Origin of the sequence: Vogesella alkaliphila (assembly GCF_014652475.1) — a bacterium.
GTDB lineage: Bacteria > Pseudomonadota > Gammaproteobacteria > Burkholderiales > Chromobacteriaceae > Vogesella > Vogesella alkaliphila.
In genome coordinates this window covers 119398-175206 of sequence record NZ_BMYW01000006.1, presented here as the reverse complement: position 1 = coordinate 175206, position 55809 = coordinate 119398, and the positions used below count along the sequence as shown (strand labels likewise).

Here is a 55809-nt window from a genome sequence, read left to right as displayed (position 1 = left end):
CCACCGGCGGCGTGATCTACAAGGCACTGGAATTCATCCACAGCGGTTTGATCGGCGGCAACGTGGTGGCGGCGGTAGCGGACGGTGGCGAGAAATACCTGCACACCGTGTACAACGAGAGCTGGCTGCAGGAGCGCGGTCTGCTCGACCCGCAAATCTGGGCGCAACTGGACGACTGGCTGAGCCAGGACGGTATCGAGGGTGCGCAGCCGACCCTGCTGCAACGGAGCGCCGCATGATGGCTCAGCTCAACGTCGTCATTTGCGGTGGCGGTCGCACCGGCCATCTGAGCGCGGTGCTGTTCAAGCAACTACCCGGCATCCGGGTGTCGCTGCTCACGAACAACCGGGAAGTGATCGAGCGCCACGCCCACGCCGGCATCAGCGCGCTGCTGCCGGAAGGCGGAACGCTGTCGGCGCACCTGGACGTCGTATCGAGCGACCCGGATGAGGCCCTGGCCGACGCCGACGTGGTGATCATCACCGTGCCGGCGCAGGCCCGGCCGGCGCTGTTGCACGCGATAGCCGGCAGCCTGCCCAAGCACAAGCCGGTGTACGTCGGGGCGATTCCGGGTTTCTGCGGTTTCGACTGGCTGGCCGAGAAGGCGCTGGCGGCGCGGCCCAACGCGGTGATCTGGGGCATGAAGGACGTGCCGCATACCGCCTACGCGCTGCAGCCCGGTGTTTCGGTCGCGATGGGCGGGGCCAAGAGCACGCTGTACGTCGGCACGCACGAGCGTGAAAGCGGACCGGCGCGTCAGGCGCTGCTGGCGCACCTGCAGCGCCTGTACGCGGCGCCGGTGGAACTGCTCGCGCACTACCTGGAAATCACGCTGACCCCCGGCAATCCGATCATGCATCCGTCGGTGGTCTACGGCCTGATCGGGCCGTATGCGCAGTGGCACGACAAGCCGTTCGCCGAACCCCTGTGCTGGTGGACCGACTGCCCGGAACTGGGCGCGTATTTCCTCGAGCGCTGCGACGAGGAGAGCCAGCTGTTGTGCAAGGCGGTCGAGCAGCGCCTGGGCGTGGACATGTCGTCGGTGCTGCCGCTCAAGCAGGAAATCGTCGCAGCCTATCAGGAACAGATCCGCGATCCCCGCACCATGCTGTCGGTGCTGCGCACCAATCAGGCCTACGACTCTATCCAGGCGCCGATGATGAAAACCGTGGACGGCTACGTGATCGACAAGGAAAACCGCGCCTTCCACGAAGACGTCGCGTTCGGCCTGGCGGTACTGGTCGAGATGGGACGACGCCTGGACCTCAAACTGTCGCACATCGAAGAAATCTTCAACTGGAACGTGGCCTACATGGGAGGCCTGCGCAGCTCCGCGCTCGACTATTTTCCGCAAACCTGGCCGGCCTGATACCTATGAAAACCAATCTGAAACGACTGCAAACCGACAACGCCTTCCACGCCGAACACGAAGCCACCGCACTACGCAACGCCGAGCGCAATGCACTGCGCCGCGTGGTGCGCTGCCTGTTCGCCGAGAAGATCATCGACAAGGACATGCTGGTGTTCGCCCCGCACGGGCAGGGCGCCTGGCTACCGCTGTGGCAGCGGATGGCGCTGGTTTATTTCGAGGACCTGCACGCGGCACCGGCCAACACCTTCATCAACCACGGCGCCATCACCCTGATCGAACACAAGGGCGCGCACATGGCGATCGAGACGGCGGCGCAACTGATCGACATCCTGCGCGAGAGTTTCGACTTCGCGCCCAGCGACGACGGTGTGGCCGGATTGAAAGCCGACATGGCCAACAGTGTTGCGAACGACGCCCTGGCGCGCATCTACCGTGAGGCGTGGAATGCCGAACTGGCCGAGCGCATTGCCGCGACCGGTGCCAAGGGGTTCGCCGACTATCTGCGCCGGCATGCCGCGACCGGCGAAGCGGCGGTGCTGCTCGATCAATGGGGCTCGCTTGAGGGGCACCCGTTCTACCCGACCTGGAAATCCAAGCCGGACCTGAACCCGGAGCAAGTGGCGGCGCTGTCGCCCGAATTCAACGCCACGGTTTCCGTGCGCATCGCCGCGCTGCACGCGGATCACGCTTACCTTGAGCGAATGCCGCACGTGCCTGGCTATCACGACTGGTTTGCCGAGCAGTTCCCGACATTGTGGGCCGACTGGAAAGCGGGTCTGAACGCCAGACGATTGAACGAGGCCGACTGGCTACCGCTGCCGATCCACTCCTGGCACCTCGACCATTTCGTGCGCCTAGAGTACGCCGCCGAGATCGAGGAGGGCATCCTGATTCTGGAGGGTCCCGATGTCGAAACGCGTCCGACCATGTCGTTCCGCACCATGATGCCCCAGCTGCAGGGCACGGTACCGTTCATCAAGTTGCCGATGGCGCTGTGGCTGACCAGCGAACAGCGCAGCCTGCAGGCCAAGTCGATCCACATGGGGCCGCGCATCAGCGCCCTGATCCAGCGCATCCTGGCTGCCGAAAACGGCTTCGGCCACACCCTCGAGATCTTCCCGGAAGAGGTGGCGCTCCATTACAAGCACGCGGTGAAACAGGAAGATCGCTCCGGCCGCCACCTGTCTGTCGCGTATCGCGCCAGCAAGGAAGCGTTCGACCGCAATGACGGCCTGTTGCCGATCACCGTGGCGGCCTTGCTGACCGACGGGCCGGCTAGCGGCCGCCCGCTCATTACCGAGCTGATCGAGCGCGCCGGGGCGGCAGATGACCCGGCCTTGGCGGTGGAAGCCTATTTCCGCCACTATGCGCGCGTGGTTACCCGGCCGGTGCTGAGCATCTACCTGCTGTACGGCATTGCGCTCGAGGCGCATCAGCAGAACACTTCGGTGCTGTTCGATGCGGACGGCATGCCCAGGAGCTTGCTCATTCGCGACTTTGGCGATGGCCGTACTTACGCACCGCTGCTGAATGCGCGCGGTTATGAACTGAAGCCTTACGTGCATCCGGGGATTTTGCCGACCGTGTTCAGCGACGATATCGAGCCGGTACGCACGTTCGTGGTGGATGCATGCTTCGTCTGCCATCTGCACGAAGTGGCCTTGCTGCTGACGCGTCAATACTCGCTGGCCCCGACGCGCTTGTGGGAAGTCCTGCGTGAAGAAACAGAAGCCGCGTTCGACGCCATCCGGGCGCGTGTCGAACCGGAACTGTGGCTGCGCGAGCGTACGGCCTTCCTGGAGCAACCGTGGTCCACCCGTTCGGTGCTGCGCATGCACTTGCTCAAGTACGCCGACTACCGGCTGCAGCATGAGCTGCCCAATCCGCTGCGGATGGCTTGAGCCATGTCGAATGTTGTCGCACCGGGGCCGGCGTCGCGTCTGGTCCACCTGCTGTTCGTGATTCAACTGGTGTCGATGGGGGCCATGGAGATGAGCGGCCCGTTCTGGCCGCTGCACCTGAAGGCGCTCAGCACCGCCAGTTGGGAGTTCGGCTTTGCGGGGGTCGCCGTCTACGTCGGACCGATGCTCGGCATCGTGCTCACCAGTGCGTTCTGGGGCCGGGTCGGCGACCGTTTCGGCCACAAGCTGATGATGATCCGCGCCTTGCTCGGCCTCGCGCTGACCCAGTTGGCACTGGCCTACGCGCAGGATGTGTGGACCATTCTGGCCTTGCGCTTCGTGCAGGGGGCCTGCGCCGGCTTCATCGCGCCAGCACAGGCCTATGGCGTCAGTATCGAGTCGCCGGCGCGCCGGGCGCGCCTGTTCGCCTATCTGCAGGTATCCACCAACGTCGGGTCGCTGGCCGGTGCGGTGATGGGTGGCCTGATCCTGGACCATGCCAATTTCCGCTGGATCAACATCGGTGCCGCCGTGCTGTGCGCCGCCTGCGCCGCCGCCGTGGCGCTGCTGCTGCCTAGCGTGGCGCCGGTCGCCAGGGCCGTACCTGCTACCACCACGGCGCCGGCCGACCTTTCCTCCGCGTGGCGTCGCGCGCCGATCGCCGGGCTGCTGGTGGTGACCGGCATCCTGCTGGTCAGTCGCATGATCACCCAGACGCCGTTCTCGCTGTACGTGAGTTCGGTGTTCGGGGTGAGCAACTGGCAGGTGGGCTTGTGCTATGGCCTGCTGGCGCTCGGTTTCGTCGTGTCCGCCTCGCTGTGGGCGCGCTACTTCGAGCACGCCAGCTTGCCGTTGGCGCTGCGCCGCATCGGCCATGTGGCGATGGCCTGCGCGGTGTTGACGGCTGCCGCCGGCATCACGCGCGACATCGGAGCCTTCTTTGCCATCCACTTTGCCTGGGGCGTGCTGCTTGGCGCGACCACGCCGGTGCTGATGGCGCTGATTTCCAGGTCGGCCGGCAGCCTGGGGCAGGGCTACGTGCTCGGGGTGGCGCAGAGCACCGCGCAGTTCTCGTCGATCACCGGCATCGCGCTGGGCGGCTGGCTGACGCAGAGCTTCGGGCTGCAATACACCTACTTCTATGTGGCGGCGTGCTATCTGCTGGCCGTGGCGGCGGTGCTGCTGGTGCGGAAGGAACGCATGCCCGCGCCTCAGCAGCAGGGCGCGTAGCCGCTCGTTCTGCAGCAGGTCCGGAATGTCGCGCGACAAATCGAATATGAAGCAGTTATTTTTTGAGGATATTGATGATGCTATTTCAACGCCGACGGGCGCTGGTGGTACTCGTGGCGCTCAGCCTGATGGCGGCGCTGGGGGGACTGTTCTTCATGACGGGGCCGGCCAAGGCGGATGCGTCCGAGGTGCTTACCGAGGGGCGCACCACGGTCACCGACCTGGCCGGGCGCAAGGTGCAGGTACGCCTGCCGGTGCAGCGCGTGATCCTGGGTGAGGGGCGCCAGTTGTACCTGGTGGCCGCGCTCGATACCGACAACCCGCTCAAGCGTATCGCCGGCTGGCGCAAGGATCTGATCCAGTCCGATCCGGACACCTATCGCGCCTACCTGCGCAAGTTTCCCGGGATCGCCGACCTTCCCACTTTCGGCGGCTTCGAGGACGGCACCTTCGATATCGAGCAGGCGATCGCGCTCAAGCCCGACGTGATCGTGATGAACATCGAGGCCCAGCGCGCCACCGAAGACGCGCGCTATATCGAGAAGTTGGCCGCACTCGACATTCCGGTGGTGTACGTGGACTTCCGTCACGCCCCGATGGAAAACACCGAGCCGACCATGCGTCTGTTCGGCAAGCTGTTCGGCAAGGAACAGCGCGCCGAGGCATTCATCGCGTTCCACAACGAGCAGATCAAGCGCGTCACCGACGTGATCGAGGCCCGCCAGCCTGCGCGCCCCAGGGTGTTCATCGAGCGCATCGGCGGCTACACCGAGGATTGCTGTCTGAGCTTCGGCAACGAGAACTTCGGACGCTTCGTGGAGATCGCGGGCGGCAACAACGTCGCCAAGCAGGCGATCCGTGGCACGTTCGGCCAGCTGAACCCGGAGCAGGTGATCGCCGCCGATCCTGAGCAGGTGGTGGTGACCAGTGCCAACTGGGAGGCGTTCGTGCCGAATGGCAGCTGGGTGGGCGTGGGGCCGGGGGCCAACCTGAAGGAGGCCGCACACAAGTTGGCCGCCTACCCGAACCGCCCGGCCTACGCCGGCATCACGGCCAAGCGGAAGCACGCGTTCCACGCCATCTGGCACCAGTTCTACAACAGCCCGTACCAGTTCGTGGCGATCCAGCAGCTGGCCAAGTGGTTTCACCCCGAACTGTTCGCCGGTCTCGACCCCGATGCCACCTTCCGCGAGCTGCACGAGCGCTTCCTGCCGATTCCGTACCAGCCGGGCTATTTCGTGAGCCTGCACGAGAAGGAGGGGCAATCATGAGCGCCGCCGAGATGAGCACATCCAGCCGGAGTGCGACGTACCGCGGGCTGGTGCAGAAGAAGCGCCTGCTGCTGGGGGCCTTCGTTGTCCTGCTGCTGTTGAGCCTGCTGCTCGACCTGGCGCTTGGCCCGGCCAGCTACAGCCTGGGCGACGTGATGCACGCGCTGTTCCGTCCGGACAGTGCCGCCTTGCAGACCCGGGTGGTGCTGTGGGAGATCCGTCTGCCGGTGGCGCTGATGGCGCTGGCGGTGGGCGCCGCGCTGTCGCTGGCCGGTGCGCAGATGCAGACCATCCTCAACAACCCGCTGGCCAGCCCGTTCACGCTCGGCATTTCCGCCGCCGCCAGCTTCGGCGCAGCCCTGGGGCTGGCATTCGGGCTCAAGCTGTTTCCGGCCGCGGCCGAGTACATGGTGCCGCTCAACGCCTTCCTGATGGCGATGCTGTCGGCGATGCTGATCCACATGCTGAGCCTGCGCCGCGGCGTGAGCGCCGAGACCATCGTGCTGCTCGGCATCGCGCTGGTGTTCACCTTCAACGCGCTGCTGGCGCTGGCGCAATACTTCGCCAGCGAGCAGGCGGTGGCCGCCGTGGTGTTCTGGACCATGGGCAGTCTGACCAAGGCCACCTGGCCCAAGCTCGGCGTGGTGTGCCTGGTAATTCTGGTCACGCTGCCGGTCTTCGCCAGACGCGCGTGGGCGCTCACCGCGCTGCGCCTGGGCGACGACAAGGCCGCCAGTTTCGGCGTGGACGTGCGCCGCCTGCGCTTCCAGACCCTGATCCTGGTCAGCCTGCTGGCCGCGTTTCCGGTGGCCTTCGTCGGTTCCATCGGCTTCGTCGGCCTGGTCGGCCCGCACATTGCACGCATGCTGATCGGCGAGGACCAGCGCTTCTTCCTGCCGGCGTCGATGCTGGCCGGCGCGCTGATGCTGTCCGCGAGCTCCGTGGTGAGCAAGACGCTGATCCCGGGGGCGATCTTCCCCATCGGGGTGGTCACCTCGCTCATCGGCATGCCGTTCTTCATTTCACTCATACTCGGCAGCAAAAAGAACGCATGGTGACACTACGTTTGGAAAATCTCGGCGCCAGCTATGGCCGCCACGAAGTCATTGCCGGCATCACCACCCCGGTCTTCCTGGGCGGTGAGCTGGTGGCGGTCATCGGCCCCAACGCGGCCGGCAAATCCACCCTGTTCAAGCGCATCGCCGGGCTGATCGACGGCCCCGGGCGCGTGCTGCTGGAAGGCGCTAGCAAGGGCCGGGACGGCATCTGCTACATGCCGCAGGACATCAGCGCCAACGCGCGGCTGACGGTGTACGAGTCGGTGCTGCTGGCGCGCAAGCAGCAGACGCCGTCCTGGGCGGTGCACGACACGGATCTGGCGCGCATCGACGACATCCTGGCTGCGCTCGGCATCGACGCGCTGGCGTTTCGCAACCTCGGCGAACTGAGCGGCGGGCAGCGGCAGCTGGTATCGATCGCGCAGACGCTGGCGCGCGATCCGGAAGTGCTGCTGATGGACGAGCCGACCAGTGCGCTCGACCTGCACCGGCAGATGCAGGTGCTCGGATTCATGCGCCGGCTGGCGCGCGAGCAGGGGATGATCGTGTTCATCGCGATCCACGACCTCAACCAGGCCCTGCGTTTCGCCGACCAGGCGCTGGTGATCGCCGGCGGCAGCGGGCAGGGCAGCGGCCCGTGCGAAGAGGTGATCACGGTCGACATGCTGCGCGCGGTGTACAAGATCGACGCCCGCATCGAACGCTGCTCGCAGGGCGCCGGCCACGTCATCGTCGATGGCGTGGTGCAGGAGACGGCCATGCTGCAACGCTGAACGGGAGATCGAGGTGCTTGTGCCAGCCATTGAAGGGAACAGACAAATGCGTGATTACCCGTCCTACTGTGTTGCTCTCAAGCCGGTGGACTTCTTCCTGCCTTCCGAAGAGGTCGATGAGGCGGCCGTGCACCGGCTGGCGGCCGCCATCGCCCGGGCGGGCATGTGGACGACGCCCATTCCCGTCGATAGGGAAACCGGCATCATCATGGACGGCAACCACCGGGCTCGTGCGGCGGTTTTGCTGGGGCTGCATTATCTGCCGTGCGTGCTGCTGAGCTATCGGGACCCGAGAGTGGTCGTCACCCATTGGCGCAGCGGAGAGCCATTTTGCGTCGACAGCATCCATAGCCAGATCTTGTTGCACAAAAGGCGCTTTCCATACAAAACGACCCGGCATCTTTTTGCGCCAGCGCTACCCGAGACCGAGATTCAGTTGGGCATGCTGAGAGGCACGGCCCAGGCCCTGAACGGCATCCCCTTGCGGTGAAGTCAAAGCGGTCGGTCGATGCCCCGGAGCTTAGCCATTGGTTTTAGCCGCAGGGCTCAGCCTGGGCGGGGGAGGGGCGCGGCAAGGTTGGCCGCAACAGCTCAGGCCCGGCTTGCGGCCAAGGTTGCGGTGCGGGCCTGCGTCTGCTTGCGGCGGCGCGCCAGCCACTGGTACATCCCGCTGGCCGACAGCAGCGCCAGGCCCAGCCCCGCCAGCATCAGCAGCACCCGCAGCGGCCAGCCGCCGAGGCTGCCGGTGTGCAGGCCGTACACCCAGGTGGTGAGCCGCACCGCCGGCGCCGCCTGCGCAACCGGCGTCACCCGCAGCAGCTTGCCGCTGTAGGGGTCGATCTCCACATTGCTGCGGCCATTGGGATGCAGCTCGCCCACCTGGCGCCAGCGCAGCAGTAGCGGCTTGCCCGGCTTCGACTCGTACTTGATGTCCACCAGTCGCGCCCCAGGCATGACCTGCGCCGCACTCGCCACCAGCACGTCCAGCGGCAACCGTGTCGCGCCGGGGGCCGGGTTGAGCTTGATCTTGGCCGGTGCGCGGTAGCCGTACCAGCCGTTGATCCAGTTGTTCACCGGCTGGTTGAATACCTGGTAGGCGCCGGTCAGCCCGGCGCACAGCAGCAGCACGCTGCTGCCCATACCCACCAAGCGGTGCAGGTCGCTCAGCCACACCCGCGCGCCCTTGCCGCGGCGCAACTGCCAGGCGCGCGACCAGTCGCGTGGCCACCAGTACACCAGGCCGCTGACAGCCAGCAGCATCAGCAGCAGCGCGCAGATGCCGCCCAGCATTTCACCCGCCTCGCCCAGCAGCAGGGTTTCGTGCAGCTGCAGCAGCCAGTCGAACAGGCCCTGGCCAGCGGCCTGGTCCGAGGCAATGCCGGCGCTGCCGCCATCCAGCCACAGCCGCCGCTCGGCATCCGGCAGATGCAGCCGCACCTGCACCGCCTCACCGGCGGCGGCGAAGCGCAGATTGAAATCGGCACCGGGGTAGCGCGCCAGTACCGCGTCGGCCAGCGCCTGATAGCTTGCAACGTTGGCCGCAGGCGCCGGGCGCAGGCCGCTGGCGGTTTCGATTTCGGCACGGAACACCAGCAGGCTGCCACTCAGGCCCAGCAATAGCAGAAAGCAGGCGCAGCCCAGGCCCAGGTAGCGGTGCAGCAGTATCAGGTAACGTTTCATGGCGGCTCCGGTGCCGGCATGCTTGCCATGCCAGGCGGGTAAATGAGTAAGCGTGGCCGGTTGCGGCATTGCAGCAAATTGTATCACGAACGATAATTCGTCGCATTTGCATCAATATCAACGATAACCGGACCACAAGGCCACGCATGAAGACACCCGCCCTACTCACTTCCACCCTATTGCTGGGCCAGTTACTGCCAGTGGCCAGCTACGCGGCCAGCAGCGACAGTGGCGATAGCACCGAACTGGCCACCGTGGTGGTGACCGCCCCCGCGCGGCAGGACAACAGCTACCAGCCCGGCAAGAGCGTCAGCAGCGGCTACCAGCGCGCGGCGCTCGACACCCCGCAGGCCGTGGCGGTGGTGCCGTCTCAAGTGCTCCGCGACCAGCAGGCGCGTACGCTGCAGGAGGCGGTGAACAATGTCAGCGGCGTAGTGGAAACCAACACCCTGGCCGGCATCGCCGACAGCGTCACCCGCCGCGGCTTTGGCAGCCGGGGCGACGGCAGCATCCTGCGGGATGGCGTGCGCGCCGCCACGCTGCGCAACTTCGGCGTTACCAGCGACAGTGTGGAGGTGCTCAAGGGGCCCGCCTCGCTGCTGTACGGCATCCAGGAGCCGGGCGGCGTGATCAACGTCATCAGCAAGAAGCCGCAGTACAGCCCGCAAGGCAGCATCGGCCTGCGTAGCAGCAGCTTCGGCGGCGGGGCAGCCGACTTCGACCTCACCGGCCCGCTGGGCGACGGCGGCCTGGCCTACCGCGTGATTGGCGAACTGGAAGAAAGCGACTACTGGCGCAACTTCGGCAATACCCGCCGCAAGCTGATCGCGCCGTCGCTGGCCTGGCAGGACGGCAGCAGCAGCGCCCTGCTGGCCTACGAATATCTGGACTTCAAGACCCCGTACGACCGCGGCACGGTGTTCGCCAACGGCAGGGCGCTGAACATCCCGCGCGAGCAGCGTCTGGATGAGGCCTGGAATATTGCCGAGGGGACGTCGCAAGCGCTGAACGGCAGCTACAGCCGGCAGCTGAACGACAGCTGGCAGTGGAAAGCCAATCTGGGCTGGACCCGGCTGCATTACAGCGACAACCAGGCGCGCCCGGTGTCCTACAACGCCAGCACCGGCGTGCTGACCCGCCGCGCCGACGGCAACCGCGGCTTCGACAACACCACCCTGCTGCTGTCCACCCGCCTGCAGGGCGACGTGTTCCTGTTCGGCCAGCGCCACGAACCGGCCATCGCGCTGGAAAGCGAACAGCTGCGCGAAGCCAAGGGCAACGTACTGCAGGGCGTCAACAACACGAGCTTCAATGTCTACCACCCGGTGTACGGCACGCTGGCCTACCCCAGCAAACTCAGCAGCAGCAAGAGCGACACCCGCAGCGATATCGACACCCAGGCACTGGTACTGCAGGACAACTGGCACTTCGCCAGCGGTTGGACGGCCAGCCTGGGCAGCCGCTACCAGCACTACCGGCAGGAAGACGGCAGCGGCCGCCCCTACCGCATCACCGGGCGCAGCAGCGGCGACGTGCTGCTGCCGCAGCTGGGGCTGCTGTACCGGCTGGCGCCGCAGTGGTCGCTGTACGGCAACTACAGCGAATCGTTCAGGCCCAACACCGCCAGCGACGGCGTGAGCTTCGACCCGGAACGCGGCATCGTGCACGAGGTGGGCGGCAAGTATGAGCACGGCGGCATCAGCGCCAGCCTGGCGCTGTACCGCATCGTGAAAAGCAATGTGCTGGTAACGGAAAACGATGTCAGCCGCGCGGTGGGCAAGGTGCGCTCGCAGGGCGTGGAGCTGGATGTCAGCGGCCAGCTGAGCCGCCAGCTGGCCGTGATCGCCAACTACGCGTACACCGACGCCGAGGTCACCGAAGATCTTGCGGCCAACGTCGGCAAGCAGCTGTTCAACGTGCCGCACCACAGCGGCGGCGTCTCGCTGGCTTACGACTTCGGCCGCGACGCCCAAGGCAGCCGCTGGCGCGCCGGCGGCGGTCTGCGCTACGTCGGCACCCGCCAGGGCGACGCCGGCAACAGCTTCGAGCTGCCGCGCTACCAGGTGGCCGATGCCTTCGTCGCCTGGCAAGGCAAGGTTGGCCGCAACAAGCTGGACGTGCAGCTGAACGTGAAGAACCTGTTCGACAAGACCTACTACAGCTCCAGCAGCGGCAGCGCACTGCAGGTGAAGATCGGCGACCCGCGCGAAGTCAGCATTCAGACCCGCCTGTCGTTCTGAGCCGCGGTCACGCTGCCGGCTGGCGGGGCGGCACCCGCCTGCGCGCCGCACGGCGGAACGTGGTCGCCAGCACTGGCGCGGCTGTCCGCCAAGCCGTGTCCGCCGTTGCAGGTGAATCGGGTATTATGTAGGGTATCCTTTTCCGGCTTTGCAAGGCGACAGTGGTCGCGATGACGGTCCGGCGCAAGAAAAGCAGGGCGCCCAAGCGGGTGCGGCATCGGTGATGCGTGGCGGAAGTCCCCTGAAAATCATGAGGTTAATCCATAAATGCTATTGATGATCGACAACTACGACTCCTTCACCTACAACCTCGTGCAGTACTTCGGCGAGCTGGGGCAGGAGGTCAAGGTCTTCCGCAACGACGAAATCACGCTGGAAGAAATCGAGGCACTGGCGCCGCAGTATCTGGTGCTGTCGCCCGGCCCGTGCACGCCGAACGAGGCCGGCATCTCGGTGCCGGCCATCCACCATTTCGCCGGCAAGCTGCCGATCATGGGCGTGTGCCTGGGCCACCAGAGCATCGGCCAGGCCTTCGGCGGCAAGATCATCCACGCCAAGCAGCTGATGCACGGCAAGGTGTCGCCGGTGTCACACCTCGATGTCGGCATGTTCCGCGACATCCCCAACCCGGTGACCTGCACCCGCTATCACTCGCTGGTGATCGAGCGCGAGTCGCTGCCGGAGTGCCTGGAGATCACCGCCTGGACCGACGACGGCGAGATCATGGGCGTGCGCCACAAGACGCTGCCGATCGAGGGCGTGCAGTTCCACCCCGAGTCCATCCTCACCCAGCACGGCCACCGGATGCTGGACAACTTCCTGAAAGAATTCGCCTGAAGCGCACTGCGCCGCAAACGCCGGAGAACCCAAGATGATCACACCGCAGGCCGCCCTCAATCGCCTGATCGACCAGAACGAGCTGTTCCACGATGAAATGCTGGACCTGATGCGCCAGATCATGCGCGGCGAAGTGCCGCCGACGCTGATCGCCGCCATCCTGATCGGCCTGCGCGTGAAAACGGAAAGCGTGTCGGAAATCGCCGCCGCGGCGCAGGTGATGCGCGAGTTCGCCACCCGCGTGCCGGTGAGCGACACCACGCGGCTGGTGGATACCTGCGGCACCGGCGGCGACAAGAGCCACACCTTCAACATCTCCACCACCGCCGCCTTCGTGTCGGCGGCGGCCGGCGCCCGCGTCGCCAAGCACGGCGGCCGTTCGGTGTCGTCCAGCTCCGGCAGCGCCGACGTGCTGGAGGCGCTCGGCGTCAACCTCAACCTCAGCGCGGAACAGGTCGGCCGCTGCATCGACGACATCGGCGTCGGCTTCATGTTCGCGCCCAACTACCACAGCGCGATGAAGTACGTGGCGCCGGTGCGGCGCGAGCTGGCGGTGCGCACCATCTTCAACATCCTCGGCCCGCTGACCAACCCGGCCGGCGCGCCCAACCAGGTGATGGGCGTGTTCCACCCCGACCTGGTCGGCATCCAGGCACGCGTGCTGCGCGAGCTGGGCAGCCAGCACGTGATGATCGTGCACGGCGAGGACGGCCTCGACGAGATCACCCTGTCCGGCTATACCAGCATCGCCGAGCTGAAGGACGGCACCATCCGCGAATACCGCATCGATCCGGCCGACTTCGGCATCGCCCACGCGCCACTGGCCGCGCTGCGCGCCGACAGCGCCGAGCAGTCGAAAACCATGCTGCTGGCGGTGCTCGACGGCCAGAGTGGCCCGACGCGCGACATCGTGCTGCTCAATGCCGCGGCGGCGATCTACACCGCCGGCGTCACCGACAGCCTGGCCGACGGCGTGGCGCTGGCTCGCAGCGTGATCGACAGCGGCGCAGCGCGCGCCAAGCTGGACGCGCTGGTACAGCTGAGCCAGTCGCTATAATGAACCTCCCGGCCGCCGGCAGAGCGCCGGCGCTTGCGGCCAACCTTACTATCTCCTTACCGGGTTTGAGCCATGACCATCTCTCCCTCCATTTTCAAGGCCTACGACATCCGCGGCATCGTCGGCGACACCCTGACCGCCGACGCCGCCCGCCTGATCGGCCGCGCCATCGGCTCCGAAGCGCGCGAACGCAAGGTCGGCACCATCTGTGTCGGCCGTGACGGCCGCCTGTCCGGCCCCGAGCTGGCCGATGCACTGTCCGACGGCATCCGCGCCGCCGGCGTCGACGTGATCGACGTTGGCCGCGTCGCCACGCCGATGCTGTACTTCGCCGCCTACCAGCTGGAAACCTACTCCGGCGTGATGGTCACCGGCAGCCACAACCCGCCGGACTACAACGGCTTCAAGATGATGCTGGACGGCGACACCCTGGCCGGCGACTGGATCCAGAAGCTGTACCAGCGCATCGTCGACAACGACTTCGCCGACGGCCACGGCGGCTACAGCACCCACGACATCGTCGACGCCTACCTCAACCGCATCACCGGCGACATCAAGCTGGCGCGGCCGATGAAGGTGGTGGTCGACTGCGGCAACGGCGTGCCCGGCGACTTCGCGCCGGAGCTGTTCCGCGGCCTCGGTTGCGAGGTGCTCAAGCTGTTCTGCGAGGTGGACGGCACCTTCCCCAACCACCATCCGGACCCGGCCAAGCCGGAAAACCTGCAGGACGTGATCCGCGCACTGCAGGACACCGACGCCGAGATCGGCCTCGCGTTTGACGGCGACGGCGACCGCCTGGGCGTGGTCACCAAGGACGGCACCATCATCTGGCCGGACCGCCAGCTGATCCTGTTCGCGCAGGACGTGCTCAGCCGCCAGCCCGGCAGCAAGATCATCTACGACGTGAAGTGCACCCGCCTGCTGGCGCCGGCGATCGCCGCCGCCGGTGGTGTGCCGATGATCAACCGCACCGGCCACAGCTTCATGAAGGCGGCGCTGAAAGCCAACCCGGACGCCGGTCTCGCCGGCGAGATGTCCGGCCACGTGTTCTTCAAGGAGCGCTGGTACGGCTTTGACGACGGCCTGTATGCCGGCGCGCGCCTGCTGGAAATCCTGTCCAAGGTGGCCGATCCGTCGGCGGTGCTCAACGCGCTGCCCAACGCGCTGTCCACGCCGGAGCTGAACCTGAAGACCGCCGAGGGCGAGAACCACGCGCTGATCGAACGCCTGCAGCAGTCGGCACAGTTCGATGGCGCCAAGGACATCATCACCATCGACGGCCTGCGCGTGGAGTACGCCGACGGCTTCGGCCTGATGCGCGCCTCCAACACCACGCCGGTGATCGTGCTGCGCTTCGAGGCCGATAACGCCGCCGCGCTGCAGCGCATCCAGGACGACTTCCGCCGCGTGCTGGCCAAGGAAACCAGCGCAGCGTTGCCGTTCTGAGCGATAATCGCCGCCAGTTGACCGCCGCGCCGGCGGTCTGATCAGACCAAGGTTGGCCGCGGCCAACCTTTCGCATTATCAAGGCGGCACGACGCGTTCGTGCCGCCGGCTTTTTAAAGGGAATGCCATGTACGCCGAAGCCGCCAGCACTTTTCAAACCGTCCGCGACCTGCTGCGCTTTGCCGTGTCGCGCTTTAGCGATGCCGGCCTGACCTACGGCCACGGCACCAGCAATGCCTACGACGAGGCCGCCTACCTGATCCTGTCGGCGCTGAAGCTGCCGATCGACCGCCTGGAACCCTTCCTCGACGCCCAGCTGCTGCCGAACGAGGTGCAGCAGGTGGTGTCGCTGATCGAGCGCCGCGCCGAGGAGCGCGTGCCGGTGGCCTACCTCACCCACGAGGCGTGGCAGGGCGAGTTCAACTTCTACGTCGACGAGCGCGTGATCGTGCCGCGCTCCTTCATCTTCGAGCTGCTGGGCGAGCCGCTGGCGCCGTGGATCGAGCACCCGGAACTGGTACACCGCGCGCTGGACCTGTGCACCGGCTCCGGCTGCCTCGCGATCCAGCTGGCGCACCACTATCCGGACGCCGAGATCGACGCCGTCGACATTTCGCTGGATGCGCTGGAAGTGGCCAGCATCAACGTGCAGAACTACGGCCTGGAAGACCGCATCCAGCTGATCCACAGCGACCTGGTGGAAGGGCTGGAAGATCCGTACGACCTGATCATCTCCAACCCGCCCTATGTCGACGCCGAGTCGGTGGACGCGCTACCGCAAGAGTACCTGCACGAGCCGGAACTGGCGCTGGGCTCCGGCGAGGACGGCCTGGACGCCACCCACGTGATCCTGCAGAACGCCGCACGGCTGCTCAATCCGCGGGGCGTGCTGCTGGTCGAGATCGGCCACAACCGCGACGTGCTGGAAGCGGCCTACCCGAGCCTGCCGTTCATGTGGATGGAAACGCAGAGCGGCGACGGCTTCGTGTTCCTGCTGACGCGCGAAGACCTGGTCGCCGCCGGCCTGGGCGATCCGCTGAACGACGCCGACTTCGGCGATCTGGTGATCGAGGACGAGGACATCTGAACGCTCACGGCTTGCGGCCAACGTTGGCCGCAAGGCCGGGTGCACAAAAAAGGCAGCCCGCGGACGGGCTGCCTTTTTGCTGCGCCGATGGTTTGGCGGTGGGGCGGGGGAGGGGGGCTGCCGTCGCGTGCTGGTGGCTGGCCGGTTCCGCTTGCTGCAGCAGGGCCGTTTAGGGCGGCCATGCCCGACTCACAATGATTTTTCGAAGTGGGCGACCAGCTGTTTCAACGCCTTGGTGGTGCCCATCAGCTCACTCGCGGCATGGGCGGCCTGCGCCACGTTATGGGCATTGTTTTCGGTAATGGCGCTGACCTTTTCCATATTGTGGGCGACTTCGGTCGAGGCGCGCGACTGCTGTACCAGCATGGAAGCGACATCCTGCGCACTGTTGGCTACCCCCAGGCTGGCCTGATCAATCTGTACCAGGCTGGAGGAGGTGGCGCCGACTAGCTCGCTGGCTTCTCTGGTCACCTGGCCGGCATGGTCAATCGAGGTCAGGGCGGCATCGGTGTGCTGCCGCACCTGGCCGATCGATTCGCCGATCTCGCGAGTGCTGTGGCTGGTGCGTTCTGCCAGCTTGCGAACCTCGTCGGCGACCACGGCAAAGCCGCGACCGTGCTCGCCGGCACGGGCGGCCTCGATCGCCGCATTCAGCGCCAGCAGATTGGTCTGTTCCGCGACATCGCTGATCAGCTGACTGATCGAGCCAATACGTGTCACGGCGCCATTCAGCTGCTCCAGGGTGCGACGCACTTCACCGATGGCACCGAGCATGGTCTCGGTGCTCTGCAGCGTCTGCTGCATGTGGCTGCTCCCCTGTTGGACCAGCAGGCGTGCAGTGCTGGCATGGTCCGAGCCGGTGCGGGTGGTATCGGCAATCTCGCTGACCGAAACGGTCAGTTGCTCCAGTGCGGCGGCAATGTGGGCGATGTCGTTGCTTTCATCGGTAGCCCGCTCCTTCAGGGTGGCGGCCTGGCGACAGATATCATCCGCCCCGTGGCCGATGCTGGCGCTGGCGGAGACCACATCGGCAAGAATGGCGCGCAGGTTGATGCGGGTCGTTTCCAGCTGCTGTCGCAATGTGGCACATTCGCGTGGCCCCTGTGCCGCTACCGCCTCCTTGAAATTGCCCTCGCCAAAACGCATCAGCGCGGCATTGGCATCCAGCAGCGTGGAGCGTACCCGTTGTTGCAGCCATAGCGTGGTCAGGCAACCGAGCAGAAAGACCAATAGCATGGCACCTTGCTGCCAGCCTTTGGGCAGCAATACGCAGAGAAGGCCGGCCAGCAGCGTGACGCCGAAGATTGTCAGCTGCTGCGACAGCCACGATGGGGCCTTGCTGTGTCTGGTCGACGGGAAGGGGGTCTGGCCGGCATTGATGGCCCGGTACAGCTGTTCGGCCTCACGGACCTTGTCGCGAGAGGGCGCGGCGCGAACAGACATGTAGCCGATATGCTTGCCGTTCTCGCTCAGCGGCGTGACGTAGGCCTCTACCCAGTAAAACGCGCCATTCTTGGCTCGGTTCTTTACCAGCCCTTGCCACGGCTGACCATGCTTGATGGTGTCCCACAGGTCCTGAAAGGCTGCGGATGGCATGTCCGGATGGCGCACGACATTGTGCGGTTGTCCGATCAGCTCTTCTTCGCTAAAGCCACTAATGGTGACAAAGGCCGGATTGGCGTAGGTGATCCGGCCTTTAAGGTCGGTCTTGGTGACGATGGGGCTTCGCGGATCAAGAAACAGCTCTTGATCGGTGACGGGAAGATTCTGACGCATAGTATCCCCTTCAGTAGTGAGTGACTCGCGGGGCTGATCGCGCCTCGTGTCGAACTCGGCATCTGGTATGAGTTGTATGACACGGTGGCGGACTATGCCAGAACGAAATTTTTTTTAAAATGTGATTTTTAACGTGTGTTATTGGCAAAATGCGTGTGTGGCAAGCTTTCACGCCGTATGGTTATTTTTTTTGACCGGTCGGATGTCCCGCTGCGGCGATGAGCCCGGCTTGCGGCCAACGTTGGCCGCAAGGCCGGGCGCACAAAAAAGGCAGCCCGCGGACGGGCTGCCTTTTTTGTGGCCAGGGGCAGGGGGGCTAGTTGCTGCCCTGCAGCCCGTACTTCTTCACCTTGTCGAACAGCGTGGTCTTGGGCGTGCCCAGCGCGGCGCTGGCCTGGGTCAGGTTGCCGCCGTGGCGGCGCAGCGCCTCCACGATCAGGCTCTTTTCGTAGGCTTCCACGCACTCGGCGAGGCTGGGCGAGTTGTGGCCGTCGCCGCTGTCCTTGAACGCCGGCAGCCCCAGCGCGTAGCGCTCGGCGACGTTGCGCAGCTCGCGCACGTTGCCCGGCCAGTCGTGCGCCATCAGCCGCGACAGCGTCTTGCGGTCCACCGCCAGCGGCTCGCGGTCGAAGCGCAGCGCCGCCTGCTGCAGGAAGCACTCGAACAGCAGCGGGATGTCCTCGCGCCGTTCGCGTAGCGGCGGGATTTCCAGCGTCACCACGTTGAGGCGGTAGTAGAAGTCGGCGCGGAACTTGCCCTGCTTCGACAGCTGGTCCAGGTCTTCCTTGGTGGCGGCGATCAGGCGGCAGTCGACATCGACCATCTGGTTGCTGCCCAGGCGTTCCAGCTTGTGTTCCTGCAGCACGCGCAGCAGCTTGATCTGCAGGTTGATCGGCATGGTCTCGACTTCGTCGAGGAACAGCGTGCCCTTGTGCGCGTGCTCGATCTTGCCGATGCGGCGCTTGCCGGCGCCGGTGAAGGCGTTGGCCTCGTGGCCGAAGATCTCGCTCTCGAACAGGTGTTCCGGCAGGCCGCCGCAGTTGATCGCCACGTAGTTGTGCTGCTGGCGGCGGCTGAATTCGTGCAGGCAGCTGGCGACCAGCTCCTTGCCGGTGCCGGTTTCGCCGTTGATCAGCACGTTGGCGCCGGTGTCGGCGACGTTGAGGATCAGCTCGCGCAGCTGGCACATCGCGGCGGAGCGGCCGATCAGGCGCTGCGCCAGCGTCTGCTTGCCGTCCAGCTGGCGGCGCAGGCTTTCCACCTCCAGGCTCAGCCGGCGCTGCTCCAGCGCACGGCGGGCGACCTCCACCAGCCGCTCCGGCGAGAACGGTTTTTCCATGAAATCGTAGGCGCCGTCCTTCATCGCCTGCACCGCCATGCTGACGTCGCCGTGGCCGGTGATCAGCACCACCGGCAGGCTGCGATCCTGCGCCTTCAGCTGCTGCATCAGGGTCAGGCCGTCGATGCCGGGCAGGCGGATGTCGCTGATGACGATGCCGGGGAACTGGCCGTCGATCAGCGGCAGCGCGGCTTCGGCGCTGGCGACGCCGGTGACCGGGATGTCTTCCAGCGTCAGCGCCTGCTGGCAGCCGAGCAGGACATGGGGATCGTCTTCCACGATCAGGACGCGCAATGCTTCAGACATGATGGAGTTCCTGTTCCGGGCACAGCGGCAATTGCAGCACGAAGGCGGCGCCTTGTGGCAGCGGCTGTGCCTGCAGTGTACCGTTGGCCGCCGCGGCGAGGCTGGCGGACAGGGTCAGCCCCAGCCCCAGCCCGCTGCCCTGCGGCTTGGTGGTGAAAAAGGGTTCGAACAGATGCTGGCGCACCTGCTCCGGCAGGCCGCCGCCGTTGTCGGCCACGGTCAGCTGGTAGCGGCCGCCGTCGCGCTGGCCGATCAGGCGCACGCAGGCGGCGGGTACGCCCTGCAGCGCGTCCAGCGCGTTGCCGATCAGGTTGACCAGGATCTGCTCCAGCCGCGTCTGGTCGATGGCCAGCAGCACGTCGTCGAATTCGCGCTGCACGGTGACCGGGTGGCGTGACAGCCGCGGCTGCAGCAGGAACAGCGCGGCGTCGACCGCGGTTTCCAGCCGCGCCTGGCCGTCGGCGTGCTCGGAGCGGCGGGCGAAGGAGCGCAGCGAGCCGGTGATCTTGCCCATGCGCTCCACCAGCTCGCCGATGGTCTTGAGGTTGGCCGCGGCGGTGTCGTAGGCGCCGCGGGCGAGGAATTTCACGGTGTTGCCGGACAGGGTGCGCAGCGCCGCCAGCGGCTGGTTCAGCTCGTGGGCGATGCTGGTCGACATCTGGCCGATCACCGCCAGCTTGCCGGCCTGGATCAGCTCGTTCTGCGCCTTGCGCAGCGTCTGCTCCGCCAGCTCGCGCTCGCGGATCTCGGCCAGCAGGCGCTCGTTGCTGGCGGACAGGTCGGCGGTGCGCTCTTCGATGCGGCGTTCCAGCTCGCTGTTGGCCGCCTGCAGCGCCTCGCGCGCCGACAGGCGGGTGGCGATCACCTTGCGCCGCTCGTTCCACGCGATCAGCAGCAGCGTCAGCACCGCGACGATGGTGGCCGCCAGCATCGCGTGCGTCCACGCTGCCGCCTTCACCGCCGCCAGCGGGCTGAGCAGGGTCAGCTGCCAGCGGGTGTCGTTGAGGGTGCGCGATTGCGCGAGGAACAGGCGGCCTTCCGGCGCGGCGACGTCGGGATCGGACAGCTCCCAGCGGTCCAGCCCCGGCGCCAGCGTGCGCCGCGATTTCAGCTGCAGCAGCGGCAGCGACGCCCAGTGGTATTGCAGGCTCTGCGCCAGCTGGTTGCGCCGCGCCTGCGACAGCGGGTGGATCACGTTCAGCCGCCAGCGCGGCTTGGAGGCGAGGATGATGACGCCGTTTTCATCGGCGATGAACACGTCGGCACCGGCCTTGCGCCAGCCGGCCTCCAGCTGGCCGAGGCGGACCTTGACCACCGCCACGCCGGCGATGCGGCCCTTGACGCGCAGCGGGCTGGACAGGTAGTAGCCGGCCTCGCCGATGGTGCTGCCGATGCCGTAGAAGCGGCCGGAGCGGCCGGCCATGGCGTCGGTGTAGTAGGGGCGGAACGACAGGTCCTCGCCGACGTAGCTGTCGCTGCGGCGCCAGTTGCTGGACGCCAGCACGCGGCCGTTGCTGTCCAGCACGTAGATCGCCAGCGTGCCGCTGCGGTCGTTCATCGCCGCCAGGTAGCGGTTGACCTCCAGCTGGTGGTGGGCGTCCGGCGACTGCAGCAGCTGCAGCGTCACCGGGTTGAGCTGTAGCAGGCCGGGCAGCCACACGAAGCGTTCGATCTCGCTTTCCACGCCGCGGGTGTGCAGCTCCAGCTGGCGGTTGCCCTGCTCGCGCAGGGCGTCGATGCCGTGCTGCACCGAAAACTGGTAGGTCAGCGTGCTGCACAGCAGTACCAGCCCCAGCAACAGGCAGCTCAGGAACAGCGGTTTGCGGATACGGACAGACATGGCGGAAAAAAGCGTTGCGGCCAACATTGGGATGACAGGATTCCGGTTCTAACACAGGCCATGGCCGGCGTCAGCAAAATTGCGGCAGGGCGGGGTGTCCTTTTTGTTGCACCCCGCGCTTAACGTGGCACGCCAGGCGCACCGTTGCGGTGCATTTGCATTGCACTATTCGTGCCAGTGACAAGCGGCAGCGATAACAAGCACTTGCCGCCACCGGGTATCGCAAAACCGAACCGCTGCCGCAGCGGTATCCGGAAATCCGTACGCCATGCAACCCGGAAAGCCATCGTCAAGCCGGCAGCCAGACGGTAGTATTCACCGGTTGGCCGCTTGCGGGCTGGCCGATGACCTGTCGTCACACCATTGCGGCGAGTTTGCGCCGCAGCCGGGACTTGGAGAAAACATAAACATGTTTGGCAACAGCAAGAAAAAGATCGCCGCACTGGAAGCACGCCTCGCCACCCTGGACCAGGAGCGCGCGACACTGCAGCAGCAGCTGGATCAGGCGCGCCAGGCGCTGGGCAACTGCGAACAACTGAGCCGCGAAAACGAGCTCGCCCAGCAAAAGCGCCACAGCTACCGCCAGCCGTTCGGGCAGTTCTGTGACGGCGTCGCGCAGCTGCGCGGCAGCTTCAGCAAGCTGGCCGAGGACATGGAAGGCTGCTTCAGCCTGGCCACCGACACCGCGGCCGGCCTCGACCACACCCGCAACGTGGTCGACACCCTCGCCAACAGCTTCAGCGACATCGCCAACGCGCAGCAGCTGACCGCGCAACAGATGGACACCCTCAACAGCAAGACCGGCGAAATCCGCCAGTTCGTGCAGCTGATCAAGGACGTGGCCGACCAGACCAACCTGCTGGCGCTGAACGCGGCGATCGAGGCGGCGCGCGCCGGCGAGCAGGGCCGCGGCTTTGCTGTGGTGGCCGACGAAGTGCGCAAGCTGGCCGAGCGCACCTCGCAGGCGACCAGCGAGATCGCCAGCCTGGTGGGCGACGTGGAGAAGGCGTCCAGCGACACCAAGCAGCAGGTCAGCGAGGCGGCGGAGCAGGCGGAGAAGTATCGCCACACCGGCGAGGAAATCGCGGTGGCGATCAAGAAGCTGGTCGACGGCAGCGAGCAGATGGCGAAGGCGATCACCGCCGGCACCAACGCGAGCTTCATGGAAGTGGTGAAGCTGGATCACATCGTCTACAAGATGGAGATCTACAAGGCCTTCATCGGCTACCACACCCTGGACGCCGGCCAGCTGTCCAGCCACACCCACTGTCGCCTCGGCAAGTGGTACTACGAGGGCCGCGGCCATCAGCAGTGCCGCGATCAGGCCAGCTACGGCCAGCTGGACGCGCCGCACGCGCGGGTGCACGAGAGCGGCAAGGCGGCACTGCAGGCGTTCTACGCCGCCGACTACAGCGCGGCTACGCAGGCGCTGTCGACCATGGAGCAGTCGTCCGACGAGGTGATGGGCCTGCTGGACCGGCTGGTGCACCTCGGCCACTAAGCGCCGCCAGCAAACCCCCTGATCCTGCGTTGCGCCTCCTTGCCGTACCACTGAGTACTGTCTTCGCCGGCGCGCCTTGACTCGGGTGCGCGGCGAGGTTTGGTGAGCAGCGCTAAGCCGTCGCAGGGCAGTCAGGCAAACAGGGCATGGTGATCACACCATGCCCTGTTTTCATTGGTGCCGGCTGCTGCAGCGCGCGGGTTTCTTGATCGGCATCATTCAGCGCGCTGCTGCGCCGCGGCAATACTGTCGGCAACACCCCACCGGAGCCTGACGATGAACCTGACTACCCACCTGAGCGCGGTGCACCGCCACTGCGACGACTCATTTGCCGCGCTGGAGCAGGCGGTGCGCCAGCAGGACTGGGCCGGCGCCGATGCGCTGTGCGCCAGCTTCTGCGAGGAAATGGCGCAGCATTTTGCCGACGAGGAAAACCGGCTGTTCCCGGCGCTGGAAGCGGCTACCGGCATGCGCGGCGGCCCGACCGCGGTGATGCGCTACGAGCACGAGCAGATGCGCGAGCTGATGGAAGACCTCAACCGCGATCTGCTGCAGCGCGACGCCCGCGGCGTGGCCGCCACCTGCGACACCTTGCTGGTGCTGATGCAGCAGCACAATATGAAGGAGGAAAACATCCTCTATCCGATGTGCGACAGCCGGATTCCGGATGCCGCCACCCTGTTGCAGGAGCTACGCCATGTCACCCCGTGATTTGCGCGGCCTGGTGCCGCCGGAACCGATGGAAATCATTCTCGACGACGTCGATAACGGCAGCAGCGGCCAGCAGCTGGCCTATGTGCTGCCGCACTTCCCCGGGCCGCTGATTCCGCTGCTGCAGCAGCGCAAGGTCGGCTTCGACAGTGAGATGCTGCCGGACATGAGCGGGGTGGTGCTGAAGCTGGTGCTGCCCTGATGCAGGCCATGCCCAGTTTTGACCGCGCACCGCCGCTTTCGCTGCCGGTGCGTTATTTTTTGGCGGCGGCGTGCTGGCTGCTGCCGCTGGCGGCCAGCCTGCTGCGGACCGACAACGACTACCCGTCGCTGAGCCTGCTGCTGCCGCTGCACCTGCTGGCGCTGGGCGTGCTCGGCAACGTCATGCTGGGCGCCTTGCTGCAGATGGTGGCGGTGGTGTCCGGCGTGCCCTGCCTGCGGCCAACGTGGTGGCGGCTGGGCGTGTGGAGCCTGTGGCAGCTGGCCACCGCCAGCCTGTGCTGGGGCTTTTACCAGGGGCTGGCGCCACCTTGGCTGCAGCTGGCCAGCGTGCTGTTTGCGCTGCTGGCCGCCGCGCTGTCGGGCCTGCTGTACGGACTGTGGCGCAGCCCGGCGGCGGACGGCAGCAGCCGCGGCCTGCGCCTGGCGCTCGGTCTGTTGCTGCTGACCCTGCTGCTGGGGCTGTCGATGCTGGCGGTGCTGGGCTGGGGCCGGCCGTGGCCGCTGCCTAGCCTGCTGCCGCTGCACCGGCTGGCGGCGCAGGGCTGGGTATTGCTGCTGGTGATGGCAGTGGCGCAGGTGATCGCGCCGATGTTCCTGCTGACGCCGGCCTATCCCGCCTGGTGGCAGCGCCACGGCGCCACGCTGTGGCTGCTGGCCTTGCTGGCCGGCGCGGGCGGTCTGCTGTGGCAGCCGCAGTGGCCGTGGTGGTCGCTGGCGTGGCTGCCGCTGGCGCTGTTTGCCGCGCTCAGCCTGCGCCTGCTGCGCGCCAGCCGGCGGCCGCAGGAGTGGCTGCTGCCGTACTGGTGGCTGGCGTTTGCGCTCCTGGCCTTGCTGGCGGCACTGCTGCCGCTGCTGGCGTGGCAGGGCGGCGAGCCGTGGCTGGCGCGCGCGCTGGCGTGGTGTCTGCTCGGCGGCTTCGCGCTGACGCTGGTGGTCGGCATGCTGTACCGCATCGTGCCCTTCCTGCTGTGGCTGCACCTGAAGAATGCGGCGCCGCCGCGCCATCGCGTCCCGGCCATGCACGCCTTCGTGCCGGAAACCGCCGCGCGGCACAGCTGGCGCGCGCTGTTGCTGTTGCAGCCGCTGGCGGCGCTGTGGGTGTGGCAGCCGCAGCTGGGCTGGCCGCTGGCGCTGGTGCTGCTCGGCCTGCTGGCGCTGCTGCTGCGGCATTTCGCCGCGGCGGCGCGGCAGTACCGTGCCGCCCGCCGCGCCTTGCCGTCCTAGAGCTTTTCACGATCGGCCGCGACTTGATCTCAATGGCGGCAATACGGCATTAAAAACGGCTTCGGGATGCTTGTTTATCTCCGGATAAACGCGCTTCCTCGGCCGTTTTCAGCTTGTCTTGCGTATCGTGAACAGTTTCTCAGCCGGCCAGCGCCTGAGCCAGCGTCGCCTGCAGTCTGGCCTGCAGCCGGACCACCTCGCCGATGATCAGCAGGGCCGGCGGCTTGACCGCGTGCTGCTGCACACAGGCGCCGAGACTGGCCAGTTCGCAGCACAGCACCCGCTGCTGCGCGGTGGTGGCGTTCTCGATGATGGCCACCGGTGTGGCGGCGGCGCGGCCGGCAGCCTGCAGCTGGTCGGCGATATTGGCCGCCTCGCCCAGCCCCATGTACACCACCAGCGTTTCCTCGGCGCCGGTGTGGCCGGTCCACTCCAGCACACTCTGTCCCTCGCGGCGATGGCCGGTGACGAAGCTCACGCCCTGCGCGTAGTCGCGGTGCGTCAGCGGAATGCCGGCCGCCGCCGCCGCGCCCATCGCCGCGCTGATGCCGGGGATCACCTCACAGGCGATGCCGGCTGCGGCCAACGTTTCCAGCTCCTCGCCGCCGCGCCCGAACAGGAACGGGTCGCCGCCTTTCAGCCGCACCACGCGCAGCCCTTGCTGCGCCTTGGTCACGATCAGCTGGTTGATGTCCTGTTGCGGCAGGGTGTGGCGGCTGGCGCGCTTGCCGACGCAGATCTGCTCGGCGCGGCGGTTGACCAGCGCCAGCACCGCGTCGGACACCAGCAGGTCGTACAGCACCACGTCGGCCTCGCCAAGCCGGCGCAGCGCCTTCAGCGTCAAGAGGTCCGGGTCGCCGGGGCCGGCACCGACCAGGCTGACCTGGCCGTGGCGCAGCGGGTAGGGATGGGGGAAGGGGGCAGGGGCGTTCATTGCTGTTCCAGTCTGGCCGGCGGCCGCTATGGGGATGGCGCCAGTGTAGGAAGGAGGGCGGCCGGGAATCGTTGATTCGCATCAATGCTATCGGGATGGCTGGAAACGTACAGTTCGCCCTGACACGCCGGGTTCCCGGTGACGCAAGAAAAGGAGGACGCGATGAGCGCCAGTTTTACCAAATCGACCGCGCGCAACATCTTTTACGGTGGCGCGGTGTTTTTCTTCCTGCTGTTCGTGGCGCTGACACTGGATACGGTGCAGGCGCTGCCCAAGCGCGACAACCGCGCCAACCTGACCGAGCAGGTCGCCCGCGGCAAGAAGCTGTGGGAGGTCAACAACTGCATCGGCTGTCACACGCTGCTGGGCGAGGGCGCCTATTTCGCGCCGGAGCTGGGCAACGTCTACCAGCGTCGCGGCCCGGAATTCATCAAGGCCTGGATCAAGGCGCAGCCGACCGGCGCGCCGGGACGTCGCCAGATGCCGAACTTCCATCTCAACGATGCCGAACTGGACGACCTGGTGGCCTTCCTGAAGTACAGCTCGGAAATCAACACCAATAACTGGCCGCCGAATATCGAAGGCTGATGCCCGTCGATCCCGGTAATTCATCATCCAAGGAGAACCAGATGACTTCCTCCGCAATGGCCACCGCGCGCTCTGCCAGCGTCTCGGCGGCGGCCAATGACCCGCTCACCAATGTGCAGCTCAAGTACCGCTCGCAGGCGGTGGCCAAGCCGTACTTTGTCGCCGCCATCGGCCTGTTCGTCGGCCAGATCGTGTTCGGCCTGATCATGGGCCTGCAGTACGTGATCGGCGATTTCCTGTTCCCGGCCATCCCGTTCAACGTGGCGCGCATGGTGCACACCAACCTGTTGATCGTGTGGCTGCTGTTCGGCTTCATGGGCGCCGGCTACTTCCTGATTCCCGAGGAATCGGAACGCGAGCTGCACAGCCCGAAACTGGCGCTGCTCACCTTCTGGGTGTTCCTGGTCGCCGGCGCGCTGACCATCGTCGGCTATCTGGCGGTGCCCTACGCGACGCTGGCGCAGATGACCGGCAACGACCTGTTGCCGACCATGGGGCGCGAGTTCCTGGAACAGCCGACCATTACCAAGATCGGCATCGTGCTGGTGGCGCTGTCTTTCCTGTTCAACCTGAGCATGACCGTGCTCAAGGGCCGCAAGACCAGCATCAGCATGGTGATGATGCTGGGGCTGTGGGGGCTGGCGATCTTCTTCCTGTTCTCGTTCTACAACCCGGACAACCTGGTACTGGACAAGTACTTCTGGTGGTGGGTGGTGCACCTGTGGGTGGAAGGGGTGTGGGAACTGATCATGGGCGCGATGCTGGCCTTCGTGCTGGTGAAAGTGACCGGTATTGACCGCGAGATCATCGAGAAGTGGCTGTACGTGATCATCGCCATGACGCTGATCTCCGGCATCATCGGTACCGGTCACCACTACTTCTGGATCGGCGCACCGGCGTACTGGCAGGTGTGGGGTTCGGTGTTCTCCGCGCTGGAACCGATTCCGTTCTTCATGATGACGCTGTTCGCCTTCAACGTGGTCAACAAGCGCCGTCGCGAACATCCAAACAAGGCTGCGGTACTGTGGGCACTGGGCACCGGCGTGATGGCCTTCCTCGGCGCGGGCGTGTGGGGCTTCCTGCATACCCTGGCTCCGGTCAACTACCTGACCCACGGCACGCAGATCACCGCCAGCCACGGCCACATGGCGTTCTACGGCGCCTACGCCATGGTGGTGATGACCATGATTTCCTACACCATGCCGCTGATGCGTGGCCGCGAGGCCAACAGCAATGCCGCGCAAGTGGTGGAGATGTGGTCGTTCTGGCTGATGACGGTGGCGATGGTGTTCATCACCCTGTTCCTGACCGCCGCCGGCATCCTGCAGGTGTGGATGCAGCGCATGGGTGACACCCCGCTGTCGTTCATGGCCACCCAGGACAAGATCGCCTTCTTCTACTGGCTGCGCGAGCTGTCCGGCGTGGTGTTCTTCATCGGCCTGCTGCTGTACATCGTCAGCTTCTTTGTCCGCGGCAACGAGCGCGCCAGCGCCTGATCCCGCCGCATCCGGCAACACGGGCGCCCCTTGCGGGCGCCTTTTTCACGACGGAGCCTGCCATGAACACGGCACAACCCGGCCTTGCCGCCGCGCCGCGCGTCCCCGGCGACCTGGCGATGTGGTTCTTCATCCTCGCCGAACTGGCGGTGTTCGGCATTTTCTTCGCCGTCTACGGCGTGGCCCGGCAGCGCGACGCGGCGCTGTTCGCCGCCGGCCAGGCGCAGCTGCTGCTGTGGCCGGCGCTGATTAACACCCTGCTGCTGATCGCCGGCAGCGCCACGGTGGCGGCGGCGGTGCGCGCCTTTGCGGCCAACCTTGTGGTGAGCGGCCGCCGCTACCTGCTGGCCACGCTGCTGCTGGGCGGCAGTTTCGTGCTGCTCAAGGGCTGGGAATTCGCCACCAAGTTCGCCGCCGGCATCACCCTGTCCAGCAGCGACTTCTGGATGTTCTACCTGTCGCTGACCTTCTTCCACTTCCTGCACGTGATCCTCGGCCTGGTGATCGTGGCCGCGGTATATCGCAACGCCTGCCGCGGCGCCTACGATGCGGCCAGGCACGACGGCGTGGAAACCGCCGCCGCCTACTGGCACATGGTCGATCTGGTGTGGGTGGTGCTGTTCGCGCTGGTGTACGTGGCGCACTAGGGAGCTCTTGGCTGTCGATCGGCGTCCGATTGATCCGCCGCATCTCTGCTAAAGCCAGGCGTGGTCTAGCGCTAATTCAGCCCGCGCGTTCCCTGAACTTGTCCTCCGCGTGGGCCCGCAGGCAATACCGGGTGCACCCTGTTGACCTTGCCATCGTGGCAAGGTCCAGACTGCAATGACGGCCAAGGTTGGCCGCATTCCATGCAAAGGACGCACCATGTATACCCTGCAAGTAGACAATATCGGCTGCGGCAGCTGTGTCGCCAAGATCAACCAGGCGCTGAAGGATCTGGATGCCCAGGCCACGGTGGATATCGACCGCACCAGTGGCCGGGCCAGCATCGATACCGACGAGGCGCTGCAGACCGTCTGCGAGCTGTTGACCGAGATGGGCTATCCGGCCCGGCTGGCGTAAGCGCTCCCGCCCCCGACATGCCCCTGCCTCCGCGGGGGCATGTTGCTTTTTGAGCACTGACGCCGTCGATCTGTTTTTTGCCCAAACAGGGCTTGACCTTCCCATCGTGGGAAGGCCGATGCTGAATTCACAACCCCGATCAAGGAGTCAGCATCATGTCCCGTTTCACTTCTCCCGCTGCCAGCCAGACCCTGCGCTTTCCGGTGCTGGGCATGACCTGTGCCAGCTGTGTCTTGCGCGTGGAAAAGGCCCTGCACAAGGTGCCCGGCATCCATGCGGCCAACGTCAACCTGGCCACCGAGTCGGTGACGCTGGAAACCGGCGCCGATTTCACCCTGACCGACGCCCACGCCGCCATCGAGCGTGCCGGCTATCAGGTTGGAGGCGATAACGTGAACCTCGGCATCCAGGGGATGACCTGCGCCAGCTGTGTCAGCCGCGTGGAAAAAGCCCTGCTGGCCGTTCCCGGCGTCACGGCCGCCAGTGTCAACCTGGCCACCGAGACGGCCCGCGTCACCCTGAGCGGCGGCAGCGATAGCCAACTGCTGCTGGCGGCCGTGGCCAAAGCCGGCTACCGGGCGAGCCTCCGCGAGGATGCCGCCGCTACACCACGTCCCCATGCGACGCCATGGTGGCCGGTGGCGGTGGCGGCCCTGCTGTCGCTGCCGCTGGTGTTGCCGATGTTCGGCGGGCTGGTCGGCGAGCACTGGATGCTGCCGGCCTGGCTGCAGTTCCTGCTGGCCACGCCGGTGCAGTTCTGGCTGGGGGCGCGCTTCTATCGCGCCGGCTGGAAGGCGCTGCAGGCCCGTAGCGGCAATATGGACCTGCTGGTGGCCATCGGCACCAGCGCGGCCTACGGGCTGTCGCTGTACCAGTGGTGGCTGCACGCCGATCATGGCGGTGGCCATCTCTATTTCGAAGCCTCGGCGGTGGTGATTACCCTGGTGCTGCTGGGGAAATGGCTGGAGGCACGCGCTAAGCAGCAGACCACGGCGGCGATCCGTGCCTTGCAGGCGCTGCGTCCGGCCACGGCCCGCGTGCGCCGCGATGGCGTCGATGTCGACCTGCCATTACCGCTGGTGCGACTGGGGGATCTGGTGGTGGTACGCCCCGGCGAGCGGGTGGCCGTGGACGGGGTGATCCGCGAAGGCAGCAGCCAGCTGGACGAGTCCATGCTGACCGGCGAGAGCCTGCCTGTCAGCAAGCAGGCCGGCGATGCGGTCACCGGCGGCGCCATCAACCACGACGGCTTGCTGCTGGTGGAGACCCGTGCGCTGGGCGAGGACAGCACCCTGGCCCGCATCATCCGCATGGTGGAGGATGCGCAGGCCGGCAAGGCACCGGTGCAGCGCCTGGTGGACCGGGTCAGCGCGGTGTTCGTGCCGGTGGTGCTGCTGATCGCCGTGCTGACGCTGGCCGGCTGGTGGTGGTTCAGCGGGGACGTCGAACAGGCGATACTCAATGCCGTCGCCGTGCTGGTGATTGCCTGTCCCTGTGCGCTGGGCCTGGCAACGCCGACCGCCATCATGGCCGGCACCGGCGTGGCCGCCCGGCACGGCATCCTGATCAAGGATGCGGAGGCGCTGGAGCTGGCACACGGCGTGCAGGTGGTGGCCTTCGACAAGACCGGCACCCTGACCGAGGGCAAGCCCAGGCTGATGCATGCCGTTGCGGCCAACGGTGACGAGCAGGCCCTGCTGCAGCTGGCCGCCAGCCTGCAGCAGGGCAGTGAGCACCCGCTGGCGCAGGCGGTGCTCAATGCGGTGGCCACGCCCGCGCCAGGCAAGCTGTCCGGACTGCAGGCGCTGCCCGGCCGTGGCCTGCGTGGCGACATCGATGGCGTCGGCTACCTGCTGGGTAACCAGCGGCTGATGCAGGAGCAAGGCATCGAGCTGTCTTCGCTGCGCAGCGATCAGCAACAACAGGAATTGCTGGGGCGCACCGTGTCCTGGCTGGCGCGTGCCGGCGACGGCAAACTGCTGGGCATGCTGTCCTTCGGCGACAGCGTCAAACCTGCTGCGAGTGCCGCCATCGGCCAGTTGCACGCGCTGGGTATCCGCAGCGTGATGATCTCCGGCGACAACCGGGCGGCCGCGCGCCAGGTGGCGGACGCGCTGGGCATCGACGAGGTGATTGCCGAGGTGTTGCCCGGCGACAAGGCCGGCCACATTGCCCATCTGCGTCAGGACGGCCGCCGTGTCGCCATGGTGGGGGACGGGGTCAACGATGCGCCGGCGCTGGCCGCGGCCGATGTCGGCATGGCCATGGGCACCGGCACCGATGTCGCCATGCAGGCGGCCGGGGTGACGCTGATGCGTGGCGACCCCACGCTGGTGGCGCAGGCGATTGCCATCTCCCGTCTGACTTACGGCAAGATCCGGCAGAACCTGTTCTGGGCATTTATCTTTAACCTGGTGGGCATTCCGCTGGCGGCACTGGGCATGCTCAGCCCCATCGTCGCCGGGGCGGCCATGGCGCTGTCCAGCGTCAGCGTGGTCTCCAATGCGCTGCTGCTGCGCCGCTGGCGACCGGCCAGGCCGCATTGAGCCGGGGCGGGCCGGCCCGCCTGTGTCATGCCCTTGGTCATAAAAAGAGGAGCGAAACATGAATATCGGCCAGGCCGCCGCGGCCAGCGGCGTTTCCGCCAAGATGGTCCGGCACTACGAAAGCATCGGCCTGATCGCGCCCGGGCAGCGCACCCAGTCCGGTTACCGCCAGTACAGCGAGCGGGAGGTGCACCTGCTGCGCTTTATCCGCCAGGCGCGCAGCCTGGGTTTTCCGCTGGAGCAGATCCGCATCCTGCTGTCGCTATGGCAGGACACCGGACGCGCCAGTGCCGATGTGAAAAGGTTGGCCGCAAGCCACATCGCCGAACTGGACGAGCGCATCCGGGCGCTCAGCGACATGCGCACGACCTTGCAGACCCTGGCCGATGCCTGCAGCGGGGATAGCCGTCCGGATTGTCCCATCCTGCACGGCCTGGCCGAAGGGCATGGCGGGCAGTGTGCCCACCACGCGGCGACGGTTCAGCCCGCAAGCGGCGGCTGAGCGGGAAACCACAGCGTGAAGCAGGTGGCGTCATCGGCCGAGGTGACGCTGATGCGGCCGCCGTGCACTTCGGCTATCGAACGGGTGATGGCCAGCCCCAGCCCGGCACCATCCGACTCGCCCGCCACGCGGGCGGGGTCGGCGCGATAGAAGCGGTCGAACAGCCGGGGCAGCTGTTCCGCCGGGATGGCGGGGCCGGGGTTGCAGATACTGACGGCGGTCATGTTGCCGTCCTGCTGCAGGCTGATGCTGACCACGCCGCCTGTCGGCGTATGGCGCAAGGCATTGGACAGCAGGTTGCTGAGCGCGCGGCGCAGCATCAGCCGGTCACCCAGCATCCGTCCGTGCCCCGTCTGCTGCAGGCGGATGGCTTTCTCTTCCGCCAGCGCATCGTAGAACTCCAGCAGCGCCGCCACCTCGTCCTCGATGGCGATCTGTTCCCGGCTGGGCAGCACCAGCCCGTGCTCGGCCTTGGCCAGGAACAGCATGTCCGACACCGTGCGCGCCAGGCGCTGGAACTCCTCGGCATTGGAGGCCAGGATGTCGCGGTATTCGTCGGCGGAGCGCGGCTGGGAAATGGCGACCTGCGTCTCGGTCAGCAGGTTGCTGATCGGCGTGCGCAGCTCGTGCGCGAGGTCGGAGGAGAACTCCGACAGCTTGCGAAAATCCTGCTGCAGCCGGCGCAGCATGGCGTTCAGCGATTCGGCCAGATCGGCCATTTCCGGCGGCACCGACGCCACCGGCATCTGGGTGTCCAGCTGCTGCCCGGTAATGGCTTGCGCCCTGGCCTTCATCGCCCGCAGCGGTGCCAGGCCGTTGTGCGCCACCCACCAGGCCAGCACGCCGCCCAGCAGTGCCGACAGCAGGATGTAGACCGCCAGTGACCGGCCTATCATCTGCATGAAGTGCTCGTGCCGGCCGGTGTCGATCGCCGCGCAGATGGTCAGCTCGGTGCGGCCACCGTCGGCCAGCCGGCCGCTGCTGCACATGCCGTGATAGTTGGCCCCGGCATGCTGCCAGCTCACCATCTGCCGGTTCGCGGCCGCATCGACGGTGGGGAAGTGGAACGCCGCCGGCGATCGGGAGGCGTAGACCGGGTAGCCCAGCCGCTGCAATTGCACGTACAGGTCGCGGTGATTGTGCACCACGTCGTCCAGCCGCTCGGCCAGCGTGGCGATATCGGGCGAAGTGCTCATCACCTCCCGGATCAGCCCGAGCTTGTCGCGCAGGTCGTCGGCATCCTGTTCGGCGAAGTGCCGGTCCATCATCACGCCGACCAGCACGCCCAGCCCGGCCAGCAGCAGCACGGAAACCAGCGCGTAGAGCAGGGTCAGTCGTGCCGTCAGGGAAAGGCGCTGCCTCATGCGTCCGGCTCCGGCACTTCCAGCACGTAGCCCATGCCGCGCACGGTGTGGATCAGCTTGGGCTCGAAGTCGTCGTCGACCTTGGCGCGCAGACGGCGCATGGCCACGTCGATCACATTGGTGTCGCTGTCGAAATTCATGTCCCACACTTGCGAGGCAATCAGCGAGCGCGGCAGTACCTCGCCCTGACGGCGCATCAGCAGCTCCAGCAGGCCGAACTCCTTGGCGGTGAGGGTGAGGCGCCGGCCGTCGCGGCTGACGCGCCGGCGCAGCAGGTCCAGCTCCAGATCGGCCACCTGCAGGGTGGTCGCCTCCACCGTGCCGCGGCCGCGGCGCAGGATGCTACGCACCCGCGCCAGCAGCTCGGCAAAGGAGAACGGCTTGACCAGGTAGTCGTCCGCGCCCAGTTCCAGCCCCTTGACCCGGTCTTCTACCTGGTCGCGGGCGGTCAGGAACAGCACCGGCATGGTCTTGTGCCGCAGCCGCAGCTGGGTGAGCACTTGCCAGCCGTCCATGCCGGGCAGCATCACGTCCAGGATCAGCAGGTCGTGCTCGCCCTCCAGCGCCAGATGCAGCCCTTCCTGGCCGTCATGCGCCAGGTCCACGGCAAAACCCGCCTCGCGCAGGCCCTGGCGCAGGTATTCACCGGTCTTGATCTCGTCTTCGACTATCAGAATCTTCATCGCTGTTTCCTGTAGCAGTGCCGACAGTTTGCCACCGCCAGCCTGCCGCTGCGCCAGATGACAGATTTGTAATCTGGCTGTCAGTTTGCTGTTGGCCTTAATCCGCCACACTGGCGGCACCAAAGTCAGAACCCGTATTCCCGCCATGCTGCCAGATTTACCGGGCGTTGGCCGGGAAGGAGACCGGAGCATGAACAAACCAAGAATGCTGCTCGCCGCCTTGCCACTGCTGGTCGGTGTGGCACAGGCACAGCAGCCCCCAGAGAGCGAATGGCGGCAGGCCAACCGGCAGGTCGCCGAGTTTCCGCGCGGCCACGCAGACGTACTGAAGTGGGAACAGGCCCGGCAGACGGCCATGCCGCCCGTTGCCGGCAAGCCGGCGACCCTGGTACTGAACAGTCTTGCCGAAGGCGTGCAGCTGGCCTGGCAGGCCCACCCGGAACTGGCCAAGCCCCTGGCGCAGCTGGGACGGGAAGAGGTCGCCTTGCTGGCCAGCGGCCAGTGGCAGGACTTGTCCGCCACCAGGCTGCGCAGAATCGAAGACGCCGCGGAGCTCATCGAAGTCGCGCATGGTACCCGCAAAACGCTGCTGGCCGCGATGGCGGTCGAGCAGGCATTGCCCTACCAGCAACAAGCGCTACAGGCGGCGGAGGCCGCGGCCGAGCTGGGCGCCCGCATGGCGCAGACCGGCAACTGGAGCAAGCTGCAGGATGCGCGGGAACAGCTGCTGAAGGTGACCGCCCTGCAGCAATGGCAGCGTAGTCAATACGCAGCCGATCAAAGCCGGGCCGCGGTGCTGAAAGCCTTGCAGCAGTGGACGCGCCGCGCCGCTCAGACCGTCAGGCTGCCGCAGAGTCTGCCGGCGCTGCCGGCCGCCATCCTGTCCGAACAGGCCTTCCGGGACCGCCTGGCGCGCATGGCCGCCACGCTCCCTGCAGGCGAACAAACCATGATGCGCGCCAATGCCGAGCTGGCCTATAGCGCCTATCGCACGGCTTATGCCCTCGCCGGCAGCAGCCAGCAGGACACGCTCAAGCTGCGGCAGTTCATCTACGACGAAACCGTGCTGCGCTACAACGGCATGCTGCTGAACACCTGGGATCTGCTGGCCGAATCGCGGGCGCTGGCCGAGGCCCGTGTGGCGGCCATCGGCGCCGTGCGTGACTTCTGGCTGGCCGAGGCGGACCTGCAGTTGCTGCTGCTGGGCCAGGTGCCGGAAAGCTTTGTAACGTTGGCCGCAGGCGGCGACAGCCCTGCCGCGGCGGGCCATTGAAAGGACTATCCATGAGTATCGATCCCTCCCGCCGCCAGTTCTTCGCCGGCGCCGCTACCGCCGTGGTCGGCGCCACCGTGGCCCGCTCGGCGCTGGCCGCCTTGCCGGAGCCGGTGATCCAGACCTCGGTGGACACCGCGCCGCCGCTGGTGCCGAATACCGGCCGTCCGTACAACCCGGTGGTCACCCTGAACGGCTGGACCTTGCCGTGGCGCATGAACAACGGCGTCAAGGAATTCCACCTGGTGGCCGAGCCGGTGGAGCGCGAGATGGCGCCCGGTTTCACCGCCCAGCTGTGGGGCTACAACGGCCAGAGCCCGGGCCCGACCATCGAGGTGGTGGAAGGCGACCGCGTGCGCATCTTCGTGACCAACAAGCTGCCGGAACACACCAGCATCCACTGGCATGGCCAGCGCCTGCCCAACGGCATGGACGGCGTTTCCGGCCTGACCCAGCGCAGCATCAAGCCGGGCAAGACCTTCGTCTACGAGTTCGTGGCGCGGCGCCCCGGCACCTTCATGTACCACCCGCATGCCGACGAAATGGTGCAGATGGCGATGGGCATGCACGGCTTCTGGGTGACGCACCCCAAGGGCAAGCACCCGCTGATCGACGAGGTGGACCGCGACTTCTGCTTCCTGCTCAACGCCTTCGACGTGGAGCCGGGCAGCAAGACGCCCAAGGTCAACACCATGACCGATTTCAACATCTGGGCGTGGAACAGCCGTATCTTCCCGGGCATCGATTCGCTGAATGTGCGCCTGAACGACAAGGTGCGTATCCGGGTCGGCAACCTGACCATGACCAACCACCCGATCCACCTGCACGGACACGAGTTCCAGGTCACCGGCACCGACGGCGGGCCGACGCCCAGATCCAGCCGCTGGCACGAGGTCACCACCGACGTGGCGGTCGGCCAGATGCGGCAGCTGGAGTTCGTCGCCGACGAGGAAGGCGACTGGGCGATCCACTGCCACAAGAGCCACCACACCATGAATGCCATGGGCCACGACGTGCCGACCATGATCGGGGTCGATCACCGCGGCCTGGTGGGCAAGATTCAGCAGGTAGTGCCGGATTACATGCTGATGGGCGAACGCGGCATGGCCGACATGGGCGAGATGGAAATGCCGATCCCGGACAACACCGCACCGATGATGACCGGTCAGGGGCCGTTCGGACCGCTGGAGATGGGCGGCATGTTCAGCGTGCTGAAGGTGCGCAAGGACCAGCCGGCCGGCAGCTACAAAGACCCGGGCTGGTTCCGGCACCCGGCCGGCACGGTGGCGTTCGAATACAACGGTGAGCTACCGACGGCGCCACGTCAGCAGGCTGCGGCCAACCCTGGCGCCGCCACGGTCAAAGCCAAAAAACCGGGAATGCACCCGGAACAACACTAACCACACACTCATCAGGAAAGTACGGCATGAAAACCACCCACCGCCTTCTCATTACCACACTGCTGGCCTGCCTGATGGCTCCGGCCATGGCCGCCGGCAGCCACGCCGGTGGCCACGGCGACAGCGCCATCGGCCAGCCGGGCAAGGTCGCCAATGTCACCCGCACCATCCAGGTAGACATGTCCGACAATATGCGTTTCTCCGCGCCGCTGATCAGCGTGAAGCAGGGCGAGACCATCCGCTTCGTGGTGAAAAACCTGGGCAAGGTGAAGCACGAATTCAGCCTGGGCACCGAGCAGGAACTGCTGGAACACTACGAGGTGATGAAGAAATTCCCGGACATGGAGCACGACGAGCCGAGCAAGGTATCGCTGGCGCCGGGCGGCAAGGGCGAGGTGATCTGGCACTTCAGCAAGGCCGGCACGGTCAACTTCGCCTGCCTGCACCCGGGGCACTACGATGCCGGCATGAAGGGCCAGATCAAGGTCGCCAAGAAATAACACCTACGTGGCTGGCCGGATGGCCGCCCGCTGTTTTCACTTTTCAGGAGCATGACACCATGACTATCCGCGCACTGATACTCGCCACCTCGCTGGGCCTGGCCGCCCTCAGCCCCGTTGTCCACGCCAGCCAGGCGCCAGCGGCGGCCAGCAGCGATATGGCGATGCTGACCGATGGCGAAGTCCGCAAGATCGACCCGGCCGCCGGCAAGATCACCATCAAGCACGGCCCGATCCAGCACATGGACATGCCGGGCATGACTATGGTGTTTACCGCCAAAGACAAGGCACTGCTGGACAAGGTCAAGGTGGGCGACAAGATCCGTTTCATGGTCAGCCATGAAGACGGCAAGATGCTGGTGACCGACATCCAGCCTGCCAGCTGAGCAACATGGCCGGGGCGACCCGGCCATGTCTTATCCACTTGATGCCGACCGTGAAACCATGCCCTCACTTACCCGCAAACAGAAAATTGCCTCCGTCGCCGTGATCGGGCTGTTGGCCGCAGGCCTGGGCGCCTACCTGTCTACCGGCAGCCAGCCTGCGCCGACATCGCTCACGCTGCGCCCGGACGATGCCGCCATGGTGGCGCGCGGCCAGCAGGTTTACCTGGCCAATTGCGCCAGCTGCCACGGCGGCAAGCTGGAAGGGCAGGCCAACTGGCGCGAGCGCAATGCCCAGGGCATGTTGCCGGCGCCGCCGCACGACGAGACCGGCCACACCTGGCACCACCCGGACGAGATGCTGTTTGCGCTGACCAAGTACGGCGTTGCCAAGGTAGCCAAAATGCCGGACTACCAGTCCGCCATGCCGACGTACGAGGGCAGGCTGAGTGATGCCGACATCATCGCCGTGCTGTCGTGGATCAAGAGCCAGTGGCCTGCCGAGGTGCGCGCCCAGCACGATGCGGTAAACCAGCGGGCGCGGAAAGGCTGACCATGCCCGCCAGAAGTGATTGACCGTCATCAAGCCCGCTTGGTGAGCGGCGGTCTATAGTGTCATTGATGCTTACAGGAGCCTGTCACCATGCGCCTTACCCAAGCAAGAGCCCGGCAGCTGTGTCGCCTGTTACTGGCGGCCTGGTGTCTGGTGCTTGCGTTTGGCTTGCTGCTTGGCTGTCAGGCGCAAGCAGCGGAGGATCATGACCCTGTCGCGGTCCACGCCCTGGCGGCACAGACGCTGACCAGTCACCCCCCCGCCCACGATACGTCGCACTCTCTGCTGTGCGAACAAGCCTGCCAGACGCTTTCCTCCCCGCTGGCAAAGGCAGACGTCAGCGTTGCGTTGCCGCTGCTGTCTTCCCTGTTGATCGTCTGGTTCCTGCTGCCATCCTTGCTGTGGCTGGCGCCGGCCATCGCCCCCCGCCTGCTTTCGCCGCCCGCCACCGGTGGCACGCCACCGCGACCACACCTGCTGTTCCAGCGCTTCAACAACTAGCCAATCCCGCCGTTCCAGCCACTGCGACGCCTCGCCGCGTAGCGACTTCGCTCGCACCCGGCGCGCAAGCGCACTGCATTTCGTACACCGTTTTTCTTCCCGGAGGACTTAGATCATGAACAGCCTGAAACATTTTTCTGCCGCCCTGCTGCTGGCCGCGGTTGCCAGCCAGACCCTGGCCGCCCAGCCACCGATGCCGCCCAATGCGGCCAACATGGAAATGCAGATGCAGAAGATGCGCACCATGCAGGACAAGATGATGGCGGCAAAAACACCGCAGGAGCGGCAAAAGCTCATGGCCGAGCAGATGCAGGCGATGCAGGAAGGCATGGCCATGATGCAGGCCATGGATAAGGACATGATGAGTAAATGTGCTGGCATGGCGGGCGGCCAGGGGATGCCTAGCGGAGCGGAAGATGCTAAAGCCATGATGGATCAGCGCATGAAGATGATGGACATGATGCAGCAGATGATGGGACCGTCGGGCGGCATGATGCCCATGCAATAAACCGATGCCGCATGCCGAAGCGGTGGCCGTCGCGATCACGGCCACCCGCCTCGGCTGCGTCCTTGTCGATTCGCGGGAGCATGGAGATGAAGACCTCACCCTGGCATACCGGTCGTAGCCTGGCGATCACCATGGCAATCAGTTACACCGTTTGCGCGCTGTTATACCGGCTGTGGCCGGAGCAGGGCGTCGCCTTCCTGAACGCGCTGTTTCATGGCCTGGACTTTGGCAGGCTGCGCACACCGACACCTTTCAATCTGACCGATTTCTTTATGCCAATGACGGTGCTGGTGGTGTGGGGCTTTGTTACCGGCACCGTGTTCGGCTGGGTCAGCCGCGGTCTGGATCGCTGCTGCCACGGCCAGGCGCATTGCGCACGACCGGACAAGGAGTGACCCATGGCCAGTGTAAAAGACCCCGTCTGCAGCATGACCATCGACAGCGGCACCGCTGCGGCCAACTATCGCTACGCGGGGCAGGATTACTGGTTCTGCTCCACGCACTGCCAGCAGGCATTCATTGCCGATCCGCAGCGCTATGCGCCGGCGAATGAGGCAACGATGGCTGCGGTGCCGCATGAGCATCATCACCAGCACACGCACGCAGCAGTGGCAGAGGCCGCCGCGCCCGGCGACAAGGCCAAGGACCCGATCTGCGGCATGGTGGTCAACAAGGCTACCGCGCTGAAAAGCGAACGCGGCGGGCGCAGCTATTACTTCTGCAGCGAAACCTGCCTGCGCACCTTCGAGTCGCCGGAAAACGAACTCAAGTCGATGAAGACCCGCGTCACCATCGCCATGACCGGGGTGCTGGCGCTGGCGGTGCTGCGTGCCGGTGCCTTCCTCGGGCTGGCGACCGGCGCCACGCTGCTGAGCTGGGCGCCGATCCCCGATCTGCCGTGGTTCACCTGGGGCATGTGGCTGTTCCTGCTGGTGACCCCGGTGCAGTTCATCGGCGGCTGGAGCTTCTACCGCGGCGCCTGGAACGCGCTGCGCACCCGCAATATCAACATGGACTTCCTGATCGCGCTGGGCACCTCGGTGGCCTACTTCTACAGCGTGGTGGTGATGTTCTTCCCGGACGTGCTGCCGGTGAAGGTGGCCGAACGCGATGTGTACTTTGAAGTCTCCGCGGTGATCATCGCCTTCGTGCTGCTGGGGCGTTACATGGAGGAAATCATCAAGAAGAAATCCTCCGCCGCCGTGCGCCGGCTGCTGGACCTAAAACCCGCCACCGCCCATGTGCTGCGCGATGGCCAGGAGGTGGAGATTCCGGCCGGCAGCATCATGGTCGGGGAAACCGTGGTGGTGAAACCCGGCGAGAAAATCGCCACCGACGGAGAGGTCATCTCCGGTCAGTCCACGGTGGATGAGTCGATGCTGACCGGCGAATCCATGCCGGTGGAAAAACAACCCGGCAGCAGCGTGATTGGCGGCACCCTCAACCGCGCCGGCGTGTTCCGCTTCCGGGCGACCCGCATCGGGGCGGACACCGCGCTGGCGCAGATCATCCGCATGGTGGAAGACGCGCAGACCAGCACCGCCCACATCCAGCGCCTGGCGGACGAGGTGACGCGTTACTTCGTGCCCGCCGTGGTCAGCCTGGCGGTGTTGGCCTTTGTCGGCTGGTGGCTGGCCGGTGACTTTCCGCAAGGACTGCTGGCCTTCATTGCGGTGCTGATCATTTCCTGCCCGTGTGCGCTGGGCATCGCCACCCCGGCAGCGCTGATGGTGGGCGTTGGCAAGGGCGCGGATGGCGGCATGCTGATTCGCGGTGGCGAGGTGCTGGAGCGGGCGGAGAAACTCAGCTGCGTGGTGTTCGACAAGACCGGCACCCTCACGCGCGGCGAGCCGACGGTAACCGACATCGTGCCGTTCGACGTGCATTCCGGGCTGGAGGTGCTGAGCCTGGCGGCGGCGGTGGAGTCCGGCTCGGAGCACCCGCTGGGTGAGGCCATCGTGCGGGAGGCTGTCCATCGACAGCTGACTTTGCCGCAGGCCAGCGCCATCAGCGCTCTGGCCGGGCTGGGCATTCGCGGCCAGGTGGGCGGTTTGCCGGTATGGCTGGGCAACCGGCGCTTGCTGGCGCAGCAGGGCATTGCCACCAGCGCGGCGGACGATGCCATGCGGCAGCTGGAGCAGAACGGCAAAACGGCAATGCTGGTGGGCTATGGCGACAAGCTGGTCGGCATCATTGCGGTGGCCGATACGCTGAAGCCGGAGGCTGGCGAAGCCATCGCCCAGCTCAAGCAGCAGCACATCAAGGTGGTGATGCTCAGCGGCGACAACCAGCGCACGGCGGATGCCATTGCCCGCCAGCTGGGTATCGAGCGGGTGATCGCCGAGGTGCTGCCGGAAGACAAGGCCAGGGTGATCCAGCAGCTGCAGCAGGAGGGCGAAGTGGTGGCCATGGTGGGCGACGGCGTCAACGATGCGCCGGCGCTGGCCACTGCCGACATCGGCATCGCCATCGGTTCCGGTTCGGATGTGGCCAAGGAAACCGGCGGCATCATCCTGATCCGCAACGATGTGCGCGACGTGGAAAACGCCATCCGGCTGTCGCGCGCCACCATGCGCAAGATCAAGCAGAACCTGTTCTGGGCCTTCATCTACAACAGCATCGGCATTCCCATTGCCGCGCTGGGGTTCATGAACCCGATGGTGGCCGGCGCCGCCATGGCGATGAGCTCGCTGTCGGTCATCGTCAACTCGGCGCTGCTCAAGCGGGTGCCGATCAGCACCCAGGCGGAAGGGGGCACATCATGAAGACGCGGGCCTACCAGCTATGCGCGCTGCTGGCGGTCGCCATCATGGCCTTCGTGCTGCTGCGCTATGGCTTGTCACCAGGCAGCTTGCTGCTGGCCCTGCTGTTGGCCGCATGCCCGTGGGGCGTGATCTGGCTGAGCTACCGGCTGACGCGACAGGCGGAATCCGAAATTGACGCCGCCATCGCCGCCAGCAAACAGCAGCGGCAAGGCAACCAGCCAGGCAAAGGAGTCTGACATGTCCGCACATCATGATCCGCATGACAAGCGCAGCCACTGGGTCTTCATCGGCTTCGTGCTGGTGGCCGGTTTCTTTCTGTTCACCGAGCACCGCGCGCATGTGCTGGGGGCGCTGCCGTACCTGCTGCTGTTGGCCTGCCCGCTGATGCATCTGTTCATGCATCACGGCCATCGGCATGGCGGGTCGTCGCACCGCCAACACCGGCACGATCAGGATGGAGAACAATCATGAATGACCATCTGCAGGCCTACGGTTTATGGGGGCTGGTGCTGATCAACTCGCTGGTATTCATCATCTTCGCCTTCAGCTTCACCAAGCCCAAGTCGGCGCGGGACTGGCGCTCGCTGGGGGTGTTCTCCGCCTTCATCGTGGCGCTGTTCACCGAGATGTACGGCTTTCCGCTGACCATCTACCTGCTGTCCGGCTGGTTGGGCAGCCGTTTCCCCGGCGTCGATTTCATGGCGCACGACAATGGCCACCTGCTGGAGGTGATGTTCGGCTGGCGTGGCAACCCGCACTGGGGGCCATTTCACCTGCTCAGCACGGCGCTGATCTTTGCCGGCTTCTGGCTGCTGTCCGCCGCCTGGCGCGTGCTGTATCACGCCCAGCGCCGGCATGAGCTGGCCACCAGCGGCCCCTACGCCCGCATCCGCCACCCGCAATACGTCGGCTTCGTCGTCATCATGTTCGGCTTCCTGCTGCAGTGGCCGACCCTGCTGACGCTGCTGATGTTCCCGATTCTGGTCTGGATCTACGCCCGCCTTGCCCTGCATGAAGAGGCCGACATGCTGGCGCAGTTTGGCGAGCGCTACGCATCCTACCGACAGCACACCCCCGCCTTCATCCCCGCCAAGGGGCAGACACAACAGCATTAGAGGAATCCATACATGCGCAAGCTTATTTCCGCCTCGCTGCTGCTCGCGTTTTCGCTGGCAGCCACCTCCGCACTGGCGGCGCCGTCCGGCACGGTGTTCACCGCCAACGAGCGCGGCAACTCAATCAGCCAGATCACGCTGGCAGACGGCAAGGTCAGCACCATCCCGCTGGAAATCTCGCCGCACAATGTGCAGGTCAGTGCCGATGGCAAGCGCCTGCTGGCGGTGGGCATGAACATCCATGCCGGCCACCACGGCAGCGGCCAGGGCGGCGGCGAGCTGCAGGTGTTCGAGCTGCCGCTGGGCAGCAAGCCGAACTTGGTGCTGCCGGTAGCCGGGCACCCGGGCCATGTCGTTACCGACCGCGACGGCAAGCTGGCCTTCGTCACCGATGCCGACAACAACGCGGTGCAGGTATACGAGCTGGAAAGCAGGCGGCAGCTCGCCACCATCAACACCGGCAATTATCCGCACGGCCTGCGACTGAGCCCGGATGGCCGCAGCCTGTACGTGGCCAACGTGAAGAGCGACAACGTGTCGGTGATTGATGTGGTCAGCCTGCGGGAAACCGGGCGCATCGCCGTGGGCAAGGCTCCGGTGCAGGTGGGTTTCGCCGCCGATGGCAAGCAGGCCTATGTGTCGCTGAGCGCGGAAAACGCGCTGGGGCTGATCGACACCGCCAGCCGCAGGCTGAGCGGCAAGGTCAAGGTTGGCCGCAACCCTATCCAGATGTACGCCACCCCGGACGGCGGCAAGGTGTTCGTGGCTAATCAGGGCAGCAGCAAGCAGCCGGACGATCGGGTATCGGTGGTGGACCCCGCCGCCGGCAAGGCCATCGCCGAGGTGAAAACAGGCGCCGGTGCGCACGGTGTGGCCATCAGCGGCGACGGCCAGTACGTGTTTGTCAGCAATATCGAAGCCGGCTCGGTGTCGGTGATCGACAGCCGGCAACACCGCGTGGTCGGCACCTACCAGGTCGGGGCAGGGCCGAACGGCATCAGCTACCGCGACTAAGCGGAGACAGTGACGGCTGCCTTCCCGCAGAAGGCAGCCGTTCGCCTGGCGCCGGCCGCGTCAGGCCGGTGGCGGGAGGAGGGCGCCAAGCTGCTCGCCCCACTGTTGCAGCTGGTCCAGGATCTGCAGTTGCTGCGCATCGGCACCGGCGCGCAGGTCGGCAATTTCCTGCCGGAACGCGGTAAAGGTGCGCCCCGGCGGCGTGCCCAAGTGCAGCTTGCGCGCGCACCACTGCTGCCAGTGCTGGCGTTCTTCCGCGCTGAGGCTGTCGGGGAAGTTGCGCGCGCGGTAGCGGTACAGCAGGCGCTGCAGCTGCGGGTCGTCGAAGCTTTCGCGCGCCGCGGCCAGCGCCGGTGCCGACAGGCCGCGCAGGCGGTTGAGGGTGCGCCGGTCCTGGTTGGAGACAAAGCCGCCGTATAGGTTTTCATCGACATCCGGCGTCTCGCCCGGCTCGCGGCGGAACACCTCGCGCCACAGCGGCGCCAGATCGGGCAGCGCCTGCGCGTGGGCGGCGTGGCGCTGCACGCTGTCCATGTCGATGCCCAGCTGTTGCGCCCGTTCCGCGCGCAACACGCGCAGGTCGCTGACCACGAACGGCGACTTGTTGACGTGGATGCTCTTGATCGGCAGCCGGCTTTCCCCCTCCGCCAGCTCGCTGCTTTTGGTGAACAGCCGGCGGCGAACGTTGGCCGCATCCAGCGCCAGCAGCTCGCGCGGATCGTGCGCCAGATCCCAGACCAGCACCTCGTTCTTGTTGCTCGGATGCTCCGCCAGCGGCCACACCAGCGCCAGGTTGCCGCGCTCGCTGCCGAACATGCCGGAGATGTGGATCAGCGGCACCGGCTGGTGCAGCTGCAGCTGGTGGCGCACCGCGTCTTTCTGTCGCAGGCTGAGGCAGAACGCGAACAGCCGTGGCTGCTTGTCACGGATCAGCCTCGCCAGCGCGATGGTGGCGCGCACGTCGGACAGCGCGTCGTGGGCGGCGTCGTGGACGAGGCCGTTGGCCGCGGTCAGGTGCTCCAGCTTGAAGCTGGGCAGGCCGGTTTCGTGGCGCGGCCAGTTGATGCCTTCCGGGCGCAGCGCGTAGGTGGCGCGCACCACGTCCAGCAGATCCCAGCGGCCGCAGCGGTTTTGCCATTCGCGGGCGTAGGGGTCGATCAGGTTGCGCCAGAACAGGAAGCGGGTGACCTCGTCGTCGAAGCGGATCGAGTTGTAGCCGACGCCGATGGTGCCCGGCTCGGCCAGCTCGCGTTCGATGGCGGCGGCAAACTGCTGCTCCGGCACCCCGAGCTCGGCGCAGCGCTGCGGCGTGATGCCGGTGAGCAGGCAGGCTTCCGGCGCCGGCAGGTAGTCGCGGGCCGGCTGGCAGTAAAGCATCACCGGTTCGCCGATTTCGTTGAGCTCGGCATCGGTGCGGATGCCGGCAAACTGCGCCGGGCGGTCGCTGCGCGGCACCGCGCCGAAGGTTTCGTAGTCGTGCCAGAAGAAGGTCGGGGCTGACATGCTGGTTCCGCATCCACTAAAAGCGCGATTGTCGCACCGCGGCTGCTTGCGGCCAACCTTGCGCCGCCCGGGCGCATGGCAGGATGACGATTTCCCTCCTATTCTGAAAGGCGGCCCATGCTTGTCCGGCGAGTATGGGCCGTATCGATCAACTCCGCGCAGTCGGTGACCTATGACGCAGATACCGGGCAAGTTGGCCACGGCGGATAGCCAGTTGCTGTTGTCAGGGCAGCAGGGGCTGCTGTGGCTGGTGCAGCAGCTGCCGGACATGGCCTGGCTGAAGGATGCCGGCGGGCGTTACCTGGCCTGCAACCGCCGCTTCGAGGCCTTTGCCGGCGTCAGCCGCCAGGCCATCATCGGCCAGAGCGACACCATGGTGCTGGGGCCGCAGCAGGCGGCGGCACTGAGCCAGGCCGACCTCGCCGCGCTGGCGGCGGAAGAACCGTTGTCCAGCCAGCAGTGGCTGGTGTCGGCGGATGGGCAGCGCATCCTGCTGGAAATCGTGGCCACGCCGCTGCAGGCCGAGGACGGCGTGTTCGGCGTGCTCGGCACCGCGCGCGACATTACCCGCCAATACCTCAGCGACCTGGCCTTGCGTGCGAGCCAGGACCGTTTCCGCGCCATTTTCGAAAACACCGACGCACTGGCGATCCAGGGCTACGCGCCGGACGGCACCGTGCTGTACTGGAACCACGCCTCGGAGGCACTGTACGGCTACAGCGCGGCCGAGGCGCTGGGGCGCACCCTGTTCGAGCTGATCATTCCGCCGCCGGCCCGGGCGCATGTCGAGGCCGAGGTGGCGTGGATGTTCCGCGAGCGGCGCGGCGTGCCCGCCGCCCGTCTCGGCCTGCAGCACAAGGATGGCCATATCGTGCAGGTCTACTCCAGCCACGCGATGGTGGAGTCGCCGCAGAGCGGGCTGACCCTGTTCTGCCTCGATATCGACCTCTCCGCGCTGGTGCGCGCCGAGGCGGCGTGGCGCGACAGCGAGCGGCGCTACCGTGCGCTGTTCGATGCCTCCGGCGACGGCATCTTCGTGCTGCACGGGCAGATCGTCGTCGACTGCAACCAGGCGGCGGCGGAGATCTTCCACTGCAAGCAGGCCGACCTGACCGGACAGTCGCTGGAAGCGCTGTCGCCGTTGCGGCAGGATGGCGGCGTGTCGTCGCGGCAATTGCTGGGCAATTATCTGCAGCGTGACGGCGATAGCCCGGCTCACCGCTTCGAGTGGCGCCACCTGCGCCGCGACGGCAGCGAGTTCGATGCCGAGTGGATCGTGACCGCGGTGGAAATCGCCGCGGTGCCGCATTGCCTGGTGTCGTTCCGCGATATCACGGAAAAGAAGAAGTCGGCGCAGCTGATCTGGGAGCAGGCCAACTTCGACTCGCTAACCGGCTTGCCCAACCGTCACCGCTTCCTCGACCGCTTCGCGCTGGAATTGCGCAAGAGCGAGCGCAGCAACAGCCAGCTCGCGCTGCTGTTCATCGACCTGGACCACTTCAAGGAGGTCAACGACACCCTCGGCCATCGCGCCGGCGACCTGCTGCTGAAAGAGGCGGCATTGCGCCTGCAGGGCTGCCTGCGCGAGACCGACACCGTGGCCCGCCTCGGCGGCGACGAATTCACCATCGTGATCAGCGACATGGAGTCGGAGCAATCGCTGGAGCGGGTGACGCAGCAGGTGCTGCAAAGGTTGGCCGCACCGTTCTGCCTTGGCGACGAGCAGGTGTACGTGTCGGCCAGCATCGGCATCACGCTGTTCCCGCAGGACGGCGACAATATCGACGTGTTGCAGCGCAATGCCGACCAGGCGATGTACGCGGCCAAGAAGGCGGGGCGCAACGGCTACTGCTACTACGCGGCGATGCCCAGGGCCTCGCTGGCCTGATCCACGCCGAACGGATCTGAGCGCCGCACCATGGCAAAACGCCCGTCACGGAGGTGACGGGCGTTTTGCTGGCGGGTGCCGCGGCGGTCAGGTCAAATCCTGGCGCAGCGCCTCGGTAAAGCTGAGTCCGGCCAGCTCGCGCATGCCGCGCGAGATGTAGTACAGCACCGCCATCATCATCAGCAGCGACGGGATGGCGATCATCGGGTAGCTCAGCAGTGTCATGCGGCCCAGCTCCTCGTTGAAGGCTTCGGTGCCGGACGGGCTGGTGACGATCCACTTCGCCAGCACGTAGTTCATCACCGAGGAAAAGAAGAAGGTGGCGCTGAGCAGGTAGGTCGCCTTCAGCAGGCGCGCCTCGAACTGGCGGGTGTTGCCGCGCTGTTCCAGGTGTTGCTGCACCTTGGCGACGTCGATCACCGCCGGGGTGTAGAGCACGGTCTTGATCAGCGGGTAGCGGGTGCGGGTCGAGGCCAGCACCGCAATGCCGATCAGGCCGGGAATGGCGGCTTCCTTCACCGCCAGCCACTGCGCGTCCAGGTGCAGCAGGCCGATGCCGCCGGTGAGCAGGATGCTGACCAGGCCGAGGATGGCAATGAAGTTGGTCTTGCGGTTGCGCAGCAGGTCGTACAGCCCCCAGCCCAGCGGAAAGGCCAAGGCCAGCAGCAGCGCGTTGGCGGTGCCGAGATACTGTTCCGTGCTGAGCTTCATCAGGACCAGCGAGGGAATCACGATGTTGATGATCAGCTCGAGGAGCTGGTTGTTCTTCTTTGCTGCGGCCATGGTCGTCCTGTGGCAATGGGCAAGCCTGCAGCCATTCATCAGGGTGCAGGGGGCGTTTATTCGGTTACGAGGGGGTTAGAGTGCGCGCGGTGGCGATGGTTCGCGCGACCGCCGGGCACGATCGCGCAATTCTAGCGCTTGTTGCCGCGGCTGGGGATGGCGCGGGCCAAAAAAACAGGCCCTGCCAGCCACCGCTGACGGTGGCTGGCAGGGCCGCGAGACGTCGTGCGATCAGCTGGCTTGCGATTGCAGGTAGTTGTTGAGCCCCATGGACTTGATCAGGCCCAGCTGTTGCTCCAGCCAGTGCGCGTGGTCGACTTCGGTGTCGTCCAGCAGCTTGGTCAGGATGCTGCGGGTGACGAAGTCGTGTTCCTTCTCCGCCAGCACGATGGCCTTTTTCAGGGCGGCGGCGACTTCGTATTCCGTTTCCAGGTCGTTGGCCAGCATGGTCGGCACGTCCTTGCCGATGCGCAGCTTGCCGCGCGGGGCGATGTCCGGCACGCCGTCGAGGAACAGGATGCGCTCGATCAGCATCTTGGCGTGGCCCATTTCCTCGTCGCGCTCGTGGTGCAGGCGCTCGTACAGTTTGCCGTAGCCCCAGTTGCCGTACATTTCGCTGTGGATGAAGTACTGGTCAACCGAGGTCATTTCTGCCGTCAGCAGGGTATTCAGGGCGTCGATGATTTTCTTGCTGCCTTGCATGGTGCCGCTCCTCAGTCTTCCATTTGCGATTGCAGGTAGTTGGCGAGGCCAACGTCCTTGATCAGGGTTTGCTGGGTTTCCAGCCAGTCCACGTATTCCTCTTCCGCTTCCAGCAGCTCGGTCAGCTCTTCGCGGGTAACGTAGTCTTCCGCTTTTTCGCTGAGGGTGATGCTCTTGCGCAGCTCGCCGATGTGGCCGCTGACCAAGGCAATGTCACAGGCCAGCATTTCCTCGACATTCTCGCCGATCATCAGCTTGCCCAGCTGCTGCAGGTTGGGCAGGCCTTCCAGGAACAGGATGCGCTCGATCAGCTCGTCGGCGCGTTTCATCGCCTTGATCGACTGGTGGTAGAAGTGCTTGTTGAGGCCGTTCAGTCCCCAGTTCTTGCACATGCGGGCGTGCAGGAAAAACTGGTTGATGGCGGTCAGCTCGTTGCACAGCACGGTGTTGAGCGCCTTGATTACGGCTTTGTCGCCTTGCATGGGAGGTGCTCCTTCGTCATAAATCGTATTGATATATTTTAATTCAATATCGGGTAAGGGCAAGGTATTAATCAATTTTGAAAATGATGGATTATTCTCTGGCGAATATTTCTTTTAATAATCAAGCCTTGCCGGGGGCGTTTATTCTCGGGCGTCAATTAACCATTTTCGTAATGGGTGTAAATCAACTGAAAATCAGTTTTATCTGGCCATCGATGCGCTTGGGCATCGACCCGTCAGGCGTAGCAGCATGGCGGCGGATCATGACATGCAGTAGTCGCAATTTCATGACGCGGCGCCTATACCGGTAAAACCATGTCCAATTTCTTGCCGGGGAGTGAGCAGATGAGTCTCAATGTACTTGCCGTATGTGGCAGCTTGCGCCAGAAATCCACCAACAAGGGCCTGATGCGTTACGCGGTGGCCAATGCGCCGGGGGGCATGCAGATCGCGGTGGCCGATCTGTCGGAGGTGCCGTTCTACAATGCCGACATCACGGTCAAGCCGGCATCGGTGGTGACGCTGTTGCAGCAGTTTGCCGACGCCGACGCCTTGCTGCTGGTGTGTCCGGAGTACAACTACTCGATGGCGCCGGCGCTGAAAAACGCGCTGGACTGGGCGTCGCGCGAGCCGGGTAACGCGCTGCTCAGCGGCAAGCCGGCGGCGATCATGGGTGCGGCCGGCGGCATGGGCAGCTCGCGCGCGCAGCACCACCTGCGCCAGAGCGGCGTGTTCCTCAACCTGCACATCCTGAACCAGCCGGAAGTATTCGCCAACGCGTTCAGCACCTCCTTTGACGGCGACGGCAATCTGGTGGACACCGCAATCCAGGAGAAGATCCGCCTGCTGCTGGCGGCCTTGCAGGCCTGGCATCTGCAGCTGAAAGGCTGAGTCACGCGACGGCACAAAAGCAAAACACCCCGCCGCGGCGGGGTGTCGTCGTTGCGGCCAACGTTGGCCGCAGGGCCGGGCTTAGCGTCGCTAAAAAAACCTCGCAGAGCGCCTGAGCCAAGGCGCGCCGACGCAGACAGTACCAGTCGTACGGCAAGGAGGCGCAACGCAGGATCAGGGGTTTGTTAGTGGCTCTTACTGGATGATGCCGCCGCCCAGGCAGATGTCGCCGTCGTACAGCACCGCCGACTGGCCGGGGGTGACCGCCCACTGCTTGTCGCGGAAGGTGAGGGTGGCACGGCCGTCGACGATGGGCGACAGGCTGCACGGCGCGTCGGTCATGCGGTAGCGGTTCTTGGCGGCGTAGTCGCCGGCGGCCGGCGGCTGCGGCAGCGTCCACGACAGATCGTCCATTGCCAGTGTCGATTTCAGCAACAGCGGGTGGTCGTGACCCTGCACCACGATCAGCTTGTTGCCGGGAATGTCCTTGCCGGCGACGAACCACGGTTCGCCGTTGCCGTCCTTGTTGCCGCCGATATTCAGGCCCTTGCGCTGGCCCAGGGTGTAGAACATCAGCCCGACGTGCTCGCCCACCACCTTGCCGTCCGGGGTGATCATTTCGCCCGGCTTGGTCGGCAGGTAGCGCTGCAGGAACTCGCGGAACGGGCGCTCGCCGATGAAGCAGATGCCGGTGGAGTCCTTCTTGGCGGCAGTCGGCAGTCCGGCTTCCTCGGCCAGACGGCGCACCTCGGTCTTGTGGATGTCGCCCAGCGGGAACAGTGCCTTTGCCAGCTGGTGCTGTTGCAGGCGGTACAGGAAGTAGCTCTGGTCCTTGGTGTGGTCGACGCCCTTCATCAGGTAGTGCACGCCGTCCTGTTCCAGCTTGCGCGCGTAGTGGCCGGTGGCGATGAAGTCGGCACCCAGTTCCAGCGCGTAATCGAGGAAGGCCTTGAACTTGATCTCGGCGTTGCACAGCACGTCCGGGTTCGGGGTGCGGCCGGCGGAGTACTCCTTCAGGAAGTAGGAGAACACGCGGTCCTTGTACTCCTTGGCGAAGTTGACGATCTCCATGTCGATGCCGACGATGTCGGCCACGCTCATCGCGTCCAGCGCGTCCTGCTTGATGGAGCAGTATTCGTCGTCGTTGTCGTCTTCCCAGTTCTGCATGAACACGCCGATCACTTCGTGGCCCTGCTGCTTCAGCAGCCAGGCGGTGACCGACGAATCCACGCCGCCGGACATGCCGACGACAATACGTTTTTTACCCGTCACGGAGAAAATCCTTCCTTCCAAATAGCAAGAGGCACCACCACCGGCGGTGCCCCGAAATCCCGGAACCAGCTGTCGATCACCCAATCCTGGCCTGATGTCACGTCGCGCACGGCCACCGCCGCGTGATGGTCGAACAGCAGCGGTGCACGATGTACCTGGCCCAGCAGCTGGTGGTGGCGCAGCCAGCCCTTGTCGGCCAGCAATTGCAGCAGCACCAGCACATTATGGCTGTGATCGAGACAATCCATGCGGCCAACGTTGGTCGCATCCTCGTGATTGCCGCCGCGGTCGCTGGCGATCGGCGCCTCGCGCGCCGCGCGCTGGTAATACGACAACACGATGTCCTGCAGCGCTGCGCGCTCGGCGGTGGCGTCGACCGCATCATCCAGCCGCTGTCTAAACCATATCTGGGCAGTGTCGTCCACTTCAATGCGGCGGTTGCGATCGCAGCCGTAATGGTAACAGAGCGTCAGTTCCTCCGCACCGGCGGCCACGGCCGGCAGCGCCGCGAGCAGCGCAATCGACAGCCAGCGCACGAGGGGTCTCACCGCTCAGCCCGGCAAGTGGTGATGGATCAGGTCGAGGCTGGCGCGCTGGCCGGCAAGGTAGTCCTGCAGGCAGCGCCCCACCAGCGGGCTGCGCCATAGCGCCGCGCTGGCCATGATCTCGTCCGCGCTCAGCCATTCCGCGGCGAGGATGCCGTCGTCCAGCCGCTGCGCCGGGTCGTACGCGCCGGCGTCACCGCAGAAGGCGAAGCGCAGATAGGTGATGTCGCTGCCGGCCTTGTCCGCCAGATAGATGCCGACCAGCGCCCGCGGCGTGAAGGTGTGGGCGGTTTCCTCGCGCGCTTCGCGCACCACCGCCTGCAGCAGGGTTTCGCCGTACTCCAGATGGCCGGCCGGCTGGTTGAGGCGGACGCCGTCGTCGGTCTGCTCGCGCACCATCAGGAAGCGGCCGTCGCGCTCGATGATGGCGGCGACTGTGGTATTCGGTTTCCATTGCGGGCTGCTCATCGCGGATTTGCCTTTCCTCAATTGACAATCGTTATCATTGTCTTCTAGTATGGTAATCAAGATCAATTCTTATTCAGGATTCATGCCATGTACGTCTGCCTTTGCCACGGAGTAACCGATCGCGATATCCGCGCCGCCGTTTGCAATGGTGCCACGCGCATGAGCGATCTGGCGCGCGAACTGAAGGTCGCCACCGAGTGCGGCAGCTGTGCCTGCCAGGCCAACCAGATCCGCAAGCAGACGCTGCTGCAGATCAGCGAGCCGGAACTGGCCGCCGCCTGAGCCCGGCAATCTCCCGCAGTCGCCACAGCCCGTCAAGCACCTGACGGGCTTTTTGCTATCCTGAAAACAGCACGCCTGCTGCCAGCACCGGGGAACACGCGTACAATGCGCGCCAAACCTGACGGAGAACGAACATGACCGATTTCAATGAAACAGACCTGGCGCGTCTGGAAACGCTGCTGACCCCGCTGTCGCAGGCCGGCACCACCATGCGCCCGGACGAAGTGCAGGGCTTCTTCTGCGCGCTGGCGTGCGGCCCGGACAAGCTCACCATCGACGACTGGCTGGAAGACGTGCTCGGCGATGCGCCGGCCTTTGAAAGCGCCGACAGCGAAGCCGAAATCAAGGCGCTGCTGCAGAAGTACTACGACGCCGCCGCCGAGGCGCTGGCCGACGGCGACCTGCCGGAACTGACGCTGTATAGCGAGGAAGAGGGCGAGGCGCCGGACTTCCGCCCGTGGTGCAACGCCTTCATGTACGCGCTGGACGTGGTGCCGACCGACTGGTTCGAGGCCGCCGACGACGAGGGCTTCGAAGAGCTGCTGATGCCGGTGATGGCGCTGGGCGGCATGTTCGATGCCGACGGCGACGAGCCGGCGATGATGGAATTCACCGCCGCCGAGCTGGAAAGCTTCAAGAGCGAGCTGGACGAGGCGGTGCTGGCGGTGTACGCCTACTGGCGCGCCAAGGAGCAGGCGCCGGTGACCATGCGCCGTGAAGGCGACAAGGTTGGCCGCAACGATCCGTGCCCGTGCGGCAGCGGCAAGAAGTACAAGGCCTGCTGCGGCCAGAACTGATCGCGCCGGAACACGCCGCCTGACGGACTGCGCGCAGCCCGCAGGCGGTTTTTGTTTGCCGGCGGCGCCTCGTCCGCCCTTGCCATCCGGCGCATCGCGCGCTGTTTTTCCCCCCGACGGATACCCATGACCGAACCCACGATTGTCCCCGACACCGCGTCCGAAGACGCCATCGGCGCGCTGAACGCCTATCTGCAGCAGTACCACGCCACGCTGGTGACCACCGAGGGCAGCTACGCCGTCTCGGTACAGGGGCAGATCAAGGTCGGCAAGCGCACCGTGCCTTACCACCTGGTGCCGGACGCTGGCTTCCTCGGCAAAACCGGCAAGTGGCGCAAGCTCGACGCCGCCGAACGGCTGGCGCTGGTCCGGCTGCGCTGGAACGACGAGGCGCGCGAACGCCTCGAGGCGCAGCTGCTGCGCTGCGCCGGCCAGGTGATGACGCTGGCGAATGAGCACCGCGTCGATCCGCAAAGCGCGCTCAACGCGCTGCAGGCCAAGTACGAGCTGGCGCGGCTGCGCTGCGAGCTGGCGCTGGACCGCATCGCGGCACTGGTGGCGACCCGCGCCGCCGCCAGCCAGGCGGAGAAGACCCGCAACGCGATCAACCTGTCGCTGTACCCGGAGTCGTTCACCCTCGCCGCCGGCATGCAGCGCCACTTCATCGCGGTGCTGGGACCGACCAACTCCGGCAAGACCCACGCCGCGATGGAGCACCTGGCGCAGGCGAAAACCGGCGTCTACCTCGCGCCGCTGCGGCTGCTGGCGATGGAAAACTACCAGCGCCTGCTGGGTGCCAATGTCGCGGTCAGTCTGATCACCGGCGAGCAGCGCAAGCTGCACCCGTACGCCAGCCACGTGGCCAGCACCGTGGAAATGCTCAACCCCAACCGTGAGGTGGACGTGGCGGTGATCGACGAAATCCAGCTGCTGGACGACCCGGATCGCGGCGCGGCGTGGACGGCGGCGGTGTGCGGCGTGCCGGCGCAGACGGTGTACCTGCTCGGCGCGCTGGAAGCCAAGGAGGCGATCCAGTCGCTGGTCAAGCGCGTCGGCGGCACGCTGGAAATCCGCGAGCTGCAGCGCAAGTCGCCGTTGGAAATGGAAAAGGCGCCGCTGGGCAGCCTGAAAAACCTGCGCACCGGCGACGTGCTGATCGCCTTCTCGCGCCGCGAGGTGCTGAACTGGCGCGACCAGGCCATCGCGCAGGGCCTGAGCGTGTCGGCGATCTACGGCAACCTGTCGCCGGAAGTGCGCCAGGCGCAGGCCGAGCGCTTCATCGACGGCGAGACGCAGGTGGTGGTCGGCACCGACGCCATCGGTATGGGCCTGAACACCCCGGCGCGGCGCGTGATCTTCACCACCTCCAGCAAGTGGGACGGCTACGCCGAAGGCACCATCGCCGCCGCGCTGGCCAAGCAGATCGCCGGCCGCGCCGGCCGTTTCGGCCAGCACGAGACCGGCTACGTCGCCGGCTTCGACGGCAAGACGCACAAGGTGATCGCCGCCTTGCTGCAGCAAAAGCTGGAGCCGCTGCCGAGTACCGGTTTCTACGTGGCGCCCAACCTGTCCTACCTGCAGCAGATCGCCGAGGCCAGCGGCCAGGAGCGGCTGCAGGCGCTGCTGGAACTGTTCGCCAAGCACATCAACGTGCACGACGAGTTCTTCCTGCCGGCCAACCTCAGCGACCAGATCGAGAAGGCCAAGTGGCTGGACACGCTGCCCCTGCCGCTGGAAGACCGCTTCCTGTTCAGCCTGTGCCCGGTCTCGACCAAGATCGCGATGCTGGAACACGCGCTGCAGGACTGGGCCGAGTGCCGCGCCCGGGGCAAACAGGCGTCGCTGCTGCGCATGGAAGGCCGTGGCGGCCGCAACGAGCTGCAGTTCCTCGAGGACACCTGCAAGCTGTACTCCGCCTACGCCTGGCTCAGCTACCGCATGCCGGAAACCTTCCCGCACGGCGAACTGGCGCAAAGCCTGATGCAGTCGACGTCGGAGAAGATCGACGCCTTGCTGCAGGTGCAGAACACCCGTCACCGCCAGCAGCGCAAGCCGGCGCACAAGCCGACCCACATCACGCCGCCAAAACGCGGCGGCCCGCCCAAGGTTGGCCGCAAGCCGCGCACTTGATGCAGGTA

General features: G+C 65.9%; 54 protein-coding genes and 2 pseudogenes (1 of these 56 only partly in view). 42 read left to right on the top strand and 14 right to left on the bottom strand.

The annotated features are described in order from the left end of the window. The 8 genes from IE100_RS10765 to IE100_RS10730 form a co-directional block, all read left to right on the top strand. A protein-coding gene (locus IE100_RS10765) for a PLP-dependent cysteine synthase family protein (RefSeq protein ID WP_189374081.1) crosses the window boundary here: on the top strand, nt 1–239 show its 3' portion. Its footprint begins 802 nt before the window's first position; 239 of the gene's 1041 nt are visible here — the last part of the coding sequence; the start codon falls outside the window, past its left edge; the stop codon is at nt 237–239. Next, a complete protein-coding gene (locus IE100_RS10760; protein WP_229800335.1) occupies nt 236–1369 on the top strand; it encodes an NAD/NADP-dependent octopine/nopaline dehydrogenase family protein in 1134 nt (377 codons plus the stop codon). The genes IE100_RS10765 and IE100_RS10760 overlap by 4 nt, the downstream gene beginning before the upstream one ends. Nucleotides 1370–1374: 5 nt before the next feature. Beyond that, nucleotides 1375–3273, top strand: coding sequence for an IucA/IucC family protein (locus IE100_RS10755; protein WP_189374080.1), 1899 nt, complete (start codon nt 1375–1377; stop codon nt 3271–3273). A 3-nt stretch (nt 3274–3276) separates the two neighbouring features. Then, nucleotides 3277–4503 carry an MFS transporter gene (locus IE100_RS10750; protein WP_189374079.1) on the top strand — a complete coding sequence of 409 codons (1227 nt, stop codon included), beginning with the start codon at nt 3277–3279 and terminating at the stop codon, nt 4501–4503. A gap of 74 nt (nt 4504–4577) precedes the next feature. Then, nucleotides 4578–5774 carry an ABC transporter substrate-binding protein gene (locus IE100_RS10745; RefSeq protein ID WP_229800334.1) on the top strand — a complete coding sequence of 399 codons (1197 nt, stop codon included), beginning with the start codon at nt 4578–4580 and terminating at the stop codon, nt 5772–5774. After that, entirely contained in the window at nt 5771–6832 is a 1062-nt protein-coding gene (locus IE100_RS10740; protein WP_189374078.1) for a FecCD family ABC transporter permease, read from the top strand. Before IE100_RS10745 ends, IE100_RS10740 begins: the two co-directional genes overlap by 4 nt. Then, nucleotides 6826–7605 carry an ABC transporter ATP-binding protein gene (locus tag IE100_RS10735; protein ID WP_189374077.1) on the top strand — a complete coding sequence of 260 codons (780 nt, stop codon included), beginning with the start codon at nt 6826–6828 and terminating at the stop codon, nt 7603–7605. The genes IE100_RS10740 and IE100_RS10735 overlap by 7 nt, the downstream gene beginning before the upstream one ends. A 46-nt stretch (nt 7606–7651) precedes the next feature. Then, nucleotides 7652–8095: a ParB N-terminal domain-containing protein gene (locus tag IE100_RS10730; RefSeq protein ID WP_189374076.1), complete on the top strand. Its 444-nt coding sequence runs from the start codon at nt 7652–7654 to the stop codon at nt 8093–8095. Between the two features lie 101 nt (nt 8096–8196). Here the strand turns inward: IE100_RS10730 and IE100_RS10725 are convergent, their stop codons facing one another. After that, on the bottom strand, nt 8197–9285 hold the full coding sequence (locus IE100_RS10725; protein WP_189374075.1) for a PepSY-associated TM helix domain-containing protein: 1089 nt from the start codon (nt 9283–9285) through the stop codon (nt 8197–8199). Between the two features lie 146 nt (nt 9286–9431). Here IE100_RS10725 and IE100_RS10720 point away from each other — a divergent pair, with 146 nt between their 5' ends. The 5 genes and pseudogenes from IE100_RS10720 to prmB all read left to right on the top strand — a co-directional run. Further along, nucleotides 9432–11525, top strand: coding sequence for a TonB-dependent siderophore receptor (locus tag IE100_RS10720; RefSeq protein ID WP_189374074.1), 2094 nt, complete (start codon nt 9432–9434; stop codon nt 11523–11525). Nucleotides 11526–11792: 267 nt separating this feature from the next. Then, entirely contained in the window at nt 11793–12362 is a 570-nt protein-coding gene (locus IE100_RS10715) for an aminodeoxychorismate/anthranilate synthase component II (protein ID WP_189374073.1), read from the top strand. Between the two features lie 34 nt (nt 12363–12396). Further along, nucleotides 12397–13419: an anthranilate phosphoribosyltransferase gene (gene trpD, locus IE100_RS10710; protein WP_189374072.1), complete on the top strand. Its 1023-nt coding sequence runs from the start codon at nt 12397–12399 to the stop codon at nt 13417–13419. A 72-nt stretch (nt 13420–13491) separates the two neighbouring features. Further along, a complete protein-coding gene (locus IE100_RS10705) occupies nt 13492–14865 on the top strand; it encodes a phosphomannomutase/phosphoglucomutase (protein ID WP_189374071.1) in 1374 nt (457 codons plus the stop codon). A 127-nt stretch (nt 14866–14992) separates the two neighbouring features. Then, a pseudogene (gene prmB, locus IE100_RS10700) lies at nt 14993–15880 on the top strand (50S ribosomal protein L3 N(5)-glutamine methyltransferase); the annotation flags it as partial. A 261-nt stretch (nt 15881–16141) separates the two neighbouring features. Here the strand turns inward: prmB and IE100_RS10695 are convergent. From IE100_RS10695 to IE100_RS10685, 3 genes are all read right to left on the bottom strand, one after another. Continuing rightward, the gene (locus tag IE100_RS10695; protein WP_189374069.1) at nt 16142–17728 is read right to left on the bottom strand and encodes a methyl-accepting chemotaxis protein; all 1587 of its coding nucleotides are present in this window, start codon (nt 17726–17728) and stop codon (nt 16142–16144) included. Nucleotides 17729–18044: 316 nt separating this feature from the next. Further along, the gene (gene aauR / locus IE100_RS10690; protein ID WP_189374068.1) at nt 18045–19373 is read right to left on the bottom strand and encodes a two-component response regulator AauR; all 1329 of its coding nucleotides are present in this window, start codon (nt 19371–19373) and stop codon (nt 18045–18047) included. Beyond that, nucleotides 19366–21213, bottom strand: coding sequence for a sensor histidine kinase (locus IE100_RS10685; protein ID WP_229800333.1), 1848 nt, complete (start codon nt 21211–21213; stop codon nt 19366–19368). The genes aauR and IE100_RS10685 overlap by 8 nt, the downstream gene beginning before the upstream one ends. Nucleotides 21214–22036: 823 nt before the next feature. Between IE100_RS10685 and IE100_RS16605 the strand changes: the two are divergent. From IE100_RS16605 to IE100_RS10665, 5 genes and pseudogenes are all read left to right on the top strand, one after another. Continuing rightward, nucleotides 22037–22294: pseudogene (locus tag IE100_RS16605) on the top strand (methyl-accepting chemotaxis protein); the annotation flags it as partial. 42 nt (nt 22295–22336) lie between these two features. Next, complete coding sequence (locus tag IE100_RS16600) at nt 22337–22714, top strand: CZB domain-containing protein (RefSeq protein ID WP_373295304.1); 378 nt, start codon at nt 22337–22339, stop codon at nt 22712–22714. A 276-nt stretch (nt 22715–22990) separates the two neighbouring features. Further along, entirely contained in the window at nt 22991–23425 is a 435-nt protein-coding gene (locus tag IE100_RS10675; RefSeq protein WP_189374065.1) for a hemerythrin domain-containing protein, read from the top strand. Beyond that, nucleotides 23412–23627: a DUF2249 domain-containing protein gene (locus tag IE100_RS10670; RefSeq protein ID WP_189374064.1), complete on the top strand. Its 216-nt coding sequence runs from the start codon at nt 23412–23414 to the stop codon at nt 23625–23627. Before IE100_RS10675 ends, IE100_RS10670 begins: the two co-directional genes overlap by 14 nt. An 8-nt stretch (nt 23628–23635) precedes the next feature. Continuing rightward, nucleotides 23636–24871 carry a hypothetical protein gene (locus IE100_RS10665; protein ID WP_189374063.1) on the top strand — a complete coding sequence of 412 codons (1236 nt, stop codon included), beginning with the start codon at nt 23636–23638 and terminating at the stop codon, nt 24869–24871. A gap of 139 nt (nt 24872–25010) precedes the next feature. Here IE100_RS10665 and cobA read toward each other — a convergent pair whose 3' ends face one another. Beyond that, complete coding sequence (gene cobA, locus IE100_RS10660; protein WP_189374062.1) at nt 25011–25805, bottom strand: uroporphyrinogen-III C-methyltransferase; 795 nt, start codon at nt 25803–25805, stop codon at nt 25011–25013. Nucleotides 25806–25967: 162 nt separating this feature from the next. On the opposite strand from cobA, the gene IE100_RS10655 reads away from it, so the two are divergent. From IE100_RS10655 to cueR, 6 genes are all read left to right on the top strand, one after another. Next, nucleotides 25968–26393, top strand: coding sequence for a c-type cytochrome (locus IE100_RS10655; RefSeq protein ID WP_047967298.1), 426 nt, complete (start codon nt 25968–25970; stop codon nt 26391–26393). A gap of 41 nt (nt 26394–26434) precedes the next feature. Beyond that, nucleotides 26435–27889: a cbb3-type cytochrome c oxidase subunit I gene (locus IE100_RS10650; RefSeq protein ID WP_229800332.1), complete on the top strand. Its 1455-nt coding sequence runs from the start codon at nt 26435–26437 to the stop codon at nt 27887–27889. A 62-nt stretch (nt 27890–27951) separates the two neighbouring features. Then, nucleotides 27952–28536: a cytochrome c oxidase subunit 3 gene (locus IE100_RS10645; RefSeq protein WP_189374061.1), complete on the top strand. Its 585-nt coding sequence runs from the start codon at nt 27952–27954 to the stop codon at nt 28534–28536. 217 nt (nt 28537–28753) lie between these two features. Further along, nucleotides 28754–28951, top strand: a complete 198-nt coding sequence (locus tag IE100_RS10640; protein ID WP_189374060.1) for a heavy-metal-associated domain-containing protein — start codon at nt 28754–28756, stop codon at nt 28949–28951. 155 nt (nt 28952–29106) lie between these two features. Further along, nucleotides 29107–31497: a heavy metal translocating P-type ATPase gene (locus IE100_RS10635; RefSeq protein ID WP_189374059.1), complete on the top strand. Its 2391-nt coding sequence runs from the start codon at nt 29107–29109 to the stop codon at nt 31495–31497. 58 nt (nt 31498–31555) lie between these two features. After that, nucleotides 31556–31999 (top strand): Cu(I)-responsive transcriptional regulator, encoded by a 444-nt coding sequence (gene cueR, locus IE100_RS10630; protein ID WP_189374058.1) that lies wholly within the window; start codon nt 31556–31558, stop codon nt 31997–31999. Here the strand turns inward: cueR and IE100_RS10625 are convergent. Further along, entirely contained in the window at nt 31978–33363 is a 1386-nt protein-coding gene (locus IE100_RS10625) for a heavy metal sensor histidine kinase (RefSeq protein WP_189374057.1), read from the bottom strand. The two genes, cueR and IE100_RS10625, sit on opposite strands and share 22 nt — an antisense overlap. Then, nucleotides 33360–34046 (bottom strand): heavy metal response regulator transcription factor, encoded by a 687-nt coding sequence (locus IE100_RS10620; protein ID WP_189374056.1) that lies wholly within the window; start codon nt 34044–34046, stop codon nt 33360–33362. Before IE100_RS10620 ends, IE100_RS10625 begins: the two co-directional genes overlap by 4 nt. Before the next feature lie 190 nt (nt 34047–34236). Between IE100_RS10620 and IE100_RS10615 the strand changes: the two genes are divergently transcribed. From IE100_RS10615 to IE100_RS10555, 13 genes are all read left to right on the top strand, one after another. After that, entirely contained in the window at nt 34237–35319 is a 1083-nt protein-coding gene (locus IE100_RS10615; RefSeq protein ID WP_189374055.1) for a hypothetical protein, read from the top strand. Nucleotides 35320–35330: 11 nt separating this feature from the next. After that, nucleotides 35331–36719: a multicopper oxidase family protein gene (locus IE100_RS10610; protein ID WP_189374054.1), complete on the top strand. Its 1389-nt coding sequence runs from the start codon at nt 35331–35333 to the stop codon at nt 36717–36719. A 26-nt stretch (nt 36720–36745) separates the two neighbouring features. Further along, nucleotides 36746–37219, top strand: coding sequence for a cupredoxin domain-containing protein (locus IE100_RS10605; RefSeq protein WP_189374053.1), 474 nt, complete (start codon nt 36746–36748; stop codon nt 37217–37219). 59 nt (nt 37220–37278) lie between these two features. Continuing rightward, complete coding sequence (locus tag IE100_RS10600; RefSeq protein WP_189374052.1) at nt 37279–37605, top strand: copper-binding protein; 327 nt, start codon at nt 37279–37281, stop codon at nt 37603–37605. 25 nt (nt 37606–37630) lie between these two features. Then, entirely contained in the window at nt 37631–38155 is a 525-nt protein-coding gene (locus IE100_RS10595; RefSeq protein ID WP_229800331.1) for a c-type cytochrome, read from the top strand. Nucleotides 38156–38245: 90 nt separating this feature from the next. Beyond that, nucleotides 38246–38656, top strand: coding sequence for a hypothetical protein (locus IE100_RS10590; RefSeq protein WP_189374051.1), 411 nt, complete (start codon nt 38246–38248; stop codon nt 38654–38656). Nucleotides 38657–38771: 115 nt separating this feature from the next. Continuing rightward, nucleotides 38772–39164 (top strand): EMC3/TMCO1 family protein, encoded by a 393-nt coding sequence (locus tag IE100_RS10585; protein WP_189374050.1) that lies wholly within the window; start codon nt 38772–38774, stop codon nt 39162–39164. Nucleotides 39165–39244: 80 nt separating this feature from the next. Continuing rightward, on the top strand, nt 39245–39559 hold the full coding sequence (locus tag IE100_RS10580; RefSeq protein WP_189374049.1) for a DUF5676 family membrane protein: 315 nt from the start codon (nt 39245–39247) through the stop codon (nt 39557–39559). Between the two features lie 3 nt (nt 39560–39562). After that, the gene (locus IE100_RS10575) at nt 39563–41929 is read left to right on the top strand and encodes a heavy metal translocating P-type ATPase (RefSeq protein WP_189374048.1); all 2367 of its coding nucleotides are present in this window, start codon (nt 39563–39565) and stop codon (nt 41927–41929) included. Beyond that, entirely contained in the window at nt 41926–42165 is a 240-nt protein-coding gene (locus IE100_RS10570; protein WP_189374047.1) for a hypothetical protein, read from the top strand. The genes IE100_RS10575 and IE100_RS10570 overlap by 4 nt, the downstream gene beginning before the upstream one ends. 1 nt (nt 42166) lies before the next feature. After that, on the top strand, nt 42167–42400 hold the full coding sequence (locus IE100_RS10565; RefSeq protein WP_189374046.1) for a DUF2933 domain-containing protein: 234 nt from the start codon (nt 42167–42169) through the stop codon (nt 42398–42400). Then, nucleotides 42397–43044 carry a methyltransferase family protein gene (locus IE100_RS10560; protein ID WP_189374045.1) on the top strand — a complete coding sequence of 216 codons (648 nt, stop codon included), beginning with the start codon at nt 42397–42399 and terminating at the stop codon, nt 43042–43044. The genes IE100_RS10565 and IE100_RS10560 overlap by 4 nt, the downstream gene beginning before the upstream one ends. Nucleotides 43045–43056: 12 nt before the next feature. Beyond that, entirely contained in the window at nt 43057–44058 is a 1002-nt protein-coding gene (locus IE100_RS10555) for a YncE family protein (protein WP_189374044.1), read from the top strand. Nucleotides 44059–44118: 60 nt separating this feature from the next. On the opposite strand, the gene sbcB is transcribed toward IE100_RS10555, so the two are convergent. After that, nucleotides 44119–45561 (bottom strand): exodeoxyribonuclease I, encoded by a 1443-nt coding sequence (gene sbcB / locus IE100_RS10550; RefSeq protein ID WP_189374043.1) that lies wholly within the window; start codon nt 45559–45561, stop codon nt 44119–44121. A 172-nt stretch (nt 45562–45733) separates the two neighbouring features. On the opposite strand from sbcB, the gene IE100_RS10545 reads away from it, so the two are divergent. Further along, nucleotides 45734–47449 carry a sensor domain-containing protein gene (locus IE100_RS10545; RefSeq protein ID WP_189374042.1) on the top strand — a complete coding sequence of 572 codons (1716 nt, stop codon included), beginning with the start codon at nt 45734–45736 and terminating at the stop codon, nt 47447–47449. Between the two features lie 87 nt (nt 47450–47536). Here the strand turns inward: IE100_RS10545 and IE100_RS10540 are convergent, their stop codons facing one another. The 3 genes from IE100_RS10540 to bfr (IE100_RS10530) form a co-directional block, all read right to left on the bottom strand. Then, a complete protein-coding gene (locus IE100_RS10540; RefSeq protein WP_189374041.1) occupies nt 47537–48232 on the bottom strand; it encodes a VC0807 family protein in 696 nt (231 codons plus the stop codon). Nucleotides 48233–48463: 231 nt separating this feature from the next. Then, nucleotides 48464–48934: a bacterioferritin gene (gene bfr / locus IE100_RS10535; RefSeq protein ID WP_189374040.1), complete on the bottom strand. Its 471-nt coding sequence runs from the start codon at nt 48932–48934 to the stop codon at nt 48464–48466. A gap of 11 nt (nt 48935–48945) precedes the next feature. Next, nucleotides 48946–49416, bottom strand: a complete 471-nt coding sequence (gene bfr / locus IE100_RS10530) for a bacterioferritin (RefSeq protein WP_189374039.1) — start codon at nt 49414–49416, stop codon at nt 48946–48948. 345 nt (nt 49417–49761) lie between these two features. Here bfr (IE100_RS10530) and IE100_RS10525 point away from each other — a divergent pair, with 345 nt between their 5' ends. Next, the gene (locus tag IE100_RS10525; protein WP_189374038.1) at nt 49762–50307 is read left to right on the top strand and encodes an NADPH-dependent FMN reductase; all 546 of its coding nucleotides are present in this window, start codon (nt 49762–49764) and stop codon (nt 50305–50307) included. Nucleotides 50308–50502: 195 nt separating this feature from the next. Here the strand turns inward: IE100_RS10525 and mnmA are convergent, their stop codons facing one another. The 3 genes from mnmA to IE100_RS10510 are packed head-to-tail and all read right to left on the bottom strand — an operon-like array spanning nt 50503 to nt 52592. Continuing rightward, the gene (gene mnmA / locus IE100_RS10520) at nt 50503–51579 is read right to left on the bottom strand and encodes a tRNA 2-thiouridine(34) synthase MnmA (RefSeq protein ID WP_189374037.1); all 1077 of its coding nucleotides are present in this window, start codon (nt 51577–51579) and stop codon (nt 50503–50505) included. Beyond that, the gene (locus tag IE100_RS10515) at nt 51576–52115 is read right to left on the bottom strand and encodes a hypothetical protein (protein ID WP_229800330.1); all 540 of its coding nucleotides are present in this window, start codon (nt 52113–52115) and stop codon (nt 51576–51578) included. Before IE100_RS10515 ends, mnmA begins: the two co-directional genes overlap by 4 nt. Before the next feature lie 15 nt (nt 52116–52130). Next, on the bottom strand, nt 52131–52592 hold the full coding sequence (locus tag IE100_RS10510; protein ID WP_189374036.1) for an NUDIX hydrolase: 462 nt from the start codon (nt 52590–52592) through the stop codon (nt 52131–52133). Nucleotides 52593–52679: 87 nt separating this feature from the next. Between IE100_RS10510 and IE100_RS10505 the strand changes: the two genes are divergently transcribed. The 3 genes from IE100_RS10505 (at nt 52680) to IE100_RS10495 (ending at nt 55801) form a co-directional block, all read left to right on the top strand. Then, nucleotides 52680–52874 (top strand): (2Fe-2S)-binding protein, encoded by a 195-nt coding sequence (locus IE100_RS10505; RefSeq protein WP_047965996.1) that lies wholly within the window; start codon nt 52680–52682, stop codon nt 52872–52874. A 134-nt stretch (nt 52875–53008) separates the two neighbouring features. Beyond that, complete coding sequence (locus IE100_RS10500; protein ID WP_189374035.1) at nt 53009–53671, top strand: YecA family protein; 663 nt, start codon at nt 53009–53011, stop codon at nt 53669–53671. 126 nt (nt 53672–53797) lie between these two features. Further along, complete coding sequence (locus tag IE100_RS10495; RefSeq protein ID WP_189374034.1) at nt 53798–55801, top strand: helicase-related protein; 2004 nt, start codon at nt 53798–53800, stop codon at nt 55799–55801. Nucleotides 55802–55809: the final 8 nt, after the last annotated feature.

Bases quoted from the DNA above. Each gene is read 5' to 3' on its own strand.
- IE100_RS10760 (WP_229800335.1), top strand. From the start codon at position 236: ATGATGGCTCAGCTCAACGTCGTCATTTGCGGTGGCGGTCGCACCGGC.
- IE100_RS10755 (WP_189374080.1), top strand. From the start codon at position 1,375: ATGAAAACCAATCTGAAACGACTGCAAACCGACAACGCCTTCCACGCC.
- IE100_RS10750 (WP_189374079.1), top strand. From the start codon at position 3,277: ATGTCGAATGTTGTCGCACCGGGGCCGGCGTCGCGTCTGGTCCACCTG.
- IE100_RS10745 (WP_229800334.1), top strand. From the start codon at position 4,578: ATGATGCTATTTCAACGCCGACGGGCGCTGGTGGTACTCGTGGCGCTC.
- IE100_RS10740 (WP_189374078.1), top strand. From the start codon at position 5,771: ATGAGCGCCGCCGAGATGAGCACATCCAGCCGGAGTGCGACGTACCGC.
- IE100_RS10735 (WP_189374077.1), top strand. From the start codon at position 6,826: ATGGTGACACTACGTTTGGAAAATCTCGGCGCCAGCTATGGCCGCCAC.
- IE100_RS10730 (WP_189374076.1), top strand. From the start codon at position 7,652: ATGCGTGATTACCCGTCCTACTGTGTTGCTCTCAAGCCGGTGGACTTC.
- IE100_RS10725 (WP_189374075.1), bottom strand. From the start codon at position 9,285: ATGAAACGTTACCTGATACTGCTGCACCGCTACCTGGGCCTGGGCTGC.
- IE100_RS10720 (WP_189374074.1), top strand. From the start codon at position 9,432: ATGAAGACACCCGCCCTACTCACTTCCACCCTATTGCTGGGCCAGTTA.
- IE100_RS10715 (WP_189374073.1), top strand. From the start codon at position 11,793: ATGCTATTGATGATCGACAACTACGACTCCTTCACCTACAACCTCGTG.
- trpD (WP_189374072.1), top strand. From the start codon at position 12,397: ATGATCACACCGCAGGCCGCCCTCAATCGCCTGATCGACCAGAACGAG.
- IE100_RS10705 (WP_189374071.1), top strand. From the start codon at position 13,492: ATGACCATCTCTCCCTCCATTTTCAAGGCCTACGACATCCGCGGCATC.
- IE100_RS10695 (WP_189374069.1), bottom strand. From the start codon at position 17,728: ATGCGTCAGAATCTTCCCGTCACCGATCAAGAGCTGTTTCTTGATCCG.
- aauR (WP_189374068.1), bottom strand. From the start codon at position 19,373: ATGTCTGAAGCATTGCGCGTCCTGATCGTGGAAGACGATCCCCATGTC.
- IE100_RS10685 (WP_229800333.1), bottom strand. From the start codon at position 21,213: ATGTCTGTCCGTATCCGCAAACCGCTGTTCCTGAGCTGCCTGTTGCTG.
- IE100_RS16600 (WP_373295304.1), top strand. From the start codon at position 22,337: ATGGCGAAGGCGATCACCGCCGGCACCAACGCGAGCTTCATGGAAGTG.
- IE100_RS10675 (WP_189374065.1), top strand. From the start codon at position 22,991: ATGAACCTGACTACCCACCTGAGCGCGGTGCACCGCCACTGCGACGAC.
- IE100_RS10670 (WP_189374064.1), top strand. From the start codon at position 23,412: ATGTCACCCCGTGATTTGCGCGGCCTGGTGCCGCCGGAACCGATGGAA.
- IE100_RS10665 (WP_189374063.1), top strand. From the start codon at position 23,636: ATGCCCAGTTTTGACCGCGCACCGCCGCTTTCGCTGCCGGTGCGTTAT.
- cobA (WP_189374062.1), bottom strand. From the start codon at position 25,805: ATGAACGCCCCTGCCCCCTTCCCCCATCCCTACCCGCTGCGCCACGGC.
- IE100_RS10655 (WP_047967298.1), top strand. From the start codon at position 25,968: ATGAGCGCCAGTTTTACCAAATCGACCGCGCGCAACATCTTTTACGGT.
- IE100_RS10650 (WP_229800332.1), top strand. From the start codon at position 26,435: ATGACTTCCTCCGCAATGGCCACCGCGCGCTCTGCCAGCGTCTCGGCG.
- IE100_RS10645 (WP_189374061.1), top strand. From the start codon at position 27,952: ATGAACACGGCACAACCCGGCCTTGCCGCCGCGCCGCGCGTCCCCGGC.
- IE100_RS10640 (WP_189374060.1), top strand. From the start codon at position 28,754: ATGTATACCCTGCAAGTAGACAATATCGGCTGCGGCAGCTGTGTCGCC.
- IE100_RS10635 (WP_189374059.1), top strand. From the start codon at position 29,107: ATGTCCCGTTTCACTTCTCCCGCTGCCAGCCAGACCCTGCGCTTTCCG.
- cueR (WP_189374058.1), top strand. From the start codon at position 31,556: ATGAATATCGGCCAGGCCGCCGCGGCCAGCGGCGTTTCCGCCAAGATG.
- IE100_RS10625 (WP_189374057.1), bottom strand. From the start codon at position 33,363: ATGAGGCAGCGCCTTTCCCTGACGGCACGACTGACCCTGCTCTACGCG.
- IE100_RS10620 (WP_189374056.1), bottom strand. From the start codon at position 34,046: ATGAAGATTCTGATAGTCGAAGACGAGATCAAGACCGGTGAATACCTG.
- IE100_RS10615 (WP_189374055.1), top strand. From the start codon at position 34,237: ATGAACAAACCAAGAATGCTGCTCGCCGCCTTGCCACTGCTGGTCGGT.
- IE100_RS10610 (WP_189374054.1), top strand. From the start codon at position 35,331: ATGAGTATCGATCCCTCCCGCCGCCAGTTCTTCGCCGGCGCCGCTACC.
- IE100_RS10605 (WP_189374053.1), top strand. From the start codon at position 36,746: ATGAAAACCACCCACCGCCTTCTCATTACCACACTGCTGGCCTGCCTG.
- IE100_RS10600 (WP_189374052.1), top strand. From the start codon at position 37,279: ATGACTATCCGCGCACTGATACTCGCCACCTCGCTGGGCCTGGCCGCC.
- IE100_RS10595 (WP_229800331.1), top strand. From the start codon at position 37,631: ATGTCTTATCCACTTGATGCCGACCGTGAAACCATGCCCTCACTTACC.
- IE100_RS10590 (WP_189374051.1), top strand. From the start codon at position 38,246: ATGCGCCTTACCCAAGCAAGAGCCCGGCAGCTGTGTCGCCTGTTACTG.
- IE100_RS10585 (WP_189374050.1), top strand. From the start codon at position 38,772: ATGAACAGCCTGAAACATTTTTCTGCCGCCCTGCTGCTGGCCGCGGTT.
- IE100_RS10580 (WP_189374049.1), top strand. From the start codon at position 39,245: ATGGAGATGAAGACCTCACCCTGGCATACCGGTCGTAGCCTGGCGATC.
- IE100_RS10575 (WP_189374048.1), top strand. From the start codon at position 39,563: ATGGCCAGTGTAAAAGACCCCGTCTGCAGCATGACCATCGACAGCGGC.
- IE100_RS10570 (WP_189374047.1), top strand. From the start codon at position 41,926: ATGAAGACGCGGGCCTACCAGCTATGCGCGCTGCTGGCGGTCGCCATC.
- IE100_RS10565 (WP_189374046.1), top strand. From the start codon at position 42,167: ATGTCCGCACATCATGATCCGCATGACAAGCGCAGCCACTGGGTCTTC.
- IE100_RS10560 (WP_189374045.1), top strand. From the start codon at position 42,397: ATGAATGACCATCTGCAGGCCTACGGTTTATGGGGGCTGGTGCTGATC.
- IE100_RS10555 (WP_189374044.1), top strand. From the start codon at position 43,057: ATGCGCAAGCTTATTTCCGCCTCGCTGCTGCTCGCGTTTTCGCTGGCA.
- sbcB (WP_189374043.1), bottom strand. From the start codon at position 45,561: ATGTCAGCCCCGACCTTCTTCTGGCACGACTACGAAACCTTCGGCGCG.
- IE100_RS10545 (WP_189374042.1), top strand. From the start codon at position 45,734: ATGACGCAGATACCGGGCAAGTTGGCCACGGCGGATAGCCAGTTGCTG.
- IE100_RS10540 (WP_189374041.1), bottom strand. From the start codon at position 48,232: ATGGCCGCAGCAAAGAAGAACAACCAGCTCCTCGAGCTGATCATCAAC.
- bfr (WP_189374040.1), bottom strand. From the start codon at position 48,934: ATGCAAGGCAGCAAGAAAATCATCGACGCCCTGAATACCCTGCTGACG.
- bfr (WP_189374039.1), bottom strand. From the start codon at position 49,416: ATGCAAGGCGACAAAGCCGTAATCAAGGCGCTCAACACCGTGCTGTGC.
- IE100_RS10525 (WP_189374038.1), top strand. From the start codon at position 49,762: ATGAGTCTCAATGTACTTGCCGTATGTGGCAGCTTGCGCCAGAAATCC.
- IE100_RS10510 (WP_189374036.1), bottom strand. From the start codon at position 52,592: ATGAGCAGCCCGCAATGGAAACCGAATACCACAGTCGCCGCCATCATC.
- IE100_RS10505 (WP_047965996.1), top strand. From the start codon at position 52,680: ATGTACGTCTGCCTTTGCCACGGAGTAACCGATCGCGATATCCGCGCC.
- IE100_RS10500 (WP_189374035.1), top strand. From the start codon at position 53,009: ATGACCGATTTCAATGAAACAGACCTGGCGCGTCTGGAAACGCTGCTG.
- IE100_RS10495 (WP_189374034.1), top strand. From the start codon at position 53,798: ATGACCGAACCCACGATTGTCCCCGACACCGCGTCCGAAGACGCCATC.